The following is a 55,654-nucleotide window of genomic DNA, read 5'->3' as shown; positions in this document are numbered from 1 at the left end:
GCCGGGCAGGCTCGCTGCCATGGTCGGAACGTTCGGCAATTCGGGAATCGGCTTGGTCGACGCCACCGCCAGGGCGCGAAGCTTGCCGCTCGCGATGTGCGCTCGTGCCGGGCCGTAGTCCATGAACATCACGCCGATCTGCCCACTGAGCAGATCGGGCAGCGCCGGCCCCGAGCCCTTGTAGGGGACGTGGACCATTTGAACTCCCGCCGCGCGCACGAACATTTCGGACGTGAGGTGCCCTGGACCGCCGGGGCCGGCGCTGGCGTAGCTGATGCTGTTCGGCGGCGCCTTGCGCACGGCCACCAGAAACTCGTCGAGCGTCTTTTGCGGGTGGACGGTCGGGTTGACCAGCAGGAGGTACGGCATGCGGCCGGTCAGGGAAACCGGCGTGAAATCCTTCGCCGGGTCATAGATCAGCTTCTTGTAGAGGGTCGGGTTGGTGGCGAATGTCGACACATCGCCGATGAGGACACGTTGACCGTCAGGTTTGGCTCTGGCCACGTCGGAGGCAGCGATGGCGGTGCCGGCCCCGGGCTTGTTTTCGACGAGCACCGGCTGGCCAAGCTTTTCGCCCATCTTCACGGCGACCGTGCGCGAAAAGAAGTCCACCCCGCCGCCCACTCCGTAGGGCACGACGATGGTCACCGGACCGGTTGGAAAGCTCGGTTGCGCGTGCAGCGCGGGAGTGGCAGCCCATAGCGCGATGAGCGATGTGGCCAAAAGGCGGCGATGAATCTGCATGTCTGTCTCCTGTCGCAAGTCAGGTGGGTCAAGCTGGAAGACCGTGCGATCACGATCATTTGGTTGGAATAAATCTCAACATGTGCGATTTTATATTTGTCGCTTATTTTGTAAAGGATTAGTTTTCCCAAACTGAAGGTACGATCCGGCCATGAGCAGCCAAGACAAGATGTTGGGCATCCTGAGCCTCTTCAGTGACGCCAAGGTCGAGATCGGACACGACGACGTCGCAGGCACATTGGGCTGCTCGCGCGCGACCGCATACCGGTATCTCAAGGCACTGGCCGATACCGGGGTGCTGGCATCGGCCAGTGGCGGCGCCTACGTGCTTGGGCCACGGGTCATCGAGCTGGACCGCCTGATTCGACGCAACGATCCGCTGCTCACAACGGCTCGCCCGGCCATGGAATCCCTCAGCGACGAGCTGCAAGCCAGCGTGATGCTGTGCAGCTACTACGGCGACCAGGTCTTGTGCACGGATTCGATCTGGACGCAGGCCAGTGAACGGATGGACTATGAGCGCGGCCGGCCCATGTCGATGTTCGCGGGGGCGATGGCCAAGGTCATCCTGGCCAACGTGTCGCCCTATCAACTTCGCAGCCTGATGCTGCACCATGCAGAAGAGATCCGCAGGGCCGGGCTTGGCGAAAACTGGAAGGAGTTCAACGCCAACATGCAGCGCATACGCAGGGAGCGCACGTGCGTGACGCATGCCGAGGTGGTGCCCGGGCTGACGGGGGTGGCCGCACCCGTCTTCGACCCGGAAAAGAAGGTGCTCGGCAGCATCACGCTGGTCGTGAGCGAGAAACAGCTGACCGCCGCCAGCGAAAGCCTGCTGCGCGCCCGCGTCGCGGATGCCGCCGAGCGCATCGGTGAAGGTCTCTGCGCGCTGAGGTCGCGATCGCTCGGCGTGCGGAGCGCGGCCGCTCCACCCCGTCAGGTCGCGACGCCCCGGAAAAACGCCACGCGACAGCGTTCCACAGACGGGCCCCGGACAGCGTCGATCTGACCTGACGCCGCAGGGCTCCGTCGCCGCGCGTGCCACGGGCCATGGCTACCGGTAGCCGCTGCGTACCTTGCCGCGGAACACCCAGTAGACGCCGATGGTGTAGATCGCAATCACCGGCAATACCACCACGCCGCCGTAGAACAGGAACCGGAGCGATTCCTCCGGCGCCGCCGCGCTCGCCACGGTGACTGCATACGGCACCATGTAGGGCCAGAACATCGCGCCGAGCGTCAGGTACGCCGCCGCGATGAACACCACGGTCAGTGTGTACGCGACGCCATCCCGCCGCGCACGGGCGCCCGTCACGACACCGACCAGCGAGGCGATCGCCACCGCGACGAAGACCCACCCCCATGGCCGATCCTGCAGATGGCTCTGCGCGATCGCGCCCGCGTCGACCCTCAACGACACGGCGAACGCGAGGCCGAGCACCGCGAAGACGGCCGCGGCCAGCCACGGGATGCGGCGATAGGCCCAGTCGCGCAGATCGCCTTCGCTCTTGAGCACGATCCAGCCCGCGCCGAGCAGCGCATAGCCGAACACGAGGCCGATGCCGGTCAGAACGGAAAACGGATGCAGCCATTCGAGGGACGTGCCGGCGAACTGACCGTTCGCCACCGGAAGGCCGCGCATCAATGCGCCCACCGCGGCCCCCTGCACGAAGGCGACCACTGTCGATCCCAGAAAGAACCCCAGATCCCACAGCCAGCGCGTCTTCACGCTGCGGTAGCGGAATTCGAAGGCGATGCCACGGAAGACGAGGCCGACGAGCAGCAGCAGGACAGGCAGGTAGAACGCGCCCAGGAACACGGCATACACCACCGGAAAGGTCGCGAACAGGCCGGCGCCGATGATCACCAGCCAGGTCTCGTTGCCGTCCCAGAACGGCGCGATGCTGTCCATCATGTGCAGGCGGTGATTCTCTTGGCCGGTGGTGCCGAACAGGATCCCGACGCCGAGATCGAAGCCGTCCAGAATCACGTAGACCAGGATCGAGACGGCAATGACGGCCGCCCAGAAAAGCGCCAGGCCGCTGGGTGCCGCCTGGCTCATGCCGTGCCTCCGGATCTGCCATTGGCCGCGGTGTCCGTGCGCGCGGCGACGGCCAGCGGCCGGCTGCCGGTGACGTTGGCCGTGGCCTGGGTCTTGGCGCGCGGCCCTTCGCGCAAGAGCTTGTAGATGCAGTAGATGCCGAAGGACACGAAGATCCAGTACACCACGACGTAGACGATCAGCGAGGTCAGCACGTCACCCGTCGTCAGGGAGGGCGTGACGGCATCCCTGGTTCGCAGCAGGCCGTAGACCACCCAGGGCTGGCGTCCGATCTCGGCGGTGTACCAGCCGGTCAGGATGGCGACGAAGCCGGTCGGAAACGACAGGAAGGTGCCCCACAGGAACCAGCGCGACGACTCCAGCTTGCCGCGCCAGCGCAGGACGTTGCCGAGCCACGAAACGGCCAGCATGACGAGCCCCATGCCGACCATCAGCCGGAAGGCGAAGAAGGGGATCAGCACCGGCGGCCGGTCTTCGCGCGGGAAGGATTCGAGCCCTCGCTCGGCTGAAGTGAAATTGCCCGAGGCGATGAAGCTGCCCAGCTTCGGGACCGTGATGGCGTATAGATTGCGCTCGTTCGCCTCGTCGGGAATGGCGATCAGCACCTCGCTCGCGGGCTGCTCGTTCTTCCAGCGCGCCTCGATCGCGGCGAACTTGGCGGGCTGGTGCTTGAGCACGTACTCGCCCGTCAGGTGGCCGAAGAAGAGCTGGACCGGGATCAGCACCGCGGCCAGTCCCAGTCCCCAGTGCAGCATCATCCGGCCTTCGTCGAAGTGCACCCGGCGCAGCAGGTACCAGGCGCCGGTCGCCGACACGCACATCGAGGTGGTCAGCAAGGCGGCGAGCAGCATGTGCGGCCAGCGGACCATCTGCACCGGCCCGAGCACGATCTGCATCCAGTCGGTCGGAATGATCTTGCCGTCCACCACCGTGTGACCCAGCGGCACCTGCATCCAGCTGTTGTTGGCGAGGATCCAGAAGGACGAGAACATCGTGCCGAGCGACACCATGCAGCATGAGAAAAAGTAGAAGCGCGGCGACACCCGGTCGCGCCCGAGCAGCATCACGCCGAAGAAGGTCGCCTCGAGCATGAAGGCCGTGAAGCCCTCGTAGCCGAGCAGCGGGCCCTGGATCGCGCCGGTCTTCACGGAGAGCACGCCCCAGTTGGTGCCGAACTGGAAGGCCATCACGATGCCCGTGACCACGCCCATGCCGAAGGAGACGGCGAAGATCGGCAGCCAGAAGTCGAACACCCGGCGATAGAGCGCGTTGCCCGTCGCCAGCCGCGCGCCCTCGATCGTTGCCAGCCAGGCCGCCAGCCCGATCGTGAAGGCGGGAAAGACGATGTGGAAGCTGATCAGGAACCCGAACTGGATCCGCGACAGAAGGACTGGATCGAGATCCACGACCAGGCATCCTCTACGGCATCAGCTGGTTGACGACGGCGCGTTCGAGGCCGTGCTTCGCATAGGGGGGATAACGCACGCCGGGGTCGACCGCGCTGCTGTGGTGGAGCACGCCGCGCGCATTGGTGAAGGCTTCGAAGCCCCAGCGGCCGTGGTACTTGCCCATGCCGGAGTTGCCGACGCCGCCGAACGGAAGCTCGGGAAAGAGCGGATGGATGGCGCAGTCGTTGACCTCCGCATCGCCCGAGCGCGTGGCCGACAGGATCCTGTCGACCACCTCCTTGTCCTCGGCGAAGATGTAGAGGCCGAGCGGACTCGGCCTGCTGTTGACCCACCGGACGACGGACTCCACCGAATCGATCGCGAGCACCGGCAGGATCGGCCCGAAGATCTCTTCCTTCATGATCGGCGAGTCCACCGCGACTTCCACCAGCACGGTCGGCGCGATGTAAAGCTCGTCGGCATCGGTCTGGCCACCGGCGATGGCCCTGCCGCTGCCGAGCAGCGCGGCCAGGCGATCGAAGTTGCGGCGGTTGATCACGCGTCCGTAGTCCGGGCTCTGCTTCGGGTCGTCGCCATAGAACTCGCGGATCGTGTCCTTCATATGCTGCAGGAACTCGTCCTTCACCTCCGGCCACGCCAGGACGTGGTCGGGCGCAGTGCAGATGTGGCCGGCGTTCAGGTAGCGCCCGTACGCGATGCGCCGCGCGGCCGCCTGGAGGTTGGCCGACGAATGGACGATGGTCGGGTTCTTGCCGCCGAGTTCGAGCACGCACGGCGTCAGGTTCTTCGCGGCGGCCTGGTGCACGATCTTGCCGACGGGCGGACTGCCGGTGAAAAAGATCATGTCCCATGGCTGCGCCAGCAGCGCGGTGGTCTCGGGGACGGCGCCTTCGACGACCGCGACCGCGCGCGGATCGAAGTACTCGGGCACGAGGCGCGCCGCGGCGGCCGCGCAATGGGCGGCGATCTCCGAGGGCTTCAGCACGGCCGTGTTGCCCGCGGCCAGCGCCGCCACCAGCGGGCCGAAGACCAGCATGAAAGGCTCGTTCCACGCGCCGATGATCAGCGACACGCCGAGCGGATCGCGGTTCACGCGGATGTAGCCCGGCTCGAACACCAGCGGCATCGGCTCGTGCAGCGGCTTCATCCACGTGTCGATGTGCTTGAGCGCGTAGGCGGCCTCCCTGGCGCAGTAGCCGACGTCCATGAGGTCGGCATCGTTCACGTTGCGGCGCAGGTCTTTCCAGAGCGCGTCGCACAGTTCGTCGTGGTGGTCGGTGAACAGGGCCCTGACCGCTTCGAGCTGGGTCTTGCGCCATGCCACCGGGCGCGTATGCCCCTGCAGGAAGAAGGCGCGCTGGCTGGCGACGAGCGAGGCGTAGTCGGGGACGGACATTGCGATGGGCTCCAGGAAAGAGTGGCAGAGCGACTTGCGCCGATGGCTTCGAAGGCGTCTCCGTGCAGCCACCGGAAGGCTTCAGACGCGAACCGATATTTCTCCGTCCTGCTCGCGCACCTCGTACGTGGGGAGCGGCCGCGTCGACGGACCGCGCTGCACAGCACCCGTCGAGACGTCGAAGCGGGAGCCGTCGCACGGGCACATCAGCGTGGTGCCGCTCAGGATGCCCGCCGACAGCTGGCAGCCGTCATGCGGGCACAGGTCGTCGAAGGCGAACAGGCTCTTGCCGACGCGAGCGACCGACACACGCAGCTTGCGATCGGCCACGTAGTAGGGGTTGACGGACTGATCAGGCAATCGGGCCGATGGGCCCAGGTTTCGGTACTCGACCGTCGGGTTCGGCATGCTCGGCTCCTGTGCGTGGACCTTCGACTCAGTACGGGTATTCCGGAATCACTTCGCGCTGCGGCTTGTCGAAGCGCAGGGCTCCGGGCGCCTGCGCCGGCACCGCAGGCGCGCGCGGCATGATGGGCGCAAGCCGCTGGTAGCCGGAGCCCAGCGAAGGCCGCGGATCGGCATCGCCCTTGTTCGGCCAGAACGACATCGCACGTTCGGCCAGCGCCAGGATCGTGAGCGAGGGGTTGACCCCCGGGTTCGCGGGCATGACGCTGCCGTCCATGACATGCAGGCCCGCATGGCCGAAGACGCGCTGGTAGGGATCGACCACGCCCTTGGCGCTCGAGTCTCCGATCGGAATGCCGCCGATGAAATGCGCCGACGCCGTGCGGTTGATGACCTCGAAATCCAGGGCCGACTCGATCCCGCCCATCTTGGCCGCAAGCCGCTTCGCGAACTCGTCGGCTGCCGGGATGTGGGTGGGCGGCGGATCGCCGGAGCCGTGCCGGCTGCGCAGGATGCCGTCCTTGAAGTAGAGGTCGATCGAGGTGTCGGTGGTCTGCATGCACAGCAGGGTGATGGCGCGTTCCGACCAGTGTCGCGTGTCGAAGGTCTGCCCGAGGGTCTCAACCGGATGCTCCATCAGGTGCTTGAGCCAGGTCTCGGTGGGATGCTTCTGCGGGCCGGACGCGTAGTAGGTCGTGGCCAACGCGAAGAAGTCGCTGCCCACGCCATAGGACACCGGCTCGATGCTGGTGTCCGGGTCCGGCCAGACGCCGGAGGTGATGGCGACGCTGCCCGGCGTGATGACGAATCGGTCCGGGTCCTTCTTCCAGTCGACGTAGGGCCGCGTGACCAGGATCAGCGCCTCGGAATTCGTCCGGGCCAGCTTGCCCAGTTGATCCGACAGGCCGGTGAGCTTGTCGACATGGCGCATGTGGTGCAACAGCCGCGCCGAGCCATAGGCGTGCGCGGAGACGACGACTTCCCTGGCCGTGTAGCGATGGCGATCGATGTGCGCGAGGCGTTGCACCCAGCCGGGATGGCTGGCGAACACCTCGTATCCGCCGCCATCGAGCGGCGTCAGTTCGACGACCTCGTGCAGGTCATGGATGACGCAGCCATTCTTCTCGGCGAGATAGAGATAGTTCTCCGTCAGCTTGTTCTTGGCCCCGCGGCCGCAGCCGATCATGCAGTTGCCGCAATTCACGCAGCCCGTGCGCCGCGGGCCCGCGCCGCCGAAGAACGGGTCGTCGACCTCGACGCCCGGGGAACCGAAGAAGGTGGCCACGGGCGCCTTGTTGTACGTGTTGCCGTGCCCCATCTCCACGGCCACTTCACGCATCAGCCGGTCCTTGTCGCTGTCCATGTAGGGCACGCGGTTGACGCCCATCATGCGCTGGGCCTGGTCGAAGTACGCCGGCATCTCGTCGTACCAGTCGGCGATGTAGGACCACTCGGGTGCGGCGAAGAACTTCTTCGGGGGAACGTAGAGCGTGCTGCCGTAGACGTGCGAGCCGCCGCCCACGCCGGCGCCGTGCAGCACCAGCACGTCGTCGAGGAAGCTGAGGCGTTGCAGGCCGTACATCTCGGCCTCGGGCTGCCACAGGTACTTCCGGATGTCCCAGTTGGTCTTGGGGATCGCGCTGTCGGGCCAGCGCCGTCCGGCTTCCATGACGCCGACCCGGTAGCCCTTCTCGGTCGCGCGCAGCGCCGCGACGCTGCCGCCGAATCCGGAACCGATCACGATCACGTCATAGTCGAAGTCGGCCATCGGAACCTCTCGCCGGATCTCAAAATGGCAGTCTGTACCCCGCTGCCGAGATTGAGTATCCCGGCGGCCACCTACTCCCACGTACGTGGAGGCCGGGCCCGCGCCAGCCGCTGCGGCAGAATCCGGCCACGAACGGAAAGCAACGCATGACTTACATCGACTGCTACCTGGCGCCCGTTCCCCGCGCCAACAGGACCGCGTACGAGAAGCTGGCGGCGGCATCCGCCGAGGTGATCAAGGCGCATGGCGCGCTGCGCGTGACGGAGTGCTGGCTCGACGAATCGGGGCCCGATGCGTCCACCTACCACGGTGAAAGCGTGCGCCGCGACGCAGACCAGTACAGCAGCTTCGCAAAGGCAGCGGGCGCCCAGGACGGCGAGACTGTGGTCATGTCCTGGGTCGAGTGGCCTGACAAGGCGGCGAGGGATGCGGGAATGGCGAAGGTGACCAGCGACCCGCGAATGCAGTTCGACGGGCAGGCTCCAGTGTTCGATGGCTTGCGCCTCATTGCCGGGGGCTTCGTTCCCATGCTGGCATCGCGCCGCCCTACTCGGGCTTGAAGTCGATCGACTTCAGCACGGCGCCCATGCGCTGGTAGTCCGCGCCGAGCGACTGGCTCAGTTCCTCGGGGCTGCGCGGCTGGCCTGGCTCGAAGCCGATGTCCTGCAGCCGCTCGCGGACCGCGGGCGTCGCCAGCACCTTGAGCGCGGCTTCGCGCACCCTGGCCTGCTGCGCGGCGGGCACGTCGGGCTTGACCCACAGTCCCATCCAGCCGGTGGCCTCGAGCTGCGGGTAGCCGAGCTCGGTGAAGGTCGGCACCTCGGGCAGCAGCGCGGATCGCTTGGGCGTGCTCACTGCGAAGGCCTTGATCTTTCCGGCCTTGATCAGCGGCAGTGAACTCGGCATGGCGTCGAACATCAGCGGCACGTGGCCGCCCATGACGTCGGTCAGCGCGGGCGTCGATCCCTTGTAGGCCACGTGCGTCATGTCGATGCCCGCCGCCTTGTTGAGCTGCAGCCCCAGCACGTGCGACAGCGTGCCCGCCGTGTAGGACGCGTAGTTGACCGTGCCGGGATGCGCCTTGACCCACGTCATCAGCTCGCCGAAGTTCCTGGCGGGCACCGAAGGCGCGCCGACCAGCACGAGGCCGCCGCGGCCGAGTTCGGCCACGGGCTTGATTTCGCGCGCCATGTCGACGCGCAGCTTGACGATGTGCGGAATCTCGCTGACCAGCGAATTGACGGCCACCAGCACCGTGTAGCCGTCGTGCGGCGCCTGCGAAAGTTCGGTCACCGCGAGGACGCCGCCGGCCCCGGGCCGGGGATCGACGACGACCGGCTGGCCGGACTCCTTCGACAGGGTGTCCGCCATCATCCGCGCGATGATGTCCGCCGATCCCCCGGCGGGGCCGGCGGCGATGATGCGAACCATCTTGTCCGGCCACCTGGGCGAGTCCGCGTGGGCCATCGTGGCCGCAAGGGCGGCCGCTGAGATGCACGCGCATGAAGCGACGCGTGCCACCCGCTGCAATACCTTCTTCGAATACATGGTCTGTCTCCTTGTCTGGGTCAAGGTGCCCAGCGCAGCAGCGCGAGCACCAGTATGGCGAGAAAAATGGTCTCGTCGAGCATCGGGGCCATGCCCGGCACTGCCGCCGGCCAGGCCGCGAGGGTCATCGCGGTCATGGGTGCGCCGCCAGCAAATGGTCCTTGAACACCTCGCGCAGCTTGTTCTTCTGCACCTTGCCGGTGGGGCCGAGCGGAATCTGCTCGACGAACACCACGTCGTCCGGCGTCCACCACTTGGCGATACGGCCGTCGTAGAAGCCGATCAGCTCGTCACGCGTCAGGCTTTCGCCGGGCTTGGTCGTCACGATCAGCAGCGGGCGCTCGTCCCATTTCGGATGGCGGGCCGCGATGCACGCCGCCAGCGCCACGGCGGGGTGCGCCATGGCGATGTTCTCGAGGTCGATGGAACCGATCCACTCGCCGCCGGACTTGATCACGTCCTTGCTGCGGTCGGTGATCTGCATGAATCCGTCGGCATCGATGGTCGAGACGTCGCCGGTCGGGAACCAGCCGTCGACCAGCGGGCCGGCGCTTTCGCCCTTGAAGTAGTTCGAGATGATCCACGGGCCGCGCACCATCAGCTCGCCCGCGGCCTTGCCGTCGTGCGGCAGCTCCTGGCCGTCCTCGCCGACGATCTTCATGTCGACGCCGAACACCGAACGTCCCTGCTTGGCCTGGATGGCCAGGCGCGATTCGGCGTCGAGCGCCTGCTGCCGGGGCTTGAGCGTGCAGACGGTGCCCACCGGGCTCATTTCCGTCATGCCCCAGGCGTGCAGCACCTGCACGTCGTAGCGTTCCTGGAAGTCGCGCATCATCGCCGGCGGACAGGCCGAGCCGCCGATGATGGTGCGGCGCATGGTGCTGAACTTCAGGCCGTTGGCTTCGACATGGGTCAGCAGCCCTTGCCAGACGGTGGGCACGCCGGCCGACATGGTCACGCCTTCGGATTCGAACAGGTCGTGGAGCGACTTGCCGTCGAGCCAGGGGCCGGGAAACACGAGCTTGGCACCGACCATGCACGCGGCATACGGCAGGCCCCATGCGTTGACGTGGAACATCGGGACGACCGGCAGGATGACGTCCCTGGCCGAGCAGCCGAGCGCGTCCGGCAGCGCCGCCGCATAGGTGTGCAGCACGGTCGAGCGGTGGCTGTAGAGCGCGCCCTTCGGATGGCCGGTCGTGCCCGAGGTGTAGCAGAGCGAGGAGGCGCGCTGCTCGTCGAAGCGGGGCCAGGTGAAATCGGGCGAATGCTGCGCCATCAGTTCCTCGTAGCACAGGAGGCCCGGCACCTTCGACGACACCGGCATGTGCGCACGGTCGGTCATCGCGACGAACGCCTTGACCGTCGACACGCGGGAGGCGATCGCCTCGACCAGCGGCAGGAAGCTGAGGTCGAAGAACAGGACCTGGTCCTGCGCATGGTCGGCAATCCAGACCACCTGGTCGGGATGCAGCCGCGGGTTCAACGTGTGCAGCACGGCGCCCGACCCGGAGACGGCGTAGTACAGCTCCATGTGGCGGTAGCCGTTCCAGGCCAGCGTGGCGACGCGGTCGCCGGCGCCGATGCCCTGTGCCGCCAGGGCGTTGGCAAGGCGGCGCGAACGCTCGGCAAGTTCGCGGTAGGTGGTGCGGTGGAGGTCGCCCTCGACCCGGCGCGACACGATTTCCTGCTCGCCGTGGTGGCGCTCGGCGTGGGTGAGCAGCGTCGAAATCAGCAACGGCTGCTCCATCATCAATCCATTCATGGAGGTTCTCTTCGGTTCGGTGGGTGGGAGATTCGGCCGGTTCAGGCCAGGGCCTCGCGCGCCGGCCGCGCGGAGCCCGGATACGGGTCCTCGGCGTGCTCGGAGGCCTCGGCGGCTTCGCGGGCGCGCAGCAGGTCGGACTCGTAGGTGCGTGCGGCCACCAGCAGCGCGCCGGCCGCCAGCACACTGAAGACGGGCACCGTCATCAGCGCGTGTTCGAGCGTCCAGGCGTCCGACAGGAAGCCGGCGACGAGCGGCCCGGCGGCAAGGCCGAACAGGTTCTGGAACAGCGAAATCACCGAGGCGCCGGTCGCGCGGATGCCGGGGTGGATCACGTCGATGACCGCTGCCGGGAGCGGCCCGACCGTGCAGGTCATCAGGAAGCCGCCCACCGCCAGCAGCGCGAACTGCGTCTGCGCGCCGATGGCGAGCCCCAGGCGCGAAGCGCCGAAAGCCAGCACCAGCACGAGCATGGACGCCATGCACAACAGGGCCACGACGTACAGCTTGGTCCGCGGACGATGCCGGCCGGCGCGATCGGCCACCGCACCCCAGACGACGCTGCCCAGCGCGCCGCAGAGCACCACCAGCGCCGCGCTCATGGCGGCCTTTTCCGGCACCACGCCGTGGACGCGATGGAGAAAGCTCGGCAGCCAGGACCAGATCGCGGAGACCACGACGAGCTGCGCCGCACCGGCCACGCACAGCCACAGCATGGTCCGCGTGCGGATCAGCGCCTGTGCGATGGCGCCGGCGGCGCTGCGCGTCGAGCGCGTGGCGCGGTCGAGCCGCGGCGTGAGCTTGACGGTCGGATAGTCGCGCACCTTGAGGTACAGCAACGCGAGGACGAGGCCCGGCACGCCCACGACACCGAAGGCGGCCTGCCAGCCGAAGCGCGCCGCGATCATGCCGCCGAGCAGCACACCGAGCACCGAGCCGACCGAGGCGGAGGCAAAGAAGCCCGCCAAGAGGGCACCGCGCAGCCGTGCCGGGAAGTGGCTGGCAATCAGCGCGGCGCCCACGGAGCCGTAGCCCGCCTCGCCGAGGCCGACCATGGCGCGAGCCGCCAGCAGCTGGCCGTAGCCGCGGCTGAACATGCACGAGATCGATGCCAGGCTCCAGACCAGGCCCATCACGACCACGCTGCGGACGCGGCTGCCGCGGTCGGCGAGCAGCGCCACAGGGATGGCCCCGAGGGCGACGGTGACCGACACCGCCGACACCAGCCCGCCGAGCTGCTTGTCCGACAGGGCCCATTCGGCCTTCAGGTACGGAAAGAGCGACACGATGACCTGGCGGTCGATGTAGTCGACCATCATCAGCCCGATGGTCATGGCGAAGGCGAACCAGGCCTGCCCGCGGCTGAACAGGTAGCCGTCCTCGCGGCCTTGCGTCGCTTCGCGAAGCGCAGCGGTGTTCATGGTCAGAGCGCCAGGACCGTGGCGCCGACCGTCCGGCGCGATTCGAGTGCGATGTGCGCCTCGGCGGCATCGGCGAGCGGGAAGACCTGCTTCGGCTCGCTGACGATGCGGCCGTCCAGCACATGGCCGAACAGCTCCCCGGCCATGTCGAGCATGTGCGCGCGCGGCATGATGTAGTGCATCATCGCGGGCCGCGTGACCCACAGCGAACCCTTGGCGGCGAGCGCCATCGTGTCGATCACGACCGGGCCCGAGCTGGTGCCGTTGCTGACCAGCACGCCGCGCGGGCGCAGGCTGTCGAGCGAGGCTTCCAGCGTGTCCTTGCCGACCGAGTCGTAGACCACGGGCACGCCCTTGCCGTCGGTGATCTCACGCACCCGCTCGGCGATGTTTTCCCGCGAGGTCACGATGGTGTGCGCGCAGCCGTTCGCACGGGCGACTTCGGCCTTCTCGTCGGTGCTGACGGTGCCGATCATCGTCACGCCCATCGCGCGCGCCCACTGGCAGGCGATCAGGCCCACGCCGCCGGCGGCCGCGTGGTACAGGATGGTCTCTCCGCCCTGCAGGGGGAACACCTGGCGGAACAGGTACTGCACCGTCATGCCCTTCATCATCAGCGTCGACGCGGTGCGATCCGAAACACCGTCCGGCAGCGGAATCAGCACCTCGGCCGGCATCACGCGGACGTCCGAGTAGGCACCCTGCGGCCCGATCAGGTAGCCCACGCGGTCACCGACCCTGACGTCGGTCACGCCTGGGCCGACGGCCTCGACGACGCCCACGGCATCGGAGCCCAGCCCGTTGGGCATCGGCAAGGGATAGCGGCCGGTGCGGAAATAGATGTCGATGAAGTTGACCGCGACGTAGCTGTGGCGCACGCGCGCCTGGCCGGGGCCCGGCTCGCCGACTTCGACGTTTTCCAGTTTGAGCACTTCCGGGCCACCGGTCTCGTGCAGGCGAATGGCTTTTGCCATGGATGTCTCCTAGTGATTTGAAATTGGGTCGACGAAAACGGCGGGGCTCAACCGGCCGCAGCGCCCAGGGCCGCCACTTCGGCGATGAGTCGCTCGGCGCGCGGCCAGGGCCCGAAGCCCGAAGCCGGATTCAGGTGGCCGGCATCGCCCAGATCGACCAGGCGGCTTCCCCAGCCGCTCGCCAGCTCGGCAACGCGCACGTAGGAGCCCAGGGGATCGTTGCGGCTGGCGGCCACGATGCTGGCAAAGGGCAGGCGTTCGCGCGGCACGGGCAGCCAGCCGTTCGCGTCCAGCTGCGCCATGGTCGGATAGCCGGCCGGCATGGGGCACTCGAAATCGGGCGGCGTGGCCAGCAGCGCACCCCGCACCGGCCGGCGCGTGCGCCGTGCCCAGTGCGCCAGCATCACGACGCCGCCGCTGTGCGCGACGATCACCAGCGGGCCTTCGACGGCTTGCGCCTCGCGCTCGATGGCCTCGACGCGGGCCGCGCAATCGAGGTCCTCGCGGCCCATCGGCGGCACCGCGCGCACGCGCGGCAGGCGCGCCGCCAGCAGCGTCTGCCAGTGCGCGGGCACATGGTCGCGCAGGCCGGGAACGATCAGGACGGTGGGCGCTTCGGCGGCGTTCATTCGAGGCCTCAGGCCGCCTTGCGCAGGAAGCCCTGATGGCCGCCCTTGCGGTTGGGCGCGAAGCCGTTGGCCAGCAGCGACTCCTCCACCGTCTTGTAGAAGACGCCGATCTTGCAGATCTCGCGCGCCTGCCGGGCGGTGGCCACCTCGCGGCCGAACTCGCGCGAGATGCGCACCAGCTGCTCGATCTGCTCGACCGTGCTCATCTTCTTCGTGCGGGCCTGGTTCCACAGGTTGTCTTCGGTGCCGCAGCGCACGTGCAGGCCCATCGCGATGCCCATCATGTTGACCGGCAGCACGTTGCGCATCGAGCTTTCCACCGTCAGCACCGCGCCGTCCGGCGTGGCGCGCACGAAGTTCGACAGGTTGTAGATGTTCGGCGCATCCATGCCGCCGCTGATCGCCACCCAGTTCATGACCAGCGGGCCCTTGTAGATGCCGCGGCGCATCAGGCGTTCGACCGATTCGAAGCTGTTGATGTTGTAGCACTGGAAAGCGCTCTGGATGCCGGCTTCGTTCAGGCGGCGAATGTGCTCCTCGGCCCAGCCGGGCTGGGCCGGCACCGTCATCTCCTTGTACGCGGTGTAGACCGCGGGGTCTTCCATCGACGTGCCCTTGTAGTCCTCGTACTCCCAGTGCTCGACCACGTTCATCTGCGAGGTGTTGATGGTCACCGTGACCTGGTCGGGCTTGGGGTCGAGTTCGGCCAGCATGTGGCGCGTGTCGTCGCTCAGCCACTTGGCGGCCGCGCCCTCGGTTTCCGGCGCGAAGCTGATGGAGCCRCCCACCTGGATGATCATCTCGGGCACCGCGTTGCGCACGCCGGCGATCAGCTCGTTGAACTTGGACAGGCGCTTGCTGCCCTTGCCGTCGAGTTCGCGCACGTGCAGGTGCAGCACGGTGGCGCCGGCGTTGTAGCAGTCCACCGCCTTCTGGATCTGCTGTTCCATCGTGACCGGGATGTCCTCGGGGAAGTCGGAGGGCACCCAGGACGGTGCATAGGGTGCGGCCGTGATGATCAGGGGCTGCTGGTTTTCGGGATACAGGGAACCGTCGAGAAAGTTCATGGTGAAGACCTCGTGGGGAAGGAAAAGGAAGAAGAAGATCCGCTCAGAAGGGCGCTTCGCCGACGATGCCGGCGCGCTCCATCTTTCGGACGGCGGGCCAGTAGTCCTGCACGGCGTAGTGCTGGGTGCAGCGGTTGTCCCAGAAGGCCACGCTGTTCTTCTTCCAGCGGAAGCGAACCTGGAACTCGGGAATCGCGGCCTGGCTGATCAGGTAGTTCAGCAGCTGGCTGGCGCCGGGCGCGAAGTCCTGGCCGTAGCGCACGTTCCCGGGCGTGTGGAAGTTGACGAAGTGCGTCGCGAAACCGTTCACGAAGAGCACTTTTTCACCGGTGTCGGGATGGATGCGCACCACCGGATGCTCGGCGTCGGGGTACTGCGCCTTGAGCTTGTGGCGCTGCTCGATGGGCATCGCCGCGCCGAAGGTCGCCTCGATGCTGTGGCGAGCGCGCAGGTGGGCGATCTGCACCTTGATGGACTCGGGCAGGTTCAGGTAGGCCGCGGCCATGTTCGACCAGATCGTGTCTCCGCCGACCTCCGGCGTCTCGACGCAGCGCAGCACGCAGCCGAACGGCGGCTTGTCGCGCCACGTGGCGTCGCAATGCCAGGCGTTCTCGTAGTGCTCCTTCTTGCTGTCGAGGTCCTTGTAGATGCGCACCAGCCCCGGGTGTTCGGGGTCGCTGCCGACCACCGGGTGATCCTCCAGTTCGCCGAAGCAGCGCGCGAAGGCGACGTGCTCGGCGCGCGTGATGTCCTGGTCGCGAAAGAAGAGCACCTTGTGCTTGAGCAGCAGCGTGCGAAGTTCGGCCATCAGGCCGGGATCGCGCGACGCCGCGCCGAGGTGCACGTTGTGCAGTTCGGCGCCGATCGTGCAGGTCAGCGGCTCGACCTTGATGGAGGTCTTCAGCGCCGCGGCTGTGACGACGGCGGGCCCGGCCGGCAGCCGGCGCGGGAGGGTGACTGGGTTCATGGCCTGTTTGTCTCCGTAGTGAGCCCCTGGGCGGGCCCGGGCTCGTGGGGTGGAGCGAGCCGCGCGTCCGGCGGCTCCGCAGGCACTGAGAATAGGGAGAACGCTCCGTCGGCGCCCCCTCCTTGCAGGAGGGGCACCCCCCTCCCCTGGCGGGGCGGGGGCTCAGTCGGCCGGCTTGATCAATCCGAGGATGCGGGCACGAAGGACGGCCTGCTTGCGGGTCCCCGCATCCAGCTTGGCAAACAGGTTCTTCACGTGCCACTTGATGGTGGTCTCGCCGACCTGCATGGCGCGTCCGATTTCCTTGTTCGACAGGTTGCGCGCCAGCAGTTCCATGACCTCGCGCTCCTTCGGCGTGAGCACCATGCCGAAGGGCGCGGCGGGTCGTGGCGCCTCCGGTTTCTTCGCGATCGGCCGCGGCGCCGGCGCCGGACCGAGTGCAAGGGTTTCCCGCCCAGCCCCTGCTGCGGCGACCTTGCGCACCCAGTCGCCCAGGTCGGGATGGGCGTCGGCGAACACCCGCCGCAGACCGTAGGTGTCCGCCAGGTCCATGGCTTCACGCAGGCGTGTCTGCGATTCCTCGCCGCACTGGTCGAGGGCGAAGGCGTGCAGGCCGAGGACTTCGATATGCAGGCGGCCCTGCTGGAGCGCCCGCGCCATGTCGTCGGCGCGTGACAGCGGCCCCAGCGCCGCGCGCCAATCCTTCGCCGCGATCGCCGCATACCCCTGGGCGACCTCGCGCAGGATGTCCACGCTGCGCCGCCAAAGCCGGCCCTGGGGCCAGGCGCCGTCGTGAAGCAGTGCATCGATCCGCTCGCAGAGCTCTCGGCAACTCGCCGCGCGGTATCGCCCGGCATGCATGCGCACCTGCTCGGCCAGGCTTGCGATGCGCAGGCGCGGCAGCCCTCGGACGGCGCCGACGGCATCGAGGGCTCCGAGCAACTCGAGCGCACGGTGTTCGGCGCCTTCGGCCGCCGCAATGCGCGCCATAGTCCGGTAGGCCAGCCACAGTGACTCCGCAACGCCGCTGCGTTCGAGGATATCGAGCCGATCGGCAAGCAGGGCGGTCGCATCATGGGGGCGGTCGCACTCCCAGGCCGCCGCAGCCAGCAGCGCCGCCAGCATGCAGCTGAACCGGTTGCGCCGCCCCAGGTCGGCCTCTGCGCTCGCCACGGCTGGCCGCAGAAAGCTGTCGGCGAGCAGGATCTGGCCTTCCCATATGTAGCTGAACCCGACCATGAACTCGCCCCAGCGGCCGGTGTAGCCCACCCCGCGACCGAAATCGCCGCGCGGCGCCTGCTGCTCGCGCAGGCGCGCCAGGGCCGGCTCGCCTTCGAGCAGCGCACGGTACGCCATCCGGTTGGCATGCGCCTGCAGGAGCATCGGATCGCGCAGCGGAACTGCTTCCGCCCACGGATCGTGCAGTTCCGCGAAGCGGTCCGGATCGTCCGCAAACAGCGCCGCGCCGCCGAGGATCAGCGCGCATTCGCAGCGAAGCTCGTCGTCGACCTCGGGCCGGGCCAGGATGCGCGCCACCAGACGCTCGGCTTCCTCGTGGCGTTCGCTGACGCCCAGGCTCCAGGCGGCCGCGAGCAGGAGCCGGGGCCGCCGATCCAGTTCGGCCGCCGGAAGCTGCGCCAGCCATTCGAGCACCGCCCCCTGCCGGCCATGTCTCATGACGGACTCGTAGAGGCTGCGCTCGGCCAGCCCGTAGGCTTTCTGCTGCTGGCCTGCGGTCAAGGCATGCCGGGCTGCGTACTCGAGCAGGCCGTGGTCGGCGAGCCACTCCGCCGCGCGCGCATGCGCCTCGGCCTGCTGTGCCGCAGTCAAGCCCGAGAAGAGCTTGCGCAACACGTCGCGCGCGAGGGTGTGCATGCGCAGCCAGTCGCCCCGCTCGGCCGCGGCGAAGACGGGCGTGTCGCGGCTCAGGCGTGCCAGTCTCGCGGTCGCGTCGTCGTACTGCGTGACGGCGCGGCACAAGTCCGGATGCAAGTGGTCGAGGATCGAGATGCGAATGAGGAAGTCGTTGTCGCCGGGGTCGAGATGGGCGAGCAGCAGCTTGACGAAATGGTCGCTCAGTTCGCCGTCGAGCCCGGCCATGCGCGCGACATCGGCGCGCGCATCGACACCGCGCGCGACGATCGTCAGTGCAAGTTGAAGGCCCAGGGGCCAGCCCTCGGTCAACTCATGGAGCCGGGCGGCGGTGTCGTTGTCGAAGCGGGCGCCCAGGCGGGCCCGGACGAGCTCCAGGGTTTCGGCAAGCCGGAAGCGAAGCGAGGATGGCCCGATCACGACGCATTGTCCGTAGGCGATGAGGTCATCGATGTCCAGCCGGCAATCGGGACGCGCGGCGATGATCACGCGCAGGTTCGGCGGCGCATTGCGCAACAGGTAGGCCAGGGCTTCGCGCGAGGCCGGCGGCAGGCGTTCGGCCTCGTCGACGATCAGCACGGCGTCCAGCGCCGCCTGTGCCAGTTCCGCCAGCCACACCGTGACGCCCTCGAGGCCGCCCGGGCCGACGGCGTCGAGCAAGGTGTGGCCGAAAGTGGAACGCCCGGCCCCGCGCCGGACCGCCAGGGCGAGGCTCTGCGCCAGGCGCTGAGGGTCGTCCTGCGGCTGGCCCGACAACCAGGCGACCACGGACCCATGGGACAGATGCTCGAGCCGCCACTGCGCCAGCAAGGAGGTCTTGCCGAAGCCGGCCGGGGCTTGCACCAGGATGGCAGGAAGATCCCGAATCGCAGCCTCGGTCGAAAGGAGGCGGGCGCGCGACACGAGATGGCGAGGCACCCGCGGGGGCGCGACCTTGAGCAGCAAGTCGTCGTCGACTTCGGCGGGACCACGCGTCACGAGAGTTCCTCCAGGAACATGAGGAGGTGCGGAAGTCGACTGCCCGGCACGAGTCAGGCGACTCGCCAGTGCCCCGTCACGCAAGGCAGTCCTGCGGCTTCGGGGATTCTAGCTTCGGCGCCGGCGCCGAAGCCAATTCCGCCTCGGGACCGAATCCGCCGCCCAGCGCAAGCAGGCGGTCCCGAGGCAGCGCCGGGCGCTCAGGTTCAGATCTTCGCGGGTCGCGCGCCCTTTTGCGAGTACGCCTGGATCAACGTCGGGAAGTCCTCCATCGCGGGCAGTTTGCCAAAGCTGTGCACAGCCGGCGTGGATGCCCAGGGCAGCTTCTCGTCTGTCCAGGTTTCCGCGAAGGGCACAACCCACTCGTGACGGTCGAGCATCGTGGGCCGCAAGTTGACGAACTCGTCCATGCCGTCGGTGCGCGTGAACATCCAGCTTTTGCAATGGGGGCAAAAAAAGTGGTGCGAACTGCCGTGCAGTCCACCGATCACGGGTTCACCGGCAGTCACTTCGAAGCCGTGTGAAGGAATGGCGAGTGACATCGAGAATGCACTCGCGCTCATGCGCTGACAACCCGTGCAATGGCACGCCATGGCGAGCAACGGAGGCACGCTGACGCGCAGCCGCACTTTGTTGCAACGGCATCCCCCCTCCCACGGAAGTTGCCAGTCGGTTTCGGTTTGATCTGCAGGGGGTGTGTTCATGATCGGTAAATATGAGTGTGTCCGGTGCCGGGCCGGATTCTGCCTTTGCCTACAGTGCCGCCACGACACAATGTGCTTGCTCGCGGTCCCAAGCTCCACGGTCCAAGCACCCGCTCAGCGGGACTCGCCCTTACCGCCGAACATTGGCGATGGTGGCCTGCATGAGGGCAACCACCTTGTGGGCATCCCCGGTTCCGGCGAACGCCCGGACTTCGCCGGTGCAGACGGTCAGGAACTTCCCCGAGTTCTGCACCCGCCCGATGGCCAGGAAACGCTCACCGAGGGCAGGTCGCAAGAGGTTGATCTTGAACTCGGCCGTGACCACCTCGAAGCCGGGCGGCGCCTTCGTCAAGGCTGCATAGCCACACGCGGTGTCGACAATGCTGGTCGTCGCGCCCGCATGAAGATACCCGTGCTGCTGGGAGAGGCCGCTCGAGAAGGGCAGCTCGATGTGGACCTCGCCATCTGCAACCAGGGCAAGCCGGGCACCAAGGGTCGCCATCAGGCCCTGCGCGTGGAAGCTGTCCGCGATTCGTTGATGCATGTCGTTCATGAGTGTCGTTGGAATGAGCGGCGGTGGCAGGGTCATGCGGCCTTCGGCTCGGACAGGACGGCCGTCAACGCGAAGTCGACGAGATGGAGCCAGGTCGCTTCGAAGCCCATGATGCTGTGGTGGTCGGAGCCGGGAATCGTCTGCACGCAGATGGGCGTCGGCCAGGCAGCGATGAGCTTCTGCGAGCGCTCCGGCAGCACGACGTCGTCCGACTCGGCCAGCAGAACCTGGGTCTTCGCGGCGACCTCCCGGCTGTGGGCGAGCGAGTTGAACTGATGCCGCAGCAGGATGGAAAGCGGCACCAGCGGAAAGCGCTTCCTTGCCACCTCCAGCATCGAGTCGTACGGCGTGACCAGTTGGAGGCTCGAGAATTCCTGTCGCGCCACCAACTGGATGGCCACCCCCGTCCCCAGGCTCCGGCCGACGACGTGCAGGCGTACCTTCGGCAGGGCTCGGCGAAGGTGATTGGCAAACTGGCACGCGTCCTTGACTGAAGCGACCTCGGAAGGGTGACCTTCGGAATCGGCCACCCCCCGATAGTTGACCGCGGCAAAACCGAAGCCTTGCGGAAGCCAGTGCAATGCCTTGGCGGTGGCGCGCACGTCCTCGCCTCGACCCGCGAAATAGATGAACAGGTCCTGCAGTGCCTCCTCACCCTGGGGGTGATAGACATACCCGCGGACCATCCCGCCCGGCACGGTGTGAGAGTAGGTGGAAAAGTCGTCGGACAGATGAACGACGGGGTGGCGCTTGCGAGCGTCGAACAGGATATGTCCCTGGCGTGCCGCAAGGAGGGCCCAGTAGGCAGCGATGCTTCCGAGCGCAGCTGCCGAAGCCGAGAGTGCAATGCGGGAGACTTTGGGTGACAAGCTTGGGTCCTGACCACGTGGTTGATCCAGGGATATCGACCCGAAGGTCCGCACCTGGCCCGACAGCAGTCGGTCGGTCGTGAGCTTAGCAGCACCCTCCGGGTTCGTCTCGAGCGGCACGCGGCCAGACGCGCAGCACGAGTGCGCCAAGCGCCGAAGCCGCGGAGAGTGCCGTGACCGCGATCCAGCCCCATTGAGCGAGCAACAGCGCACCGGCAGCAGAACCCACGGCCATGCCGATGAACATGCCCGTGAACAGCACGGCGTTGAGCCTGCTGCGTGCGCCGGGATCGATGCTGTAGACGATGGTCTGATGCGCAATCAGCGCGGCCTGAATGCCAAGATCGAAACCGACAGCGCTGGCCACCAGCAGCCAGAGTTGCGCGCTCGGCATCATGAACGGCGCGAGCGCCATGGCACTGAACGAGACCACGACCAGTCCCGCACCGAGCCGCGCCACGAGCTCGGGACCACGTCGATCCGCCAGACGACCGGCCATCGGTGCAATCAGCGCTCCGGCCGCGCCAGCAAGACCAAAGGCCCCAGCCGCTGCCGCACCGAGATGGAAGGGCTCGCCATGCAGCATCACTGCCAGGGTCGACCAGAAGGCGCTGAAGCCAACGGAGAGAAGGCCCTGCGACCAGGCGGCGCGCCGCAGCGAACCATGTCGCTTCCACAGCTTGGCGAGCGACCCCAGCAGCGCGCCGTAGGACAGGTGGGTCGTCGCCTTGAAGCGCGGCAGGCTGCGCCATGCCGCGGCACCGATGAGCGCGATGCTTGCGGCCGCGGCGATGAACATGACTCGCCAGCCCCAATGCTCCGCAACGAAGCCGCTCACGACGCGCGACAGCAAGATGCCGAGCAGCAAGCCGGTCATCACCATGCCCACGACCTTGCCTCGATGGGTTTCGGGTGCGAGGGTTGCAGCGGCAGGAACAATGTCCTGCGCCATGGTGGCGGAGAGACCGATGACCAGGCTGGCGACAAGCAAGGTTGCAATCGAGGGTGAAGCGGCCGCGAGCAACAGCGCGGCGCCCAGGACCGCAGCCTTGACGAGGATGATGCTGCGCCGGTCGTACCGGTCGCCGAGAGGCGCCAGGAAGAAGATGCCCATCGCGTAGCCGAGTTGCGTCAACGTCGGAACCAGCCCGACCGACCGGGCTGAAGCGCCGATGTCAGACCCCAGAACACCCAGCATCGGCTGGCTGTAGTAGAGCGATGCCACCGCCAGGCCAGCGCCCCCCGCCAGCAACAGCACGAGCGGCGTCCTCAACGCCGGTGCGGCCGGGGGGACCGGCAAGGCGCCGTCGGACGCCTGGGCTGAATACGCATTTTGAATATTAGACATGGTGTTAACCCTAAAAATCGCGGCAAGGAGCGAAGTGTGAGCCTCGCGACAATCCAACGGTAGTAGCGCGACATGCAAAACGGATATACGCTTTACACATAAAGCACAACGCCATGCCACCTGCAAAATCCAAGCCGAACACGCCCGGCAACACCGATCGCATCGAGCTGTTGCAGACCTTCGTGCATATCGTGGAGGCGGGAAGTCTGTCTGCGGCCGCGGCGCAGATGGGCGCGACGCAGCCCACCGTGAGCCGTCGGCTCCAGGCGCTCGAGCGCTTCCTGGGCCTGCGGCTCCTGCGCCGCTCTACCCACGCGATGAAGCTCACCGAAGACGGCGAGCGCTGCTTCGAGCGTGCCAAGGAGATCCTCGCGAACTGGCAGGCCTTCGACGCGGACCTGCGCGGGGTGGACAACGAGCCCGAAGGCACGCTGCGCGTCGTGGTCCCGCACGCGTTCGGCCAGGACCTGCTGGTCGGCCCGCTGGCCGACTACCTGCGCCAGCATCCCCGGGTGTCGGTGGAATGGCTGCTGCACGACCGTCGGCCGGACTTCGTTGCGGAAGGCATCGACTGCGCGATTCATGTCGGTGAAGTCAGCGATCCGTCGGTCGTCGCGCAAAAGTTGTCCGAGGTGCCGCGCATCGCAGTCGCGTCCCCTTCGATGATCGCAGGAAAGGCCACGCCCACGCACGCCGCGATGCTGGCCGATCTGCCCTGGCTCGCTCTTCGCACGTACTACCGGACGGACATCGTGCTGGCGCATTCCCGGAGTGGTGAGGCACTCCGTCTGCCGATCAGTCCGCGGATAAGCACCGACAGCCTCTATGCCTTGCGCAGTGCCGCATTGCGGGGCCTGGGCGTGTGCGTTGGCTCCAGCTGGCTGTTTGCCGACGACCTGGCGCAAGGGCGACTGGTTCAGCTCGTGCCCGACTGGCAGGCTTCGCCGCTTCCGGTGTACCTGACCTATCCGCATGCACGCTTCTATCCGGCCAAGCTACGGCGATTCCTGGAAACGATGCGCACCGCCGTTCCGGCCGCGATCAGCGCCGGCCAGGCACCGCAGCACGCCGCGCGGTAGCCGCCCGGAATGGGGTGACCCGTGCAAGCCCGTTGACGCGGGCGCCGTCCCTGTCCTCGATCGCGCGCTCGAGAATCGATGGTCGCGCGCGGCATGTGAAACATCAAGGAGTGAAACGGGTACTGCCGCGCCAGGCGCTGGCCGAACCAGCATTCGCAGCGATGAAGGGTTGCCATGGTCGGGTGGAAATGCGACGCAATGGTACCCAAGGACCTTCGCCCATTCGGTGTTCGGCGAGCCGCCGATGCAGACGAAGATCTAGTTCGCCGGCATCGCCTCGGCCCCTCCCTGAGCAGCCTGCGCCGCTCTCGCCCTAAGCCTTGAAGAAGGCAAGCAGGTCGGGGTTGATCTGCTCGGGGTTCGTCGCGCACATCCCGTGCGGAAACCCGGGATAGACCTTCAATTGGGCGCCCTTGATGATCTTGGCGCTCAGCAAGCCCGAGTCGGCGATGGGCACGATCTGGTCGTCGTCGCCGTGCATGACCAGGGTCGGCACGTCGATCTTCTTCAGGTCTTCGGTGAAGTCGGTTTCCGAGAACGCCTTGACGCCCTCGTAGTGGGCCTGGATCGATCCCATCATGCCCTGCAGCCACCAGTGCTCGCGGATGCCTTCCGAGACCTTCGCGCCCGGACGGTTGAAGCCGTAGAAGGGCAGCGTCAGGTCCTTGTAGAACTGCGGTCGGTTGGAGGCGACGGCCGCGCGAATGCCGTCGAAGACATCGATCGGGAGACCGCCCGGATTGCCCGGCGTCTTCACCATCAGGGGCGGCACGGCGCTGACCAGCACGGCCTTCGCGACCCGCTTGGAGCCGTGGCGGCCGATGTACCGGGCAACCTCTCCGCCGCCGGTCGAGTGACCGACGTGAATCGCGCGCTCCAGGTTCAGCGCCTCGGTCAGCGCCGCAAGGTCGTCCGCGTAGTGGTCCATGTCGTGACCGGTGGAGGTCTGGCTGGAGCGGCCGTGGCCGCGACGGTCGTGCGCGATGACACGGTAGCCTTGCTGCAGGAAGTAGAGCATCTGCCCGTCCCAGTCGTCTGCGCTGAGCGGCCAACCGTGCGAGAAGACGATCGGCTGGCCCTTGCCCCAGTCCTTGTAGTAGATCTGGGTGCCGTCTTGGGTGGTGATGAAGCTCATTGCTGGTTTCCCTTCAAGGCATGGATGCGGAATATCGCGGTGCCATGGTGCAGAGTGCAAAGCTCGATGTATTGACGAATTGTCCTGCGGTTTGCAGATTCGGGCCATGAACGCCTGGTCTTCCAGCGCGCAACAGGGGCCACCGCGGCGTCAATCCACCTTGATGCTCGCGGCCCTGACCACCTGTTGCGCCTTCGCGGTCTCGTCGGCGATGAACTTGTTGAATTGCGCCGAGGGCATGGTGAAGGGTTCGGCGCCGAGCTTCTCCAGACGTTCCTTCAACTCGGGCGACACCATGATCTTCGCGACCTCGGCCTGCAGCCGTTCCACCACGGGCTGCGGCGTCTTGGCAGGCGCGAAGAGGCCGACCCAGAACAGGTAGGCCGATCCCGGCACGCCGGCCTCCACGGTGGTGGGCGCGTCGGGCAGGGCCGACGAGCGGCCGGCGGTGCCCACGGCCAGCGCTTTCAGCTTGCCGCTCTTGATCAGCGGCAGCGCCGACACCATCGGCGCGAAGAACCAGTCGACGCGACCGGCCATGACCTCGGTCATGGCCTCGGGCGTGCCGCGAAAGGGCACGTGCTGCGCATCGACGCCGGCCGCGAGGCGGAACACCTCGGCGTTCATGTGGGTGGCCGAGCCGTTGCCCGCGGAGCCGTAGTTCAGCCCGCCGGGCTTGGCCTTCGCCTTGGCCACGAGCTCTGCCACATCCGCGAAGTGAGAGGGCGCGGTCACCAGCACGTTGGGCAGGCTGGCCATCGGCGTGACGCCCGTGAAGTCCTTGAGCGTGTCGTACGACAGGCCCTTGTAGATCCACGGGTTCACGAGGTGGCCGGCCGAATGCACCAGCAGCGTGTAGCCGTCGGCCGGCGCCTTGGCCGCGAGGGCCGCGCCCAGCGTGCCGCCCGCGCCGGGCCGGTTGTCGACGATCACGCTGGTGCCCAGCGCGGGCCCGAGCTTCTCGGCGACCAGCCGCGCGACGATGTCGGTGCCGCTGCCCGCCGTGAAGGGGACCACCAGCTTGATCGATTGCGTGCCTGGCCAGGGCCCCTGCGCGTGGGCGCCGGTCAGCGTACAGGCCGCGAGCGCGGCGGCCATCGCCAGCGTGCGCCGGCGGTCCGATTGAAATGCCTTCTTCATGCGTCTTGTCTCCGTGGGTCGATTCGATGAACGATGCGTGATCGGTGAGCGGCTTCAGGCGGGCGGTGCGTTCGGCATCACCAGCGCCACCAGCACCGGGCGGTTGCTGCGGTTTTCGAGCTGGCGCTTCTCGCCGGGCGCGAAGCGGCAGCTGTCGTAGGGCTCGAGCACGTCTTCCTGGTGCGCGCCGTCGAGCTCGCCGACGATGTGCAGCTGGCCTTCGAGCACGAGGTAGAGCTTTTCCATCGGCGAGCCGTCGAGCCCGGTGCGCCCGCCGGGCAGGATCTGGCTCATGCCCATCCACATCTGCGTCGAGGGGCCGGCTTCCTTGCCCTGCAGGCGCAGGCAGCGCATGTCGAAATGGTTGGGCGCCTCGTAGTGCGGCGCCTCGCTGAAACGGGTCACGTGCATGGCGGGTGTCCTTGCGTTCAGGGACGCAGCACGACGCGGTCGGTACTGCCCGACAGCACCAGCCGGTAGGCGTCGAGGGCTTCGTCGAGCGCGAAGTGGCGTGCCACGGGAAAGGGTTTCAGCGTGCCGCGCTCGAAGCCCTCGCGCATCGCGTCGAGCTGCGCAGTGGAGGCGATGCAGTCCATCGCCAGCGAGTCGATGCCCACGTAGGTGTGCATGCCGCGGTAGAACGCGAAGATGTCGAAGGGCACCGCACGATCGTGCGTGGCGATGAAGATTTGCGTCGCGCCCTTGGCCATCGCCTTGTTGGCGGCCTCGAAGTAGGCGCTGCCCACGGCGTTGTAGACGATGTGCGCGCCGCGCCCGTCGGTGAGTTCGCGCACCTGTGCGCCCACGTCGGCATGGTGGCGCGCGTCGATCACGTCGACCGGCGCGCTCGCGAATCCCTCGAACGGGCCGGGGCCACGCTGCACCGCGATCACGCGCGCGCCGGCCTGCGCCGCGAGCTGCACCGCCGCCTGTCCGACCTTGCCGTTGGCGCCGAACACCAGCACCGTCTGGCCCGCCTGCGGCATGCCGCTGCGGCGAAAGCCCTCGTACGCCGTGACGAAGGGAACGCCCACCGCGCCGGCCTCGTCCATCGAGATGCCCTGCGGCTTGGCGCGCAGCGCCGCTTCGGGCAGCACCAGGTAGCGCGCATGCGAGCCGTCGCGCGTGATGCCGACGTCGCCGCCCGAGCCGTAGATTTCGCGGCCGATCCATTCGCCCGGACCGCTCACCACCGTGCCCGCGAAGTCGCGGCCCGGGGTGCGCGGCCAAACGGCCTGTGGCATGAGGCCCAGCGTGGCCTTCACGTCGCTCGGGTTCACGGCGGCTGCGGCGACGCGCACCACGGCATGGCCGGGGGGCGCCGCGGGTTCGGGCTGCGGCGCGGCGTCCAGGCGCAGCGCATCGAGGTTGGCGGCCTTCTCGTTCACGCGCAGCGCGCGGGAGGTGCGGGGCGTGTGCATCGCGGCGGCGCTCATGGTGCGGCCCCTTGCACGGCACGGGCGTCGGGCAGGCCCAGCATCGCGCGCGCCTCGCGCGGATTGGCGATCTCGCCGCCCAGGCTGCGCAGGATGTCCCGCGCCTTCGCCACGAGCTGCGCGTTGCTCTCGGCCAGCACGCCCTTCTCAAGGTAGATGTTGTCTTCCATGCCCACGCGCACGTGGCCGCCCAGCAGCCAGGACTGCGCGACGATCGGGAACTCCGCGCGGCCGATGCCGAAGGCGCTCCAGAAGGCGCCGCGCGGCAGCAGGGTGCGCGCATAGAGCAGCGTTTCGGGCGTGGGCGCGAAGCCGTACTTCACGCCAAGCACGAAGGTCCACATGGCGGGGCCGTCGAGCGTGCCGTCGGCGATGAGGTCGAGCGCAAGGTGGATGTCGCCCGAATCGAAGATCTCCAGCTCGGGCTTCACGCCGGCCTCGCGCATCACCTTCGCCATGCGTCGCACGTTCTTCGGCGTGTTGATCACCACGTCGGGGCCGGAGTTCATGGTGTTCAGGTCGAGCGAGCACACGTCCGGCCTGATCAGCGCGATGTGTTCCACGCGCTTTTCCGGCGGCAGCAGCGTGGTGCCGGGGGCGGCGATCTTCGGGTCGTCCTCGCTCGGAATGAAGCGCCCGCCCGGCCCGGTCGTGAGGTTCACGATCAGCTCGCGGTTCCCGCGGCGGACGCGGTCGACCACCTCGCGGTACAGCTCGACCTCCATGGAGGGCTTGCCGGTCTCCGGGTGGCGCACGTGGATGTGCACCTGCGCCGCGCCGGCCTCGGCGGCGGCCAGGCATTCGTCGGCGATCTGCACTGGCGTGATCGGCAGATGCGGCGTCTGCTCGGGCTTCACGAGGTTGCCCGTGACCGCGCAGGTGATGAGCGTCTTGGCGTTGTTCACAGGTGACGCCCTCCGTCGACCACGATCCGCGTGCCGGTGACGAAGCGCAGCGTGGTCGCGAGCGCTTCGACGGTAGCCGCCACGTCGTCGGGCCGGCCGATGCGCCCGAGCGGCGTGCTGCTGGCCATCTTGCCGGCGAACTCCGCGCCCCGGCCGGGCACGAAGCCCGACTCGACCGCGCCGGGCGACACCGACACCACGCGCACCGCCGGCGCCAGCGCCTTGGCCAGCGCGTCGCCGACCACGTCGAGCCCGGCCTTCGCCGCGACATACGCGAGGTTGCTGCCCACGCCCGTGAAGCCGGCGATGGACGAGATGTTGACCACCAGCCCGTCGCCGCTCGCCTTCAGCAGCGGCGCGAAGGCGCGGATGGTGGCGAACACGCCGCGGAAGTTGGCGCGCAGCAAGTCGTCGATGAGGTCGTCGGTCAGCGCGTCGAGGTCGTCGGCGGGAACGGGCTGCGTGTGGCCCGCGCTGTTGACCAGGATGTCGCAGCGCCCGTGCGCGGCCTTCACCTCGGCGGCGGCGGCCTGCAGGCTCGGCGTGTCGACGATGTCGGCGCGGATGGCCGCGTGGCGCTGGCCGTCCGTGGAGGGCAGGACGGCGGCGCGCGCGGCGGCGTCCTCGCCCTTGCGGTGCAGCAGCACGCAGGTGGCGCCGAGCGCGGCGAGGCGCGTGGCCGTCGCGTAGCCGATGGCGCCAAGGCCACCGGTGATGACGGCGACCTTGCCGTCGAGTCGGGAGACAGGATCGAAGCTCATGGGATGAGGAAGAGTTGTGGAATCAGGGAATCGGCGGGCGGGGGAACTTCATTTCTCCCGGCTCCAGTTGAAAGTCGTAGTCCAGCGTGGCGCTCTGCCCGTCGGGCGCCAGCGCGAAACGGCCGATCAGCTGCCGCGTCACGCCGAAGGTCGGGTCGCTCTCCAGGTTCTCGTCGTCGTCCGCGAAGACCTGCGTGATCAACACCTTGTGGCCCGGCTTGCTCAGCATGAAATGCAGGTGCGCGGGCCGGTTCGGGTGACGTTGTTGGGCGCGCAGCAGCACGCCGCAGGGGCCGTCGGTCGGCACCGGGTAGCCGGCCGGGCGCACGCTGCGGAAATGAAAGCGCCCCTGCGCGTCGGTCGTGAAGCGCCCGCGCAGGTTCATGTTTTCCTGCGTCGGGTCCTGGTTTTCATAGAGGCCGACGGGCGAGGCCTGCCAGACATCGACCGTGGCGCCCGCGACCGGCTGGCCGCGGCCGTCGCGCACCGTGCCCGTCACTTCGAGCGGCGTGCCCGGCGTGCCCGAGCGCGCGATGCTGTCACCCGCCGCGCAGGCCGGCGAGTTGGCGCGCCAGAAGGGGCCGAGCAGTGCGGCCGGCGATTCGCCGTGCGGATCCTGGTTGTTCTGCAGCGCCACCACCGTGGACACGCCGAGGATGTCGGCCGCGAGCACCACCTCGTTCTTGGTCTCGCCCGTGGCATGGCCGATGGCGACGATGAATTCGAGCGCCTGCTCGAACTCCTCCTCGGTCAGCTTGACCTCCTGGACGAAGGCATGCAGGTGGCGCGTCAGCGCGTCCATCACGGTGCGCAGCCGCGGGTCGGGCGTGCGCTTCATGGCGTCGAGCGCGAAGCCGAGCACCGAATCGGGGGAAGTGGCGATGTTCATGCAGAATCCTTGCAATCGTTTGCAAGATCTTAAGCGAGTTTTCGGAAAAGTAAAATGGCGGATATCCACGGAACAAGAATGGGAATTCGCCCGCCATCGCCGTCCGGATGTTCAACAATCGTTTGCAGCAATGAGCGTCAATCCGCCTTCCAGCCCCGTCACCATCCGCGACGTCGCCCGCGCCGCCGGCGTGCACGTGTCGACCGTCTCGCGAGCCCTCAGCCCCGAGAAGCGTTCGCTGATCAGCGACGAGGTGCTGCGCGTGGTCGAAGAGGCTGCGCAGCGCCTGGGCTACCGGCCCAACCGCGCGGCCTCGGCCCTGCGCACGGGCCGCACCCACACCATCGGCGTGCTGGTGCCCGACATCACCAATGCGGTGTTCCCGCCGATCCTGCAGGGCATCGAGGCCAGCGCGGCCGCACGCGGCTACTTCGTCTTCGTCACCAACGTGGTGGACCCCGCGCTCGCGCGGCCGGTGCTCGAACGCATGCGGGCGCAGCGCGTCGACGGCGTGATCCTGGCCACCGCCACACGCGACGACCCGCTGGTCGACTTCGTCGCCAAGGTCGGCATGACGGCGGTGCTGGTCAATCGCGCCGACGAAACCGGCCGCCTGCCGGCCGTGGTGAGCGACGACCGGCTCGCGATGAAGCTCGTGGTCGACCACCTCGTCGGCCTGGGCCACAAGCGCATCGCGCACCTCGCGGGGCCGCAGAGCATTCCCACCGGTGTGGGCCGTCTGCTGGGGGTGGAGCAGGCCTTGCGCGACCACCGCATGAAGCCGCTGCGCACGGTCGAGTGCGCGAGCTACAGCCGCGAGGCGGGCGCAGCCGCGATGAAGCGGATGCTCGCGGCCGGCGCCGCGCCGCAGGCCGTGGTCTGCTGCAACGACCTCGTGGCGCTGGGCGCCTACGACACGCTGCGTGAAGCCGGCCTGCGTGTGCCGCAGGACATCTCGGTCACCGGCCACAACGACATGCCGCTGGTGGACATGGTCGATCCGCCGCTCACCACCATCCGGCTGCCCCATCGCGAACTCGGCTGGCGCGCGGCCGAGATGCTGTTCGAGGAGATCGACGGCCAGGCGATGTCGGCATCCACCGTGGTGCTGCGGCCCGAACTCGTGGTGCGCCAGTCGACCGCCGTGCCGGCCAAGCGCTGATGCGTGCTGCGCCTGGAGTGCCGCGATGGACCGTGAGCCGCTTGCGCTGCTTGCGCCGTGCTTCATGTTAAAACCAGCGCCGACCTCTCTGTGCTCGCATGCGGCAAGGGACCGTCATCATGATGTAGTCGCAGTTGTCCCAAGCCAGAATGAGTGCCGCAGATTTCCTCCTCTCCCCAGAAGTCCAGAAGTTGCTGAAGGTCGTTTTCGCAGCACCGACCCACAAGTTTTCCGTCGCGGAGCTTGCCAAGAAGGCCAAGCTGGGTGCAGACGAAGTTGAGCGGACACAGGAGCATCTCGTCAAGAGCGGCATCCTGACCAGGCACAAGCCGGAGGCCGACGAGCCTGGGACGGTCGAGGCGAACAAGTCGTTCGTTTTCTACAACGAGCTTCGGTCGATCGCTCTCAAGTCGTTCGCCGCCGCCGAGCCCATCCGCGCGATGCTGCGTTCAAAGTTCAAGGATTCAGTTCTGCGCGCCTTTGTGCTTGGGGAGGACAAGGACGCGACAGTGCAACTTGTTGTGGTGCACGGCCAGTTGGTGCCGGATGAATCGGAAATGTCCATCGCGTGCCAGAGGCTCTCGTTGTCCATCGGCCGGCACCTCAAGGTGCGCGTGATTTCAAGCGCCCAGTACGCGGCCCTCACGCCACGCGACTACCTCGGGGCGAGGCTGGCTGAGCTCTCCGCGATTGAAATCATTGGCCAAGGGGAGACCAGAGCAAAGCCTCCGCCGGAACGCGAGGGCCTGTTGCAAAGCGCCAGGAAGAGACTTGCCCGAAGCGTCCTTGATCTCACCCCAGGCGGTGGCGATCGCGCCCTTCACCTTGTCGGGCATCGGCACGTAGTCGAGGTCGCCGGCGGTCTTGTCGCCGTTCTTGTAGGCCCAGTCGAAGAACTTGAGCGTGGTCGTGGCCTGCACCGGCTTGTCCTGCAACTTGTGCATCAGGATGAAGGTCGCGCCGGTGATCGGCCACGAATCCTTGCCCTGCTGGTCGGTCAGCACCTGGTAGAAGGTCTTGGACCAGTCGGCTCCTGCCGCCGCCGCCTTGAAGGCGTCGTCGTCCGGCGAGACGAAGTTGCCGGCCTGATTCTGCATCTGGGCGTAGGTCATCTTGTTCTGCTTGACGTAGGCGTATTCGACATAGCCGATCGAGTTCGGCAGCCGGTTCACGAAGGCCGCGACGCCTTCGTTGCCCTTGCCGCCGGCGCCGGTGGGCCAGTTGACCGCCGTGCCGTCGCCGACCTTGGCCTTCCAGTCGGGGTTGACCTTGCTCAGGTAGTTGGTGAACAGGAAGGTGGTGCCCGAACCGTCGGCGCGACGGACCGGCGCGATGGCGGCGTCCGGCAGYGCCAGCGACGGGTTCAGCGCCTTGATGGCCGGATCGTTCCATTTGGCGATCTTGCCCAGGTAGATGTCGCCGATGACCTGGCCGCTGACGACTGGTAGTTGATCTTGGCGCCGGTGGCCTTGTTGAAATCGGCGGCCCACTTCGAATACAGCGGCGCCGGGAAGCTGGCGCCGGCGCCGGTGGCGGCTTCCTGGGCCAGGACCGGATGGGCGAAAGCCGCGGCGATCAGGCCGGCGGAGGCGAATCTGGAAAGCGTGATCATGAGCACTCCTGTTCCACGTCTCAGAGGTCTCAGCGGATTGCATCTGTTTGCATCCGGGGGCGATCGCCGGCATCGAGGACCAACCCACAAAGGGTGGGCGCCGAAGCGACCTCTACCAGCGCCGGCAGACCGTCCGGCATGCAGCGTACTCTCGAACAGTGACACTTTGATGATGGTCAACATGCCGTGAGTTCGCCGAGACAGGAAGCCCCTGAATCGAGAAACTGTTGTTCGTGGGATGCCGCGTCGGTGCACAGCCGGCGGACAATCTGAATAGCCATGCAGAAGATCTGTGTTGTCTTTGTCTCGCGACGAAACTCCTTGCGCAGCATCCTGGCTGCAGCGTGCCTGCTCCATCTGAGTCAGCGCTTTTCGGTGCATTCCTGTGGCCGCCCGGGCGAAATCGCCCATTCGGTCCACCCAGCGGCACTGGGTGCGCTGAGCAGCGCCAGCATTCCCTTGCCGCGCACCGCCTTGCACAGCTGGAACGAGTTCACCCGCTCGGGCGCACCGCGGGCGGATCTCGTCATCGCGCTGGACGCATCGATCGAACTGTTACAGCCTCGGTGGCCTGGTCAGCCGAACGCCGCGTTGTGGCCGTATGAGGACGTGGCCGCCATCGTCAGCGCCGAAGAGGCTGCTCACGCCGCAATTCAAACCCTGTACTCCCTGCGGCGGCGTCTGGAGCTGCTGGCCAATTTGCCGCTGCTCGCAGTCGACAGGGCCGCGGTTCGCGCAGACGTCAGAGATCTCGCGCGCCTGAATTGAAAGCCCCTTGCGGGCGTCGCGCCGAAGTCAGGTGCGGCTCCCGGGCCACGCCGCGGCGATCAGCTCGCTTGTCCCGCGCGCGGTACCTCGATCCCGTCGAGGTGCGTCATCTGAAGCGAAAGATCGAACAGCTTGGGCTTTGCCGGCGTAGTAGCGATCGAGTCGCCACTCCTTCAGGATCTCGACGGCGAGTTCGAACATGTCGAAGTCGAGTTCATACAGCGATGCAAGCTCAAAGCTGCGCTCAGATTCGAGAGCCAGCACCAACTGTGCAAGAACTGCCGCGGACTGTTCGTTCGGATTTCGTTCGATGAAGCGACGGGCGCGATGGATCGCATTCATGGCTTTCTCCCAGGTCTGGAGAGATCGCGATTGTGGCTCGATCCGCAGCCGGATGGAGAAAGACCACGACCATCCGACGCTGGCCCACACCGAATGCTTCCCGAACTTGCTGCACTTTCACGGCGCGTCCGTCACGCCCCCGACGCCTCAGGAACGCATTCGGCCCAAAGTTGCCCGCAGGCAACACCAGCGATGGTTTCGTGAGAAAGTTGGCCTCATAGTGCGCTCGCTACATTGCGTGGAGATGCGGAGACACCTACTCTTGCGCTTGAGATGGTAGGAAGATATTTTCTTACGCAATAACTACTTGCGCTGTATTTCGCATGTTGGCCGCATCTTTGATCCTTCTGCTCTTGGTGGCGTGGGAGCTTCGTCTCCAGATCTGGCTGGGCAGGACGGTGCGCATCAGAGTGCGGCGCATCGGGTGGATCGTCATCGAGGTGCGGCGACGCGTTTCGATGCTGCGGTTGCCTGAACATGTGTCGGAGTTTCCGGTTCCGCGCGAGGAGCGCATCCAGGTCCATCGGTTGCTTGGCATCGTGTTCTGGCACGAGGAAATGAGCATTGCACTTCCCCAGACCGCATGCGAGCACCTCGCGGAGATCGCGCCCCAGGACTTCGATCGCCAGTTTCCGATCTGGTTGCGTCTCGCCGGCAGCTCGGGCCGGGCATCGCTGGCGCAATTCGCCCCAGATCGCAAGAACTCTACAAAACGCTGACCTGGGAGGGCGAGGCGGTCATCGTCTCAGGGCCTCCGCTGCTTCTCCGGCGCATCTTGCCTCCTGGGCGAGCGAAACCGCATCGGCACCGGCCGGATACCGAAGCGTCGCGCTCGCATCGTTCGCAGCGCGCCAGACGGCATCGGCCACGTCCGCCGCAGTGGTCACGGCCGTCGGGTTCCCCAGCGCTGAAAAAACGCTCTGCGCCAGCGGCGCATAGGCCGGAGGGATCAGGCCTTGCATGCGCTGCGCCCCGTTCTCGGTGAAGCGCGTGCCGGGTCCATAGCCCGGCTCGACAAGCTTCACCCGAACGTTGAAAGCCTCGAGCTCGAAAGCGAGCGACTCGGAGAACCCCTCGATCGCGGTCTTGCTGGCGGTGTATGCGGCGACCAGCGGCATCGGTGCGAGCGTCACGGTCGACGTCACGTTGATCAGGAGCCCCGACTGCCGGGCCCTGAACTGCGGCAGCACCGCCTGGGTCATCGCCATCATTCCAAAGGTGTTCGTTTCGAACACCTCGCGCACGGTGGCCATCGGGGTCGCCTCGAATGCACCGAACAGTCCGACGCCGGCATTGTTCACGAGGGCATCGATGGGCCCGGCGCTCTCAAGCGCGGCGGCGATGCTGTCCGGCCGCGTCACGTCGAGTGGCAGCACGCGCAGGCGCTCCGAGCGGGGGAGAAGGTCGGTCCGCAGCGTTCGCATCGTGGCAATGACGTGCCAGCCACGCGCGTGGAAATGGCGCGCGGTCTCAAGGCCGTAGCCGGACGAACAGCCGGTGATCAGTACGGTTTTCAATGGATGTCCTTTGTGGTCGGGATGAAAGAGGCCCAACAATATCGACCCCAATCAGGACTCGCTACCATCCAGAGTCCTCATTTCTTTTGCAGGAGTCCAACCCATGGTCGACCCACTCGCGGAGGTCATCGCGCAGCTTCGGCCGCGCGCCGTGTACGCCAAGGTGATCAGCGGCGCCGGCTCATGGGCCGTGCGCTACTCGGACTTCGGGCAGCCGAGCTTCTGCACGATGCTGGAGGGCGAATGTATTCTTGCGGTGGACGGGCAGGAGCCCCTTCCTCTGGCCGCCGGCGACTTCCTGCTCATGCCGGCGACCCCCGGCTTCACGCTGTCAGGGCTGACGCCGGCGGCGCCGCTCTTCCTCGATCCCCGGCAACAGCCTGCGCCCGAGGGCGAGATCCGTCACGGGAAGCGCCAAGGCCCGCCGGACATGCGCATGCTCGGCGGCTACTTTGCCTTCGATTCACCGGATGCCGCCTTGATGGTGTCGCTGCTGCCCGCGTTGCTGCACATGCGCGGCGTCGAGCGGCTTTCGCTGCTGGTGCAGCTCGTGCGTGAAGAGTCCATCGCGCAGAGACCGGGTCGCGATCTCATTCTTGAACGGTTGGTCGAAGTGCTGCTCATCGAGGCGCTGCGCTCGGCGCCCGGTGAAGGGGCACCGCCAGGTCTGCTGCGCGCACTGGCAGACACCCGGCTGGCTGTCGCGATGCGGCATATGCACGCGGAACCCGCACGCCCGTGGACGATGGATGAACTCGCCAGGAAGGCCGCGCTCTCGAGGTCCGCGTTCTTCGAGCGGTTCTCGCGCGCCGTTGGGTTGCCGCCGATGGAGTACCTGCTTGCCTGGCGAATGGCCATCGCGAAGGATATGCTCCGTCGCAGCGGCTGCGCGCTTTCAGAGGTGGCCGAGCGCGTCGGCTACAGCTCGGCCAGCACATTCAGCACGGCGTTCAGCCGCCACGTGGGGCAAGCGCCGGGCCGCTACGCGCGGCAGTCACAGAAGGGATGAATGCCGAGATCGGCCGGACGCCGGTCCGTGGCGAGCAACTGGCCGAGCTCGCCGTAGGTGAGGCCGCAAGACGACCGCGCACAGATGCCCTGCTCTCGAACCAATCGCAATAGATGAGGGAGAAGTCCAAGGGCTCGCCCGACTCAGGTGGCGGCTCGCCGAGCATGAAGACGACACGTTCAACCGCCCCGTCCAGCGCAATGGAATAGAGTTCCTCGTCCTGGCTCGTCTCGATGTCCAGCGACACCACCTTCAACACCGGACGGAAATCAGGCGAGGGCTTCAGCTTGTAGTCGACGACGGTGAAGCGGTTCGCCCTCCCTCCTCGCACCAGCACGCCGGTCGATCGGCACCTTCAGCTCGCCTCGTTGCACCTTGTTGAGCAGCGTGTGGGTGGCGCGGCATGGGTCGCGTTGGCAAGAGCGAAGGCGAGTGTGGCGATCGAAAGTGCGTGGCGCAGGAACATGAACTCGGCGTGTCGTTGGTGGGAGTGGAAGGGCCGGGTGGCCCGAGCCACCACGGCGAAGCCGCAACCTTAGGGTGTGCGCGCCACGCCGCGCCGCCAGCAAAGAAGAACCGACTTGGTTATGTGCTGTTCGACATTGACTTTTCGGCGGCGCCAGGCCCTCCCCTACCCCAACGCCGGACCAGTCCAGGAACTGGAATCCCTCAGGACTTCGCCTTCTTCGAAGGTATGGACTGGCCGGAACTGTTGAGGGTGACCGCTTCTCGGACGAGCGCCTTCTGCTTCGTGGATGTCGATCGCGCGGACCACGGTGCGCGCTGCGGGCTACTTCGCTCCCGACATGTCCGGCGTACCGCCTTGCTTGGCTGGACGCTTGTTGGGATTGCGTTCCTCTCGCGCCGTGGCTCGCGCCTGTCCGGTGGACGCCGCCTTGCCGGTGCCGATGGCATCGTTCAGGGGCGATGTCGCCTCGTCGCCGCCTGGCTTCTTGACCTTGCCTTGCGGCCGTGCATCGACCTTGTCCTGTGCGCGTTCCTGGGGCTTGGTGTCCGTGATCACCTGTTCCTAGGACGAAGCGCCTGGAGGGTTCTGTGCGTGGGCGCCGGCTGCGAACAGGCCTGCGATCATGACTGCTGATGAAAATCCAGATGGGTGTCCACCTACTGCCACGTCCGTGGCGACGCGATGTCGATGGCCGGCGGCCCGCCGAGTCATTTCGGATCCGAGCGCACGCGACGCACCGCAGCGCGCAGTTCGCGCACGCTGACCGGCCGCTCCAGAAAATCTGTCGCTTCCAGGCGCGCAATGTCCACCGCGGTGCGAAACGCGGAGTGCGGGCCCAGGACGATCACGGGCAGTGCCACGCCCCGGCGCCTCAACTCGCGCACCAGCCTGAGCGTGGCGGCCTCGTCGACATCGGCCGACGCGATCAGGCACTGGCCTGAACCACCGGGCGGGCGGGCAAGAAAGGCTGCGCCGTCGTCCACGAACACCACCGCATCGGTGATCCGTCCCAGCGCCGATTCGATCCATGCGCGCTCACCCTCCTCGAATCCGACGACGTAGACGGTGGTGGACATGGCTTCGGCGTCTCCCGAGGCAATAAAGGTGGCGGACCAATGGTGAGGCCATCCAGGCAATGCGACCATCCCGGCGACCACGCAACACCACGTACGTATGCGCACGAGGATCCCGAGCGGTCCGGTCGAGGCCAACGCCCGACCATGGCGCGCAGGCCGGCCGGGCACTCCGCACGCGCCATCGGCCCGTTGCTAGCGACGGAATCCAACGAAGGCGGGCCCGCCCCAACCTCCCCAGCCGCCCCAGTCCATGGCATTCATCTCGTTCATCTGGGCGGCCTCGAGATTGTTGTTGCTGAGTTGCTTCGCAACGCGCAGCCGCTGATAGTCCTGGTACTGCGGCAGTCCGCCGACATAGGCGAGATTGTTCATCGAATCCGGCAGGACGTAGTAGGTGGTGCCCTGGTAGGTGATGGGCGAAACCTTGTCCTTGGGAAGCTTGGCCAGCATGGCCTGCTGATCCGGTTTCGAAGGCGTGATGACCTTGAAGCCGGCGGCGATAGCCAGGTTGTCATTGCTGAGCGCGCTGTCGGTGGCGCAGCCGGCGACCAGTGCGAACGAGGCCGCGGCAACCAGGCATTTCAATGCATCGAATCGTTGGTTCATGGTCGTTCACTCCGAGAGATTGTTGACGGAAAAGCGTGTGATGGACTCCGACGACGCCCCCCTGTGTATCCGGGCGGCCACCGACACCACGTACGTGAAGCAGACGATTCGCCTATTTGCCTCCCAGCTCGATCTCGGCGTTCTGGCCGGTGTCGTAGCGCGTCACCACGCCGGCGGGATTGAAATAGACATAGAACAGGCGTGGCATGTAGTTGTCCATGTATTGCCAGCTCCAGACCACGCCGTCGAAAGAAGACACGCGCGTGATCTGATACGGCTTGCCATAGGCGCGCAGCACGTCGGCCTCGGTCCACTTGCCGATCTGGATCGGGTTGTTGTAGAGCGGATAGTCCAGCATCGAGCGCACGGCGACGACGCGACCGGCCGCGTCGAGGTCGACGTTGTCGACCTGGTAGCCCGCAGGCTCGCGCGAGTACTGCAGTCGCTCGCCGCCGTCAGGCAGCGGGTAAGTGGCGGTCGGCTTGCCCAGTTGCTGCAGGGCCTGGGCGCGCGTGGAGCCTATGGGCAGGCGCGCGGGATCGGCCGCGCAGCCGGCCAGCGCGGCCCACAGGACTGCCGCCGCAACCCGTGCCATCCAAACTCCAGCTTGCATGATGACCTCCTGCCGAAGCGCGAAATCGTGAAGGCCCCAGGGGCCTGCTCGATCCTGAGATCGTCGGCCTGTCGACCCGGCGGGGTCAATCCCGGCGGCCACTCAATCCACGTACGTGCAGGCGCCGCGCGAGCACGTACGTGGCCGCACAGGAGGCACCGGCGGCGATTCCGCGATCCAATGGCTTCGGGTGCATGGCCGCGCTTGCCACCGGAGAGACGTCATGACGTTCATCGATTTCGTTCATCGCGCCATCGACCTTCTCCCGGCGCTCGCCCGGTTCGCCATCATGATGGCGCTGATCATCGCCGTTCCACGGATCTCCCGAGCCCTTCGCATCCCGAGCGTCGTCGGATTGCTGCTGAGCGGCGTGCTGCTGGGACCGCACATGCTGGATGTCTTCCCGCGCGAGCATCCGGTCGCCGAATTCTTCTCCGACCTCGGCATGCTGCTGCTGATGTTCTTCGCGGGCTGGGAGATCGACCTGGACCTGTTCCGGCAAAAGATCCTGCGCTCGATCGTGTTCGGCGTCGCCACCACCGCCCTGCCGCTGGTCCTCGGCACGCTGGCCGCCCAATGGCTCGGCTACGCGGTGCTGCCGGCGATCGTCATCGGGTCGCTGCTCGCCTCGCACACGCTGCTGGCACTGCCGATCGTCACCCGTCTGGGCGTGCAGCGCCAGGAGGCCATCGTGGTTGCCGTCGGCGCGACGATGATGTCGGACACCCTGTCGCTGCTCGTGTTCGCCGTTTGCGTGCCGATGTTTGTCAGCGGCTTCTCGGCGTCGGCGCTGATCCTGCAGGTCGCCGAGATCGTGGCGTTCGTCGTCTTCGTGCTGGCCGGCCTGAGCCGCGCCGCCGGCTACGTCCTGAAGAAGGTGGAGAACGACGAGGAGACGTACTTCGTCCTGATGCTCGGCATCCTCGCGCTGACCGCGCTGGCCGCCCAGTACATCAACCTGCCGGGCATCGTCGGCACGTTCATGGCGGGACTCGCGGTCAACGCGGCCGTCAAGGACAAGCCCGCCAAGTCCAAGCTGGAGTTCATGGGCACCACGCTGTTCATTCCGGTCTTCTTCGTCGTCACCGGCTTCCTGATCGACCCGTTGGCGCTGTTGCGCGGCCTGTCGGCGGATGCCCTGCTGGCGGTCGGCATCATCGCCGCGCTGCTCGTGGGCAAGTGGATCGCCGCGGAATCCTGCGGCCGGGCCTTCGGCTATGCGGAAGCCGCGCGCATGACCCTGTGGGCGCTGACCCTGCCGCAGGTCGCCGCGACACTCGCGGCCGCCCTGGTGGCGACCAAGACCTTCAACGGCGCGGGGCAGCCATTGCTCGACGCGCGCATGTTCAACGCTGTGCTGCTCATGGTGCTGGTCACTTCCGTGCTCGGTCCGCTGCTGGTACAACGGTTCGCGCCTGCCATGCGGGTCGCGCCCGATCGGCCGCCCGTGCCAAGGCGGTGAACCATGATGACCAGCCGGCTCATCGGCTACCCGTGGCGCCCAGGCCCGAATAGTAGGCCGCGAGGGCGCTGATCTCCTGGGCGGTCAACTGGCGCGCGACGCTGCGCATCTGGGCGCTGATGTCGTTGTGGCGAGTGCCCGAGGCGAGCGCCTGCAGCTGCACTTCCAGGTAGGCGCGCTGTTGGCCCCGCAGGCCCGGCGCGCCCGGCGTGAGCCCCAGCGGTCCGTGGCAGGCCGCGCAGGCCGCGATGCCGCGCAGCGGATCGCCGACTTCGACCAGCCGGCGCGCCATCGCGTCGACCGGTGTGCCCGTCCCGCCGGCGCCCGCGAATGGATCGGGCAGCGAGGCATAGTGCGCCGCAAGATCGCTCACATCCTGCGGCGACAAGCCCGAGACATACGCACCCATCACGGCGGCATCGCGCCTGCCGCTTCGGAAATCCTCGAGCTGCTTGTAGATGGCGGCCCGGGTCTGCCCGGCCAGGTTGGGAAAGAGGGCGTCCGTGCCGACCCCGGCGGCGCCATGGCAGTTGTTGCACGTGGTCGCCGCGAGCGAAGCGCCTCGGCTTGCATCACCCGTGGCCAGAATCCGCCGCGTGGCCGCGGTCCATGCCACGTTCGAGGCCGGCGCTCCGGCCTCCACCGGCGCCTGCGGACGGCGAACCGGAAGACCGATGGCGCTGCAGATGGCATCCCACAGTGCCGGCGCCCCCGGGCCCTGGCTCGACGGCAGCCAGACGAAGCCCACCGCGACCGCGGCGACGAGCAGTGCCGCGGTGGTGCCGATCCACACCGCGAACCGGGGGTCGCGGGTCGGAGGCGTGCGGGAAGCGGTCATCGCACCTCGACCGGGTACGTCGCCACGCCGCTGCGCTGCAGCAGCAGGATTTGCGCGATCGGGTAGCCGTAGTTCACCACCGTCAACGCCGCCACGAGCACGATCCAGACGCCGAAACCGTTCAGCGATGCCGGCAGCCGCAAGGGCGGACGCAGCGCCAGCGAGAACCGCAGCGGCGCCTGCTCGCTGACCGGCCCGCGATGCGACCCGAGCAACCCGGCCACCAGCACCAAGGTCGAGAACACCAGGATCGCCCCGCCGACGGCCGAAATGCTGACCCAGATGGCCTGCGGGGCCAGCGCCGGATCGGCGAAGTCGTAGTAGGCCATGCGGCGCGGCTGGCCCATCATGCCGACCACGTGCCAGGGCAGCGTCACCACCAGGATGCCGACGAACCAGCTCCACAACTGCCACTGCATGAGCTTCGGCGAGATCGCGCGGCCGGTCATCCGTGGCCACAGCTCATAGGCGATCGCGAAGTACATCGTCACGACGGAGCCGCCGTAGATCAGGTGGAAATGCGCCGTCACGAACTGCGTGTTGTGGACCGTGGCGTTGAGCGCATAGCTCATGTTGATGAGCCCTCCCGCGCCTCCCAGGCCCAGCATGACCAGGGACAGCCCCGAGGCCAGCACGAGGGGTCGGTCCCATGGCAGCGCCGCGACCCAGCCGAAGACGCCGCGCCCGCCGCGCAGGCGCCCGGCGATCTCGAGCGAGGCGCAGATGGTGAAGATCGTCAGCAAGGTCGGAACGGCGACCATCCCGGTGAAGACCGCGTGCAGGAACTTGAATCCGGCGCCGACCTGCGGATCGCCGAACAGGTGATGCATGCCGATGGGCATCGAGAAAACCAGCAGCTGCAGGAACGCGATCCGGCCCATCTTGTCGCTGTACAGCCGACCCCCGGCGGACTGCGGCAGCAGCACGTAGAACGCGATGTAGGCGGGCATCAGCCAGAAGTACACGATGGCATGCAAGGTCCAGGAGAACAGCATCCTCGCCAGCCCGGCGTCGAGCGTGTCGGTCCAGCCGAACGCGTTGGGCAGGATCAGGAAGGCGATCTCCGAGCCCACCCCCAGCGAGGTCCAGGCCCACAACAGCGCGCCCGCGGTGGTGGCGAACATCGCGAGCGGAACCGGTTGCCCCGGGTGGTCGCGCTTCCAGCGCCTGAAGTGCCAGACCATCAGGCCCACCCAGATCCACGATCCCGCGACCGCCAGCAGGATGCCGCCGTAGTACCAGGGGCTTCCGAGCAGCGGCGGGTAGAAGGTGTAGAGAACCGTGGCCTTGCCCGCCGCGACCGTCGCCAGCGCGATCAGGGCGCCTGCGCTCACCATGACCAGGGAGCTCCACGCGAGCCGCATGCCATGCATCGGCCGGCCCAGCGAAACGGCGCACACCGCGTAGCCGAACCCCATCACGACCAGGGTGGGGAACACATACGCCAGCGTGCTGCCGTGGGCGGTGACAGCCACGTAGTACCGCTCCGGGTCGACCCACCGGTGCAACGGGCTGCGCACCAGCATCTGCCACGCGCCCAGCGGGACCGCGAAGGCGAAGGCCGTGAACGCCACCCAGAAGTGGGCCAGCACGAGTCGGCTACTGCCCTGCACAGGATGCCCTCTGCTGAGCGCCATGGAGGCGGTCGAATTCGAGCCGGTCCAACACCTTGACGCGAGCCCACATCCCTTCGTGACCCACGCTGCAATACTCGTGGCAGGGCATCAGGTGATCGCCCGGGGCGTCGAAGCGCGTGCGGACCTCGGCGACATAGCCGGGTATCACCATGGTGTTCACGTTGGTTCCCGTGACGAGGAAGCCATGAACCACGTCCGGACTCGTGACGCGGAACCTGACCGGCGTCCCGGCAGGCACGACGACGCACGCAGGCACGAACGAATACTGCTGCGCGATCAGCCGCACGATCGCCGTCCGGTCGGGTTGAATGGCGGTGCCGAGATTGCTCTCGATGAACTCGCCGGACAGGTGCAGCCGACTGGCATCGATGGTCTCGACGCCGGACGGCGACATCGCGGTCCAGTGCAGGCCGGAATAGGCCATGACCGCGAACACCACGCCGATCACGCACGCCACCACCCAGGACCATCGACGCTCGGACCGGTCGATGGCCTGCGCGGCCGCCAGTTCGGCAGACTCAGCCAAGGGAGCCTCGCGCAGCGAAGACGAAGACGAAGAATGCCATCCAGAGCGCGAGCAGGATGCACACGGCCAGGCCGGCCACGGCCAGCGCGCCACGCGGCCCCGCGGCAGCGATCGCCAGAAGCTCCTGCGGACTGCCATGGAAGGCGACGTTCTCGGCCCGCGCCGCGGCCGAGACATGGTCCATGTCCCGCGGGTTGCGATTCGGCGAGGCGTCCATGGCTGCTACTTCGGTTGGGTGGCGGCGAGCGCAGCCAGCACCGCGGCCGGCCGGAACGGCACCGAGCGCAGGTGCGCTCCCGTCGCGTCCAGCACGGCATTGGCGATCGCGGAGGGCACGGCCGACGTGGTGGGCTCGCCCGCGCCCCACGGTACTTCGCCGGGGCGATCGATCAGGTCGATGGCGACCTCCGGGACCTCCGGAAAGATCAGGATCGGATAGCTGGCCCAATCGAGGCTCGTGACCGCGCTGCGGCTGAACGTCAGCTGTTCCACCAGGGTTCGGCTCACGGTCTGCACGACATTGCCTTCGATCTGGTTGCGCAGCCCGTCCGGATTGATGATCTGGCCGCAGTCGTGCACGACGAACACGCGCTCGACGTGGATCTGCCCGCTGCGCCGGTCGACCGCCACGTCCGCGACCAGGCCCACGTAGGTGCGAACGAGTTCGTACTTCGCATAGCTGATGCCGCGGCCTCGCGCCAGCGGGCCCGTGTCGCGCGCACGCCCGCCGCGAGGCTGCCATTTCGCGAACCCACGCAGGCGCTCGAGCAGTTCCAGGCCGCGCTTGTCGCTCAGGTGGCGCATGCGGAATTCGAACGGATCGATGCCGGCCGCGGCCGCGAGCTCATCGACGAAGCTCTCGTTGCCGAAGGTGTTCTGCATCCGGCCGGGGGCACGGATCCAGGCTGCCGGCAGCGGCGTATCGAGCATCCAGTGCGCCGTCAGACGGCTGCCGGGAAGGTCGTAGGGGATGCCCAGGCCCGGGTTGTAGATGCCGGGGCCCGCCGGCCCCTCCCTCGGCAGGTCCGCCAGCACGGCCCCCAGCAAGGTCACGCCGGAGCGCTTCATCGGGCGTTCGGGCAGGAAGATATCGGCTTCCCAGGCGACGACCTTTCCCCGGGGATCGATTCTCGCGCGGTAGTCCAGCAAGGTCGGCGGACCCTTGGGGTCCCAGCCATGCTCGTCGGCGCGCATCCACTGCAGTCGCACCGGGCGCCCGATCTGCACCGCGATCAGCGCCGCCTCCGACGAGCAGTCGTCCGCCCCGTTGCGGCCGTAGCATCCCGCCCCCTCGACGTAGATGCAGCGCACGCGCTCCCCGGGCAGCCGCAGCATCGTGGCCAGTTGCCGCCGCAGCAGGTGGCTCGCCTGCGAGGGGGTCCAGACGGTGAGCGCGCCATCCTTGAAATCGGCGACCGCGCACGACGGACCGATCGAGCCGTGGGTGTTCAACGGGAAGTCGTAGCTCGCGCGCAGCTGCCGGCCGGCGCCGGCCAGCCGGGCGACGGAGCCGGCCGTGCGTTGCAGCACCTCGCTGCGATCGACCTTCGCGCCGCGCATGTAGGCCACGAGGCGGGCGTCGTCGGGCAGGCCCTCCCCGCCGCCCCACTTCGCCACCAGCGTGCGCGATGCGCGAACGGCCGCCCATTCGTCGCTCGCCACCACGGCGAGGAAGTCGCCCTGGCGCACGGCGCGCAGGTAGCCGGGGATGTCGCGGCACGGCGTGTCGTCCCATGACTCGAGCCTGGCGCCCACGGCCGCGGGATGCACCATGCGCGCGTGCACCATGCCGGGCACCCGGACGTCGTGCACGAAATCGAAGGTTCCGAAGATCTTGGCGGGAATATCGAGGCGGCGAACGGGCCTGCCGACGATCCGGTAGTCCGACGGATCCTTCGTGCGCACCGCGGGGTTGACCTTCATCGACAGGCTGCGGCCCTGAAGCAGAGCCGCATAGGTGATGCCCGGACCGCCCGCCCGCGGCGCCACCGTGCCCTCCTGCACGACCAGCTGGTCGCTGGGAATTCCCAGCCGGGTGGCGGCCTGGTCGAGCAGGGCCTCGCGTGCCGTCGCGGCCGCCTTGCGGATCTGCATGCCGCCGGCCTGGATCGAAAGGCTCGAGTCCGTCGGGTGCTGGTCGGGCGTGAGCAGGGTGTCGCCCTGGATCGTCGTGACCCGATCCAGCGGTACATCGAGTTCCTCGGCGACGATCTGGGTCACGGCCGTGAGCACGCCGGTTCCGAGCTCCACCTTGCCGCTGTAGAGCGTGACTCTTCCCTGGTCATCGATCGCGAGGAACCCGCCGACCTCGCCCGCATCGACGCTCTTGCCCGACGCGGGCGTTCCTGTCCCTTGCGCGAACGCGATACCGGGCGGCGGGGCGAGCACGAAGCTCACCACCAGCGCACCGCTGCCCTGCAGAAGTGCGCGACGGGAGAGCTGGGCGTGGCGGGACATTCGAACGCTCAGGCCATCTGCTCGGCGGCCCGCATCACGGCGCGCAGGATGCGCACGTGCGTCCCGCATTTGCACAGGTTGGCCGCCAGCGCCTGTCTCACCTGGGCTTCGGTCGGGTGCCGGTTGCTCGCCAGGAAAGCCGCCGCCTGCATGATCATTCCATTGATGCAGTAGCCGCACTGCGCGGCCTGTTCGTCGATGAAGGCCTGTTGCAGGGGATGCGGCTTCTCGGGTGTCCCGAGTCCTTCCAGGGTCACGATCCGGGCGCCGGCCACGGCCGAAACCGGCATCACGCAGCTGCGCAGCGCCTCGCCGTCATAGTGCACGGTGCACGCGCCGCATTGCGCCAACCCACAGCCGAAATGAAGGCCGTGCAGACCCAGCTGGTTGCGCAGCGCATAGAGCAGGGGCATCGCCGGATCCTCCGTCTGGAGTTCCCTGGCCTGGCCGTTGACGGTCAGCTTGATGGTCGTGATGGTCAAGATCCGCTCCCGAAGTTGGCGCGCCCTGCCCTCGCCGCCCCGGAGCGCGTGCCCGGGGCGATCCCCATTCAATGGGCCGCGCTGCTCGACTCCTGGAGCTTGCGCAGCACTTCATCCAGGTTGAAGGCGGCGGGCTTCTGCCGTGGCGGGAACTTCTCGAACGCTTCGATCTGCTGCGCCACCGTCGCCTGCATCGCATAGACGATGTAGGCATGCGAGATCACCCAGTCCCAGTAGGTGTTGGAGTTCTCGTCAGCCCGCTCGAACGGGTCGCGCCGCAGATTGAACATCTTGGGCGCCCGGTACTTGACGAAGGGCTCGAACCAGCACTGCAGCGTCTTTGCGCGCTGCTCCATCAGCACGACCTTCCAGTCATGCATGCGGATCGCCATGATCTCGCCGTCGTCGCTGATGTAGAAGAAGGTTTCCCTGGGGCTTGTCTGCGTCTCCCCGCTCAGGTAGGGCAGCATGTTGTAGCCGTCGATGTGCACCTTGAAAGTCTTTTCGCCGACCTTGCTGCCGTTCAGGAGCTTCTCCTTGACGTCCGCTTCACCGACCGCCGCGAGCAGCGTCGGCAGCCAGTCCTGATGCGAGACGATGCCGTTGATGACCGTGCCGGGCTTGAACTTGCCGGGCCAGCGGACGAAGCACGGCACGCGCCAGCCGCCTTCCCAGTTGGTGTTCTTCTCGGCGCGGTAGGGCGTGATGCCCGCGTCGGGCCAGCTGTTGTAGTGCGGGCCGTTGTCGGTCGAATACATCACGATCGTGTTGTCGGCGATCCCCAGTTCGTCGAGCTTGTCGAGCATCTGCCCGATGTGCTCGTCGTGCGCCACCATCACGTCGTTGTAGTCGCCCTGCCCGCTCTTGCCCTTGTGCTTCTCGGCGCAATGGGTCCGGAAATGCATGGCCGTCGTGTTGTACCAGAGGAAGAAGGGCTTCTGGTCGGCATGGCATTTGTCGATGAACTCGAGCGCTGCCTCCGTCGTCTCGTCATCGATCGTCTCCATCCGCTTCTTCGTCAGGGGGCCTGTGTTCTCGATGGTCTGCCCGCCCTTGCCGTCCGACCGGCAGCGCAGCACGCCACGCGGTCCGAAGCGCTTCTTGAACGCGGGGTCCTTCGGGTAGTCGGGATCCTCGGGCTCTTCTTCCGCATTGAGGTGGTAGAGATTGCCGAAGAACTCGTCGAATCCATGCACCGTGGGCAGGTACTCGTCCTTGTCGCCCAGATGGTTCTTGCCGAATTGCCCGGTGGTGAAGCCATGCGCCTTCAGAAGCTCGGCAATGGTCGGGTCTTCCGCATGCAATCCGACCGACGCCCCGGGCATGCCGACCTTGGTCAGCCCGGTGCGGATCGGGTTCTGTCCCGTGATGAACGCCGCCCGGCCGGCCGTGCAGCTTTGCTGGGCGTAGTAGTCGGTGAAGGCGACGCCTTCATTCGCGATGCGATCGATGTTCGGCGTCCGGTAGCCCATCTGCCCACGGCTGTTGTAGCTGATGTTCCACCAACCGACATCGTCGCCCCAGAGGATCAGGATGTTGGGCTTGGTCGTCATGATTGTTCCTCGGCATGGATGAGGTTCCAGGTCACCTCACGGTCACACTGGACACGCACAGTGAGTGATTCGGCGACGTCCCGCCGCTGCCGCGTACGGCGATCGCGGCACCGTGCGCCGGGGGATGCTATGTCCGTCCGATCTGCCTGCCTATCCCGGTGACCACGCACGAGCACGTACGTGGCGCTCGTCACTTTCGAAGCTTCCAGCGCAGCACCTGGTTGATCAGACTGCGAACGACGAGATACGGAATCACCGCCAGAACGGCGGCCACCATGAGGGCCTCGCCGGGATACACCCAGCGCATCACGCTGAACTGATAGATCGCATCAATGACGACCGCCAGCAGAAACACCTTTCCCACGTGCTGCCAGCCTTCCTTCAGCAGGGCCCTTCGCTGTGCCGCGTCGGTTGCCAGGGCCCAGAAGTAGAGCGGACGGCCGTCACGCGCATCCTGCCGGCCGGCCCGGAATGCGAAGATGGCCGCCATCAGCGGCTGAACCACGAAGCGAAACGCGAGCGGCGCATGTCTGCCGCTCGTCATGTCGGTCCAGGTCCGGACGAAGGCGTCGACGATGAAATCCATGACTTGAGACCCGTGGCGCCGTGTGTGACCACGGGCTCTCCCGCATTCTGAATGCCGCCATGGCCCGGGGCAATCCCGGCGGCCACGCAGCCCCACGTACGTGAGGCGCCGGCTCCGGGGCCGCACCCGGTCGCCCGCGGCCGAACCGGCAATTCGCGAGAGCCGGGCGGTCGGCGCCGAATGACCCGGTCAGCCCCTGTCGGCACCGGTCGCCATATCCCGAAAGCCGGATTGACGGCGCCTGCGCGATGTGGCGATGATTGCCGCTGCGGCTCTCGGGGCCCCGACAGGACGCGGGGCTCATGACGCCGACGAACGAGAAGAGTTCCGCCGCGAGTGTTCCGTGGCAGCGGCGGGACGGAGGAATATTCAACCACGCAACGAACGCGGTGAAGCACCTTGCGGGACAGTCCCTGCGCACTGCCGACGCCAGCTCACAGCTCCCGCTCTGCGAGATGGGGGCAGGGCTGTGCCACGCGTGCCAACCTGCTGGCGCTGAGCGTTCCGGGCCGGCGACGGGTCCCGCCATGACGGCGCTGGCGCTGTCTTCGGCCGCGCGGCCGGGGCCCGGCAACCTGCAGGACCTGCTGCGTTTCGAGCGCCTGCTGTCGGACCTGTCGGCCACCTTCATTGCCGTTCCCGTGCACGACATCGACGGCGCCATCGAGCAAAGCCTCGCACGCATCGTGAAAGCCCTGGACATCGATCGGTCGACGCTGACGCGCGTGTTCACGCTGACGGGAAGCGCCCGGGTCACGCACTCGTACGCCGTCGACGGGATCGCGCCGGTACAACGATTCCTGGCCGCGCGCGATTCGAATCCGTGGGCTCTTTCGATGGCGATCGCGAACCGGCCGGTCGCGTTTTCCCGACTCGACGACCTGCCGCCGGAGGCCAGCGTCGACAAGGCGAGCTGGCGCCGGATCGGCCTGAAATCACACGTCATGATGCCGATCATGGTGGCGGGGCAGCTGCACGGCGCCCTCAACTTCGGCTCCGTTCGGGTCGAGCGCGAATGGCCGGACGAACTCCTCTGCCGGATGCGCCTGCTGGCGGAAATCTTCGGCAGCGCCCTCGCGCGCAAGCGCGCCCAGGAGGAGCTCGAGCTCGCGATCGGCTTCGAGCGACTGGCCAGCAGCATCCTGGCTTCCCTGGTCATGGCTCAACCGGACGAGCAGGGCGAGGCCATCTCGCGCGGTTTGCGCGAGATCGGCGAATGCGTGGGCGCCGAGAGGGTCGCCCTGTGGCAGGGGATCGGCTGCGACGCGCGCTACGACCCGTCGCAGCATTGGCATGCGGAGGGTTTCGCGCCGCCGACGGGCACGCGCGGAGCGCGCTGCTTGCCATGGCTGAGCAGCCGCATCGCTGCCGGCCACGTGGTCCGGTTGTCCTGTCTCGACGAGCTCCCCTCCTCGGCGCACCTGGACGGCGACACCTTGAAGGCACTGGGCATCCGCTCATTGCTCCTGGTGCCGGTCGCAGGAGAAACGACGAGCGCACTCTCGATCGCGACGGTCCGGCGCGAACACGCCTGGCCGGACGCATTGCTCCCCGGTGTCCAGCTGCTCGCCGAGGTGTTCGGCAGCCTGCGCGCGCGCGAGGCCGCCGAGCGCCGCCGGCTGGCCGCGGAAGTCGAGGCGGCGCACTGGCGCGAGCGTCTGGCGCATCTGGTGCGGGTCCACACGGCCGGAGAAATGTCGGTCGCACTGGCCCACGAGATCAATCAACCGCTCGGTGCGATCGAGAACTACGCGCTCGCCGCGCGACATCGCGCGACCGCGCCGGCGCCCGACATGTCGAGGGTCGCGGAACTGCTCGACAAGCTCATCGGCCAGTCCGCACGCGCCGGCGACGTGGTGACGCGTATGCGCAGCATGGCGCAGCGACACGAGCTGGACCCCAAGCCGATCCGCATCGAGCAGGCGGTGCGCGAGTGCGTCGGCATGGTGAAGATGGACTGCGATCTTCGCGACATCCGCATCGAGTTGCCGGCAGCAAGCCCCCTGCCCGAGGTGGTCGTCGACGAGATCCATGTGCAGCAAGTGATCCTGAACCTGCTGCGCAATGCGATGGAGGCGATCGAACTCGCGCCCCCGGACGGCGCAAGGGAGATCGCCATCGCGATCCGGGCCGGCGAGCGCGACGAGGTGCGGGTGGACATTGCGGACCGCGGCGTCGGCATCGCCGACGGCGACCTCGAGCGCGTCTTCGAATCCTTCTACTCGACCAAGTCGAGCGGCCTCGGCGTGGGACTGGCGATCTGCCGCAAGCTGATCGAGGCCCATGGCGGCCAGCTGTGGGCCTCGCACAATCCCGGCGGCGGGGCCCTGTTCAGCTTCACGCTTCCACGGCTTCCATAGATGCAACCATGACCGAATCCACGGTATTCATCATCGATGACGACGAGGCCTTTCGCGACTCGGTGCGCGAACTTGCGAACTCGATCGGCCTTGCCACCGAGGTCTACGGCTCGGCGCTGGAATTCCTCGAGATCTTCGATCCGTCGCGGCCGGGCTGCCTGGTGCTCGATGTGCGCATGGCCCGCATGAGCGGACTCGCACTGCAGCAGCGCCTGGCCGCGATCGGCGCGCGAATACCGATCGTTTTCATCAGCGGCCATGGCGACATCACGATGGCGGTCAAGGCGGTCAAGGACGGGGCCGTCGACTTCGTGCAGAAACCCTACCGCGAGCAACAGCTGCTCGACGCGATCGACGAAGCCCTGCGCCGCGATGCGCGCATGCGGGCGGCGCCTGCCGCCGAAGCGCATCAGGGCCTGGCCGAGCGGATCGCCGCCCTGACCGATCGCGAGCGCGAGGTGATGACGCTGGCGCTCAAGGGCTTGCCGAGCAAGGTCATCGCCAAGGAGCTCGTCATCAGTCACCGCACCGTCGAGCAGCATCGCAGCCGGCTGCTCGAGAAACTGAAGGTCAACTCGATCACCGAGCTGCTGCGAATGAATCGCGACCTGTCGTCGGAATAGATCAGCCAATCGCTGCCTGCCGGGACCGTTGGACAGCAGGAGCGGATGGCATCGGACGATCTCCTCGATCAACGCCTAGAAGCTGAAGTCGATCGCCTTGGGGCCACCGCCGACCGCGACGCCCTGCGATTTGCTCCTGCCCATGGCCTGCGCTTCCACGGTGTAGCTGCCGTCCGGCAGCTTGATCAGGCAGACGGGCCCGGTCGACGGCACCGTCAGCACGCTGGCGCCCTTCGCATCCTTGATCGTCACGGTGACCGAAGCCATGTATTCACCTGCGGCGGTTGCGAACAGCAGCGAAAGGGGATAGTCCTTCCGGGCGGCGAGCATCGCCTTGGAAGAGGCCTCCCCGATGCCGCCGCAGGAGAAGCTCGCGGGTCCCTGGGTCTGAAGCGGCGGGATGGCGGGCAGGTTCTGGGCCAGCGAGGGTGGCGCCATGCCCGAGAGCACGACAGTGGCGGCGCAGAGGGCCGAAGACATCGGGCGCATTTTGGATCTCCCTTCGCAGCGCTGAGTTCGCAATACCCGATTCTCGAGAAGGCAGCCGCCCTGCGGTATCCCTGCGGCCACGTAGATCCACGTACGTGGCGGACAAAGGGGGCACGAAGGGCGGGGCCCGCCATAAAATGCGCCCCTGCTCCTCACGCGCCTCATGTCACAACATCGGTTGAGTTTGAAGAAGCCGCTGCTTGCCGCGATGGTCCTCGCGAGCGGATGGAGTTCAAGCGCCCTCGCCTTCGATGACTTCGAGGGCACGTACGTGAGCGGCGACACCACGATCACGTGGCGTGCCGGGGGGCGTTCGGGCAACGAGTTTCTGTCCAGTCGATGTCCCGACAAGAAGTTCCGCCACCGCACCCAGCCGGGCGACGCCCATGCTGGCAAGGACTACACCATCAAGTCGGACTTCGGGTTCACGAAACTCGTGGTCACAGGCTCCAGCCAATGCCTGCCTCGAGGCACCTACAAGCGCGAGGGACCGTAGGCGCCCAAGCGCCAAGACCACCAGGAGCCTGCAACACGACACCCGCGTGCGTGCCGCCGCCCGAGAATGCGACGGCCAGCGTCAACTCGCCGGGATGCCGGCTCGGATTCCTGGCGAACTCGCCCAGCGAATAGACGGCGCCGCTCACCGATGAAGCGGGCGGTGCGCAATGCGGCTAGGACTTCCTGACGACCGAAGTGGCGATCGCCTGCGTGATGGTCATCTTCATCTGGTCGCCGACTTTGACGCCGTTGAGCATGGACGGGTCCTTCAGCTTCACTTCGGTGAAGTGACCGAACGGGCCCCGAACCATCACGGTGCCCTTGGCCTGATCGATCGCCCAGATGTTCGACACCATCGTGGTCTGCTTCATCGCAGCCCCGCCGGGCAGCTGGCCGACCTGGGCGCGGTCGACGGCCGTCGTCGTCGAGGCCATGCGGATCCCGTTGCCCGTCTGGAAGTCGAGCGCCACCGACTGGATGTAGGTGGCATCGACCGTGTCGCCGACCTTGACCTGGGCCAGGTTCTTGACCCTCTGGTCGACCATCACGGCGAATTCGTTCCCCTCCGGTCCCTTGAGGGTCACGATGCGGTTCTTCGGGTCGATCGCCGTCACCAATGCGGTGATCGTGATCTCTTTCATCATGTCCCGTACATCCAGCACCTTGGGGGTGGCTGAAGGCGTGTTCTGCTGCGCCATGGCGGGCGCGGCGAATGTCAGGGCCGAAGCCAGCGCGAGAACTGTGTAGTGGGCTGATTTCATGTCAGGTTTTCCTTTCACGTCCGGATAGACGGACCGCTCGCGGTACCCATGCCAGATCAGACAACCTGATATCGCAGTGATCGCTCGCACCCCGCCCTGCGGATTTTCACGATTGCCGAGCGGCGCGCCATCCCGACGGCCACGCAGGACCACGTACGTGGCCTAGGTGGGCACCGGGATAGGCCCCGCCCCCCCGAGCCTTGACAATGCTTCGCAAGCGTCGAATGTCACGGTGTGCTTTTCAGTTCCTGGAGACTTCCATGCAGCGCTACACGCGGCCTCTCGGGGCCAGGACTCTCGCCTTGAAAGCGCTTCCATGCGCGTTGCTGCTCGCGGCGGCGCTCATGGCGGACGCCGCGGCGCAGCCGGCAGCGAGTCCGCCCGGGCCCGTGGTCTTCCTCGACCAGGGCTGGACACCCGCCGAGCGGGCCTGGTACTACCAGGTCTCGCAGGGCTCGGCCGTGATGTCTTACGACCTGTTCATGAACCTCGAGGTGGCCGGCAGCCAGGAACTCTTCCGCTCCGACGCCAACAGCGACCGCTTCGGACTGATCGCCCAGCCCGCCGATCCGCAGAGCAACCCCGATGCGCTGCCCATCGGGCTGAGCAAGACGATCGTCAAGAAGAAGGGCAGCAGCGTGGAGGATGTGCAGATCGGCCTGACCTGCGCCGCCTGCCACAACGCGCAATTGAACTACCAGGGCAAGCGCATCCGCATCGACGGCGGCGTTGCCAACACCTTCGACATGATGGGCTACGTGAACGCCCTCGACGATGCGATGCAGGCCACGCTGGCCGACAAGCAGAAGTTCGATCGCCTGGCCACGCGGCTCGGTGCCATGAGCGCGGACGCCAAGGCAGAACTCGGCAAGCGCTTCGAGCGCGAGGCCGTTCCGATCCGCGACTACCGCACGCGCACGCTCGCAACGCCGATCGCCTGGGGGCCGTCCCGGATCGACGCCATCTCCGCCATCGTCAACCGCCTGCTGGCCATCGAGACCCGCATCCCGCAGAACACCTCCACCCCGCTCGCGCCGACCAAGCCACCCTTCCTGTGGAACGCGCCGCACGGCTCGTGGACCCAGTGGCGGGCATCCCAGCAGGACCCGATCAATCGCAACCTCGTCGAATCCATGGGCGTCTACCTGCCGATGAATCTGCATGCCAAGTCGCCGCAGGAAGGGCTGTTCGAATCGAATGCGGCGCTGCTCAACCTGCAGCAGATCGAGAACCAGCTGACGCGGCTCGCGCCGCCCAAGTGGCCGGAAGAGATCTTCGGCCGGATCGACCGCCAGAAGGCCGCCGCCGGCAAGGCGCTGTTCGCGACCCATTGCGCGAGCTGCCACAACGCCTGGCCCTACACGTGGACCGCACCGAACAAGTATGGCAAGCGCTTCCTGGAGGTCGGCGTGGTGCCGCAGAAGTATGTCGGCACGGACCCGGGCCAGTTCGACAATCTTCGGCCCTACGCGATCACCGGCAACCTCGCACCCTACCTTCCGGAATCCTTCAAGGACAAGGAGATCATTCCGACGGGCGCGCTGTACCTGATCACGCAGAAGCTGGTTCTGGACAAGGCGCTGTCCGAGTTGAAGCTCGACGAGCAGCAGACCATCAACCTCCACGGCTACCGCGAATTGCCGCCTGCCCGACAGACGCAAGACGTGTACAAGGCCGCACCGCGCGACGGCGTGTGGGCCACGCCGCCCTTCATGCACAACGGTTCGGTGCCCAACCTCTACGAGATGCTGATCCCGGCCAGCGAGCGCACCAAGAAGTTCTATGTCGGACGTGAATTCGACCCGGTCAAGGTGGGCCTGGACACCAGCGGCAAGAGCGGCACCTTCCTGCTCGACACCTCGCTGCGCGGCAACTCGAACGGCGGGCATTCGTTCGAGAAAGGCCCGCTCGGCAACGGGATCATCGGTCCGCTGCTGACGGAGCCGCAGCGCTGGGCGCTGGTCGAATACCTGAAGTCGATCCCCGAAGAACCAGGCCGCGTCACGCCCTTTGGCGGCCCGGCGAACGCGGTCACGGGCACCAGCAAGTGGTCTCGCAACTGAGCGAAGGTGAGCCATGTCAGACCATGTCGATGGCCCGCGCCAGATCGGAGACCCCTCCGCCGATCTGACCGACCTCTTTGCCTTCATCAGCCCGGCGGACCCGAACCGCACCGTGCTGGCGGCCAACGTGTTTCCGTCCGCCGGCACGCTCGCGATGTTCTCGAACGCGATTGACCACGCCATCGTGGTGCGCCGCCTGACGATCGCCGGCATGGGCGACGCGACCAGATTCAGGCCCGGCGATCCGGAGCTTCGCTTCACTTTCCGCTTCGATGCGCTGGAGCGCGCCGCGGAAGGCAAGAGGCCGGTGCAACGCGGCAC

General features: G+C 67.2%; 54 protein-coding genes and 2 pseudogenes (1 of these 56 cut by a window edge). 13 read left to right on the top strand and 43 right to left on the bottom strand.

The window, feature by feature from the left end; genetic code table 11:
• Positions 1-744, bottom strand: the 5' portion of a protein-coding gene (locus tag AB4Z46_RS29525) for a Bug family tripartite tricarboxylate transporter substrate binding protein (protein WP_442287112.1). It extends 237 nt beyond the left edge of the window; only the first 744 of its 981 coding nucleotides appear in the window; it begins with the start codon at positions 742-744; its stop codon lies off the left edge, out of view.
• A gap of 151 nt (positions 745-895) precedes the next feature.
• Here AB4Z46_RS29525 and AB4Z46_RS29520 point away from each other — a divergent pair, with 151 nt between their 5' ends.
• Complete coding sequence (locus AB4Z46_RS29520) at positions 896-1,753, top strand: IclR family transcriptional regulator (RefSeq protein ID WP_442287111.1); 858 nt, start codon at positions 896-898, stop codon at positions 1,751-1,753.
• A gap of 45 nt (positions 1,754-1,798) precedes the next feature.
• On the opposite strand, the gene cydB is transcribed toward AB4Z46_RS29520, so the two are convergent.
• The 5 genes from cydB to AB4Z46_RS29495 form a co-directional block, all read right to left on the bottom strand.
• Complete coding sequence (cydB, locus tag AB4Z46_RS29515; RefSeq protein ID WP_442287110.1) at positions 1,799-2,806, bottom strand: cytochrome d ubiquinol oxidase subunit II; 1,008 nt, start codon at positions 2,804-2,806, stop codon at positions 1,799-1,801.
• A complete protein-coding gene (locus AB4Z46_RS29510) occupies positions 2,803-4,212 on the bottom strand; it encodes a cytochrome ubiquinol oxidase subunit I (protein ID WP_442287109.1) in 1,410 nt (469 codons plus the stop codon). Before AB4Z46_RS29510 ends, cydB begins: the two co-directional genes overlap by 4 nt.
• Before the next feature lie 13 nt (positions 4,213-4,225).
• Complete coding sequence (locus AB4Z46_RS29505; RefSeq protein WP_442287108.1) at positions 4,226-5,611, bottom strand: aldehyde dehydrogenase family protein; 1,386 nt, start codon at positions 5,609-5,611, stop codon at positions 4,226-4,228.
• 81 nt (positions 5,612-5,692) lie between these two features.
• Positions 5,693-6,019 carry a Rieske (2Fe-2S) protein gene (locus AB4Z46_RS29500; RefSeq protein ID WP_442287107.1) on the bottom strand — a complete coding sequence of 109 codons (327 nt, stop codon included), beginning with the start codon at positions 6,017-6,019 and terminating at the stop codon, positions 5,693-5,695.
• 28 nt (positions 6,020-6,047) lie between these two features.
• Complete coding sequence (locus AB4Z46_RS29495) at positions 6,048-7,784, bottom strand: GMC oxidoreductase (protein ID WP_442287106.1); 1,737 nt, start codon at positions 7,782-7,784, stop codon at positions 6,048-6,050.
• 146 nt (positions 7,785-7,930) lie between these two features.
• Between AB4Z46_RS29495 and AB4Z46_RS29490 the strand changes: the two genes are divergently transcribed.
• Positions 7,931-8,344 (top strand): DUF1428 domain-containing protein, encoded by a 414-nt coding sequence (locus AB4Z46_RS29490; protein ID WP_442287105.1) that lies wholly within the window; start codon positions 7,931-7,933, stop codon positions 8,342-8,344.
• Here the strand turns inward: AB4Z46_RS29490 and AB4Z46_RS29485 are convergent.
• From AB4Z46_RS29485 to AB4Z46_RS29430, 12 genes are all read right to left on the bottom strand, one after another.
• Positions 8,331-9,332, bottom strand: coding sequence for a Bug family tripartite tricarboxylate transporter substrate binding protein (locus tag AB4Z46_RS29485; RefSeq protein ID WP_442287104.1), 1,002 nt, complete (start codon positions 9,330-9,332; stop codon positions 8,331-8,333). The genes AB4Z46_RS29490 and AB4Z46_RS29485 overlap by 14 nt on opposite strands.
• Positions 9,333-9,465: 133 nt before the next feature.
• Positions 9,466-11,097: a 3-(methylthio)propionyl-CoA ligase gene (locus AB4Z46_RS29480; RefSeq protein ID WP_442287103.1), complete on the bottom strand. Its 1,632-nt coding sequence runs from the start codon at positions 11,095-11,097 to the stop codon at positions 9,466-9,468.
• 41 nt (positions 11,098-11,138) lie between these two features.
• A complete protein-coding gene (locus tag AB4Z46_RS29475; RefSeq protein ID WP_442287102.1) occupies positions 11,139-12,518 on the bottom strand; it encodes an MFS transporter in 1,380 nt (459 codons plus the stop codon).
• A 2-nt stretch (positions 12,519-12,520) separates the two neighbouring features.
• Positions 12,521-13,492: a quinone oxidoreductase family protein gene (locus tag AB4Z46_RS29470; RefSeq protein ID WP_442287101.1), complete on the bottom strand. Its 972-nt coding sequence runs from the start codon at positions 13,490-13,492 to the stop codon at positions 12,521-12,523.
• Between the two features lie 47 nt (positions 13,493-13,539).
• Entirely contained in the window at positions 13,540-14,121 is a 582-nt protein-coding gene (locus AB4Z46_RS29465) for an RBBP9/YdeN family alpha/beta hydrolase (protein WP_442287100.1), read from the bottom strand.
• Positions 14,122-14,129: 8 nt separating this feature from the next.
• Positions 14,130-15,188 (bottom strand): 3-keto-5-aminohexanoate cleavage protein, encoded by a 1,059-nt coding sequence (locus AB4Z46_RS29460; RefSeq protein ID WP_442287099.1) that lies wholly within the window; start codon positions 15,186-15,188, stop codon positions 14,130-14,132.
• 43 nt (positions 15,189-15,231) lie between these two features.
• On the bottom strand, positions 15,232-16,155 hold the full coding sequence (locus AB4Z46_RS29455; protein WP_442287098.1) for a TauD/TfdA dioxygenase family protein: 924 nt from the start codon (positions 16,153-16,155) through the stop codon (positions 15,232-15,234).
• 162 nt (positions 16,156-16,317) lie between these two features.
• Entirely contained in the window at positions 16,318-19,005 is a 2,688-nt protein-coding gene (locus AB4Z46_RS29450) for a LuxR C-terminal-related transcriptional regulator (RefSeq protein WP_442287097.1), read from the bottom strand.
• A gap of 206 nt (positions 19,006-19,211) precedes the next feature.
• Positions 19,212-19,709, bottom strand: coding sequence for a GFA family protein (locus tag AB4Z46_RS29445; protein ID WP_442287096.1), 498 nt, complete (start codon positions 19,707-19,709; stop codon positions 19,212-19,214).
• Between the two features lie 130 nt (positions 19,710-19,839).
• Complete coding sequence (locus AB4Z46_RS29440; protein ID WP_442287095.1) at positions 19,840-20,262, bottom strand: PaaI family thioesterase; 423 nt, start codon at positions 20,260-20,262, stop codon at positions 19,840-19,842.
• A gap of 32 nt (positions 20,263-20,294) precedes the next feature.
• Positions 20,295-21,131: an alpha/beta hydrolase gene (locus tag AB4Z46_RS29435; RefSeq protein WP_442287094.1), complete on the bottom strand. Its 837-nt coding sequence runs from the start codon at positions 21,129-21,131 to the stop codon at positions 20,295-20,297.
• Positions 21,132-21,216: 85 nt separating this feature from the next.
• Complete coding sequence (locus AB4Z46_RS29430; protein WP_442287142.1) at positions 21,217-22,479, bottom strand: MFS transporter; 1,263 nt, start codon at positions 22,477-22,479, stop codon at positions 21,217-21,219.
• A 113-nt stretch (positions 22,480-22,592) separates the two neighbouring features.
• Here AB4Z46_RS29430 and AB4Z46_RS29425 point away from each other — a divergent pair, with 113 nt between their 5' ends.
• Entirely contained in the window at positions 22,593-23,558 is a 966-nt protein-coding gene (locus AB4Z46_RS29425) for a LysR family transcriptional regulator (protein ID WP_442287093.1), read from the top strand.
• 313 nt (positions 23,559-23,871) lie between these two features.
• Here AB4Z46_RS29425 and AB4Z46_RS29420 read toward each other — a convergent pair whose 3' ends face one another.
• The 7 genes from AB4Z46_RS29420 to AB4Z46_RS29390 form a co-directional block, all read right to left on the bottom strand.
• Complete coding sequence (locus AB4Z46_RS29420; RefSeq protein WP_442287092.1) at positions 23,872-24,693, bottom strand: alpha/beta fold hydrolase; 822 nt, start codon at positions 24,691-24,693, stop codon at positions 23,872-23,874.
• Between the two features lie 150 nt (positions 24,694-24,843).
• Positions 24,844-25,833, bottom strand: coding sequence for a tripartite tricarboxylate transporter substrate binding protein (locus AB4Z46_RS29415; RefSeq protein WP_442287091.1), 990 nt, complete (start codon positions 25,831-25,833; stop codon positions 24,844-24,846).
• Between the two features lie 54 nt (positions 25,834-25,887).
• Positions 25,888-26,244: a cupin domain-containing protein gene (locus AB4Z46_RS29410; RefSeq protein ID WP_442287090.1), complete on the bottom strand. Its 357-nt coding sequence runs from the start codon at positions 26,242-26,244 to the stop codon at positions 25,888-25,890.
• A 17-nt stretch (positions 26,245-26,261) separates the two neighbouring features.
• A complete protein-coding gene (locus AB4Z46_RS29405) occupies positions 26,262-27,269 on the bottom strand; it encodes a quinone oxidoreductase family protein (protein ID WP_442287089.1) in 1,008 nt (335 codons plus the stop codon).
• Positions 27,266-28,174 (bottom strand): 3-keto-5-aminohexanoate cleavage protein, encoded by a 909-nt coding sequence (locus AB4Z46_RS29400; RefSeq protein WP_442287088.1) that lies wholly within the window; start codon positions 28,172-28,174, stop codon positions 27,266-27,268. The genes AB4Z46_RS29405 and AB4Z46_RS29400 overlap by 4 nt, the downstream gene beginning before the upstream one ends.
• Positions 28,171-28,935, bottom strand: coding sequence for an SDR family NAD(P)-dependent oxidoreductase (locus AB4Z46_RS29395; RefSeq protein ID WP_442287087.1), 765 nt, complete (start codon positions 28,933-28,935; stop codon positions 28,171-28,173). The genes AB4Z46_RS29400 and AB4Z46_RS29395 overlap by 4 nt, the downstream gene beginning before the upstream one ends.
• A gap of 22 nt (positions 28,936-28,957) precedes the next feature.
• On the bottom strand, positions 28,958-29,824 hold the full coding sequence (locus tag AB4Z46_RS29390) for a dioxygenase family protein (RefSeq protein WP_442287086.1): 867 nt from the start codon (positions 29,822-29,824) through the stop codon (positions 28,958-28,960).
• Between the two features lie 130 nt (positions 29,825-29,954).
• On the opposite strand from AB4Z46_RS29390, the gene AB4Z46_RS29385 reads away from it, so the two are divergent.
• Positions 29,955-30,986, top strand: a complete 1,032-nt coding sequence (locus tag AB4Z46_RS29385; protein WP_442287085.1) for a LacI family DNA-binding transcriptional regulator — start codon at positions 29,955-29,957, stop codon at positions 30,984-30,986.
• Positions 30,987-31,750: 764 nt separating this feature from the next.
• On the opposite strand, the pseudogene pstS reads toward AB4Z46_RS29385, so the two are convergent.
• Positions 31,751-32,598: pseudogene (gene pstS, locus AB4Z46_RS29380) on the bottom strand (phosphate ABC transporter substrate-binding protein PstS); the annotation flags it as partial.
• A gap of 279 nt (positions 32,599-32,877) precedes the next feature.
• Here pstS and AB4Z46_RS29375 point away from each other — a divergent pair.
• Complete coding sequence (locus AB4Z46_RS29375; RefSeq protein WP_442287084.1) at positions 32,878-33,366, top strand: arsenate-mycothiol transferase ArsC; 489 nt, start codon at positions 32,878-32,880, stop codon at positions 33,364-33,366.
• A gap of 27 nt (positions 33,367-33,393) precedes the next feature.
• On the opposite strand, the gene AB4Z46_RS29370 is transcribed toward AB4Z46_RS29375, so the two are convergent.
• Positions 33,394-33,708 (bottom strand): hypothetical protein, encoded by a 315-nt coding sequence (locus tag AB4Z46_RS29370; protein WP_442287083.1) that lies wholly within the window; start codon positions 33,706-33,708, stop codon positions 33,394-33,396.
• A 323-nt stretch (positions 33,709-34,031) separates the two neighbouring features.
• On the opposite strand from AB4Z46_RS29370, the gene AB4Z46_RS29365 reads away from it, so the two are divergent.
• Positions 34,032-34,427, top strand: coding sequence for a hypothetical protein (locus AB4Z46_RS29365; RefSeq protein WP_442287082.1), 396 nt, complete (start codon positions 34,032-34,034; stop codon positions 34,425-34,427).
• A gap of 18 nt (positions 34,428-34,445) precedes the next feature.
• Here AB4Z46_RS29365 and AB4Z46_RS29360 read toward each other — a convergent pair whose 3' ends face one another.
• Entirely contained in the window at positions 34,446-35,225 is a 780-nt protein-coding gene (locus AB4Z46_RS29360) for an SDR family oxidoreductase (protein WP_442287141.1), read from the bottom strand.
• Between the two features lie 103 nt (positions 35,226-35,328).
• Here AB4Z46_RS29360 and AB4Z46_RS29355 point away from each other — a divergent pair, with 103 nt between their 5' ends.
• A complete protein-coding gene (locus AB4Z46_RS29355) occupies positions 35,329-36,234 on the top strand; it encodes an AraC family transcriptional regulator (RefSeq protein ID WP_442287081.1) in 906 nt (301 codons plus the stop codon).
• A gap of 97 nt (positions 36,235-36,331) precedes the next feature.
• Here the strand turns inward: AB4Z46_RS29355 and AB4Z46_RS29350 are convergent.
• The 5 genes and pseudogenes from AB4Z46_RS29350 to AB4Z46_RS29330 all read right to left on the bottom strand — a co-directional run.
• A pseudogene (locus tag AB4Z46_RS29350) lies at positions 36,332-36,571 on the bottom strand (DNA polymerase II); the annotation flags it as partial.
• Positions 36,572-37,024: 453 nt separating this feature from the next.
• On the bottom strand, positions 37,025-37,258 hold the full coding sequence (locus AB4Z46_RS29345) for a hypothetical protein (protein WP_442287080.1): 234 nt from the start codon (positions 37,256-37,258) through the stop codon (positions 37,025-37,027).
• Between the two features lie 152 nt (positions 37,259-37,410).
• The gene (locus AB4Z46_RS29340) at positions 37,411-37,779 is read right to left on the bottom strand and encodes a hypothetical protein (RefSeq protein ID WP_442287079.1); all 369 of its coding nucleotides are present in this window, start codon (positions 37,777-37,779) and stop codon (positions 37,411-37,413) included.
• Positions 37,780-37,971: 192 nt separating this feature from the next.
• A complete protein-coding gene (locus tag AB4Z46_RS29335) occupies positions 37,972-38,385 on the bottom strand; it encodes a hypothetical protein (protein ID WP_442287078.1) in 414 nt (137 codons plus the stop codon).
• A gap of 112 nt (positions 38,386-38,497) precedes the next feature.
• Positions 38,498-38,998 (bottom strand): hypothetical protein, encoded by a 501-nt coding sequence (locus AB4Z46_RS29330; protein WP_442287077.1) that lies wholly within the window; start codon positions 38,996-38,998, stop codon positions 38,498-38,500.
• 223 nt (positions 38,999-39,221) lie between these two features.
• On the opposite strand from AB4Z46_RS29330, the gene AB4Z46_RS29325 reads away from it, so the two are divergent.
• Entirely contained in the window at positions 39,222-40,460 is a 1,239-nt protein-coding gene (locus tag AB4Z46_RS29325; RefSeq protein WP_442287076.1) for a cation:proton antiporter, read from the top strand.
• Positions 40,461-40,479: 19 nt separating this feature from the next.
• Here AB4Z46_RS29325 and AB4Z46_RS29320 read toward each other — a convergent pair whose 3' ends face one another.
• From AB4Z46_RS29320 to AB4Z46_RS29285, 8 genes are all read right to left on the bottom strand, one after another.
• Positions 40,480-41,298 (bottom strand): c-type cytochrome, encoded by an 819-nt coding sequence (locus AB4Z46_RS29320; protein WP_442287075.1) that lies wholly within the window; start codon positions 41,296-41,298, stop codon positions 40,480-40,482.
• Positions 41,295-42,911, bottom strand: coding sequence for a cbb3-type cytochrome c oxidase subunit I (locus AB4Z46_RS29315; RefSeq protein ID WP_442287074.1), 1,617 nt, complete (start codon positions 42,909-42,911; stop codon positions 41,295-41,297). Before AB4Z46_RS29315 ends, AB4Z46_RS29320 begins: the two co-directional genes overlap by 4 nt.
• Entirely contained in the window at positions 42,898-43,476 is a 579-nt protein-coding gene (locus AB4Z46_RS29310) for a cytochrome C oxidase subunit II (protein ID WP_442287140.1), read from the bottom strand. Before AB4Z46_RS29310 ends, AB4Z46_RS29315 begins: the two co-directional genes overlap by 14 nt.
• Positions 43,454-43,678, bottom strand: coding sequence for a hypothetical protein (locus AB4Z46_RS29305; protein ID WP_442287073.1), 225 nt, complete (start codon positions 43,676-43,678; stop codon positions 43,454-43,456). Before AB4Z46_RS29305 ends, AB4Z46_RS29310 begins: the two co-directional genes overlap by 23 nt.
• Before the next feature lie 5 nt (positions 43,679-43,683).
• Positions 43,684-45,918: a molybdopterin cofactor-binding domain-containing protein gene (locus AB4Z46_RS29300; RefSeq protein WP_442287072.1), complete on the bottom strand. Its 2,235-nt coding sequence runs from the start codon at positions 45,916-45,918 to the stop codon at positions 43,684-43,686.
• 8 nt (positions 45,919-45,926) lie between these two features.
• Positions 45,927-46,394 (bottom strand): (2Fe-2S)-binding protein, encoded by a 468-nt coding sequence (locus AB4Z46_RS29295; protein WP_442287139.1) that lies wholly within the window; start codon positions 46,392-46,394, stop codon positions 45,927-45,929.
• A gap of 74 nt (positions 46,395-46,468) precedes the next feature.
• Positions 46,469-47,953: an arylsulfatase gene (locus AB4Z46_RS29290; RefSeq protein WP_442287071.1), complete on the bottom strand. Its 1,485-nt coding sequence runs from the start codon at positions 47,951-47,953 to the stop codon at positions 46,469-46,471.
• Between the two features lie 190 nt (positions 47,954-48,143).
• Complete coding sequence (locus tag AB4Z46_RS29285; RefSeq protein WP_442287070.1) at positions 48,144-48,539, bottom strand: hypothetical protein; 396 nt, start codon at positions 48,537-48,539, stop codon at positions 48,144-48,146.
• Between the two features lie 527 nt (positions 48,540-49,066).
• Here AB4Z46_RS29285 and AB4Z46_RS29280 point away from each other — a divergent pair.
• Together AB4Z46_RS29280 and AB4Z46_RS29275 are read left to right on the top strand one after the other, a co-directional pair.
• Complete coding sequence (locus AB4Z46_RS29280) at positions 49,067-50,899, top strand: ATP-binding protein (RefSeq protein ID WP_442287069.1); 1,833 nt, start codon at positions 49,067-49,069, stop codon at positions 50,897-50,899.
• Between the two features lie 8 nt (positions 50,900-50,907).
• The gene (locus AB4Z46_RS29275; protein WP_442287068.1) at positions 50,908-51,522 is read left to right on the top strand and encodes a response regulator transcription factor; all 615 of its coding nucleotides are present in this window, start codon (positions 50,908-50,910) and stop codon (positions 51,520-51,522) included.
• 75 nt (positions 51,523-51,597) lie between these two features.
• Here the strand turns inward: AB4Z46_RS29275 and AB4Z46_RS29270 are convergent, their stop codons facing one another.
• Positions 51,598-52,011 (bottom strand): hypothetical protein, encoded by a 414-nt coding sequence (locus AB4Z46_RS29270; protein ID WP_442287067.1) that lies wholly within the window; start codon positions 52,009-52,011, stop codon positions 51,598-51,600.
• Positions 52,012-52,195: 184 nt separating this feature from the next.
• Between AB4Z46_RS29270 and AB4Z46_RS29265 the strand changes: the two genes are divergently transcribed.
• Positions 52,196-52,507, top strand: coding sequence for a hypothetical protein (locus tag AB4Z46_RS29265; protein ID WP_442287066.1), 312 nt, complete (start codon positions 52,196-52,198; stop codon positions 52,505-52,507).
• Between the two features lie 175 nt (positions 52,508-52,682).
• Here AB4Z46_RS29265 and AB4Z46_RS29260 read toward each other — a convergent pair whose 3' ends face one another.
• The gene (locus AB4Z46_RS29260) at positions 52,683-53,423 is read right to left on the bottom strand and encodes a hypothetical protein (protein ID WP_442287065.1); all 741 of its coding nucleotides are present in this window, start codon (positions 53,421-53,423) and stop codon (positions 52,683-52,685) included.
• Between the two features lie 149 nt (positions 53,424-53,572).
• Between AB4Z46_RS29260 and AB4Z46_RS29255 the strand changes: the two genes are divergently transcribed.
• Together AB4Z46_RS29255 and AB4Z46_RS29250 are read left to right on the top strand one after the other, a co-directional pair.
• Complete coding sequence (locus AB4Z46_RS29255; protein WP_442287064.1) at positions 53,573-55,333, top strand: di-heme-cytochrome C peroxidase; 1,761 nt, start codon at positions 53,573-53,575, stop codon at positions 55,331-55,333.
• Positions 55,334-55,346: 13 nt separating this feature from the next.
• A partial coding sequence (locus AB4Z46_RS29250; RefSeq protein WP_442287063.1) for a DUF4331 family protein occupies positions 55,347-55,654 on the top strand: 308 nt, incomplete at its 3' end.

This window comes from Variovorax sp. M-6 (assembly GCF_052114385.1).
Lineage (GTDB): Bacteria > Pseudomonadota > Gammaproteobacteria > Burkholderiales > Burkholderiaceae_C > Variovorax.
The sequence above is the reverse complement of the archived record's forward strand: the minus strand, read 5'-3'. Positions and strand labels throughout refer to the sequence as shown.

Excerpts from the sequence above, each read along its gene's own strand:
- AB4Z46_RS29520 (WP_442287111.1), top strand. The coding sequence starts at position 896 with ATGAGCAGCCAAGACAAGATGTTGGGCATCCTGAGCCTCTTCAGTGAC.
- AB4Z46_RS29305 (WP_442287073.1), bottom strand. The coding sequence starts at position 43,678 with ATGGACGCCTCGCCGAATCGCAACCCGCGGGACATGGACCATGTCTCG.
- AB4Z46_RS29285 (WP_442287070.1), bottom strand. The coding sequence starts at position 48,539 with ATGGATTTCATCGTCGACGCCTTCGTCCGGACCTGGACCGACATGACG.
- AB4Z46_RS29475 (WP_442287102.1), bottom strand. The coding sequence starts at position 12,518 with ATGAACACCGCTGCGCTTCGCGAAGCGACGCAAGGCCGCGAGGACGGC.
- AB4Z46_RS29290 (WP_442287071.1), bottom strand. The coding sequence starts at position 47,953 with ATGACGACCAAGCCCAACATCCTGATCCTCTGGGGCGACGATGTCGGT.
- AB4Z46_RS29465 (WP_442287100.1), bottom strand. The coding sequence starts at position 14,121 with ATGAACGCCGCCGAAGCGCCCACCGTCCTGATCGTTCCCGGCCTGCGC.
- AB4Z46_RS29340 (WP_442287079.1), bottom strand. The coding sequence starts at position 37,779 with ATGTCCACCACCGTCTACGTCGTCGGATTCGAGGAGGGTGAGCGCGCA.
- AB4Z46_RS29365 (WP_442287082.1), top strand. The coding sequence starts at position 34,032 with ATGTTGGCCGCATCTTTGATCCTTCTGCTCTTGGTGGCGTGGGAGCTT.
- AB4Z46_RS29420 (WP_442287092.1), bottom strand. The coding sequence starts at position 24,693 with ATGAGCTTCATCACCACCCAAGACGGCACCCAGATCTACTACAAGGAC.
- AB4Z46_RS29445 (WP_442287096.1), bottom strand. The coding sequence starts at position 19,709 with ATGAACACACCCCCTGCAGATCAAACCGAAACCGACTGGCAACTTCCG.
- AB4Z46_RS29415 (WP_442287091.1), bottom strand. The coding sequence starts at position 25,833 with ATGAAGAAGGCATTTCAATCGGACCGCCGGCGCACGCTGGCGATGGCC.
- AB4Z46_RS29355 (WP_442287081.1), top strand. The coding sequence starts at position 35,329 with ATGGTCGACCCACTCGCGGAGGTCATCGCGCAGCTTCGGCCGCGCGCC.
- AB4Z46_RS29430 (WP_442287142.1), bottom strand. The coding sequence starts at position 22,479 with ATGTCTAATATTCAAAATGCGTATTCAGCCCAGGCGTCCGACGGCGCC.
- AB4Z46_RS29485 (WP_442287104.1), bottom strand. The coding sequence starts at position 9,332 with ATGTATTCGAAGAAGGTATTGCAGCGGGTGGCACGCGTCGCTTCATGC.
- AB4Z46_RS29395 (WP_442287087.1), bottom strand. The coding sequence starts at position 28,935 with ATGAGCTTCGATCCTGTCTCCCGACTCGACGGCAAGGTCGCCGTCATC.
- AB4Z46_RS29440 (WP_442287095.1), bottom strand. The coding sequence starts at position 20,262 with ATGAACGACATGCATCAACGAATCGCGGACAGCTTCCACGCGCAGGGC.
- AB4Z46_RS29505 (WP_442287108.1), bottom strand. The coding sequence starts at position 5,611 with ATGTCCGTCCCCGACTACGCCTCGCTCGTCGCCAGCCAGCGCGCCTTC.
- AB4Z46_RS29300 (WP_442287072.1), bottom strand. The coding sequence starts at position 45,918 with ATGTCCCGCCACGCCCAGCTCTCCCGTCGCGCACTTCTGCAGGGCAGC.
- AB4Z46_RS29495 (WP_442287106.1), bottom strand. The coding sequence starts at position 7,784 with ATGGCCGACTTCGACTATGACGTGATCGTGATCGGTTCCGGATTCGGC.
- AB4Z46_RS29275 (WP_442287068.1), top strand. The coding sequence starts at position 50,908 with ATGACCGAATCCACGGTATTCATCATCGATGACGACGAGGCCTTTCGC.
- AB4Z46_RS29480 (WP_442287103.1), bottom strand. The coding sequence starts at position 11,097 with ATGAATGGATTGATGATGGAGCAGCCGTTGCTGATTTCGACGCTGCTC.
- cydB (WP_442287110.1), bottom strand. The coding sequence starts at position 2,806 with ATGAGCCAGGCGGCACCCAGCGGCCTGGCGCTTTTCTGGGCGGCCGTC.
- AB4Z46_RS29490 (WP_442287105.1), top strand. The coding sequence starts at position 7,931 with ATGACTTACATCGACTGCTACCTGGCGCCCGTTCCCCGCGCCAACAGG.
- AB4Z46_RS29335 (WP_442287078.1), bottom strand. The coding sequence starts at position 38,385 with ATGAACCAACGATTCGATGCATTGAAATGCCTGGTTGCCGCGGCCTCG.
- AB4Z46_RS29375 (WP_442287084.1), top strand. The coding sequence starts at position 32,878 with ATGCAGAAGATCTGTGTTGTCTTTGTCTCGCGACGAAACTCCTTGCGC.
- AB4Z46_RS29425 (WP_442287093.1), top strand. The coding sequence starts at position 22,593 with ATGCCACCTGCAAAATCCAAGCCGAACACGCCCGGCAACACCGATCGC.
- AB4Z46_RS29325 (WP_442287076.1), top strand. The coding sequence starts at position 39,222 with ATGACGTTCATCGATTTCGTTCATCGCGCCATCGACCTTCTCCCGGCG.
- AB4Z46_RS29320 (WP_442287075.1), bottom strand. The coding sequence starts at position 41,298 with ATGACCGCTTCCCGCACGCCTCCGACCCGCGACCCCCGGTTCGCGGTG.
- AB4Z46_RS29405 (WP_442287089.1), bottom strand. The coding sequence starts at position 27,269 with ATGAGCGCCGCCGCGATGCACACGCCCCGCACCTCCCGCGCGCTGCGC.
- AB4Z46_RS29410 (WP_442287090.1), bottom strand. The coding sequence starts at position 26,244 with ATGCACGTGACCCGTTTCAGCGAGGCGCCGCACTACGAGGCGCCCAAC.
- AB4Z46_RS29370 (WP_442287083.1), bottom strand. The coding sequence starts at position 33,708 with ATGAATGCGATCCATCGCGCCCGTCGCTTCATCGAACGAAATCCGAAC.
- AB4Z46_RS29500 (WP_442287107.1), bottom strand. The coding sequence starts at position 6,019 with ATGCCGAACCCGACGGTCGAGTACCGAAACCTGGGCCCATCGGCCCGA.
- AB4Z46_RS29270 (WP_442287067.1), bottom strand. The coding sequence starts at position 52,011 with ATGCGCCCGATGTCTTCGGCCCTCTGCGCCGCCACTGTCGTGCTCTCG.
- AB4Z46_RS29470 (WP_442287101.1), bottom strand. The coding sequence starts at position 13,492 with ATGGCAAAAGCCATTCGCCTGCACGAGACCGGTGGCCCGGAAGTGCTC.
- AB4Z46_RS29455 (WP_442287098.1), bottom strand. The coding sequence starts at position 16,155 with ATGAACCCAGTCACCCTCCCGCGCCGGCTGCCGGCCGGGCCCGCCGTC.
- AB4Z46_RS29330 (WP_442287077.1), bottom strand. The coding sequence starts at position 38,998 with ATGCAAGCTGGAGTTTGGATGGCACGGGTTGCGGCGGCAGTCCTGTGG.
- AB4Z46_RS29280 (WP_442287069.1), top strand. The coding sequence starts at position 49,067 with ATGACGGCGCTGGCGCTGTCTTCGGCCGCGCGGCCGGGGCCCGGCAAC.
- AB4Z46_RS29385 (WP_442287085.1), top strand. The coding sequence starts at position 29,955 with ATGAGCGTCAATCCGCCTTCCAGCCCCGTCACCATCCGCGACGTCGCC.
- AB4Z46_RS29390 (WP_442287086.1), bottom strand. The coding sequence starts at position 29,824 with ATGAACATCGCCACTTCCCCCGATTCGGTGCTCGGCTTCGCGCTCGAC.